52 protein-coding genes (1 of these 52 running past the window's edge) are annotated in these 57,671 nt (G+C 40.3%); 32 read left to right on the top strand and 20 right to left on the bottom strand.

Annotated elements, in window-relative coordinates; genetic code table 11:
* The 4 genes from RI561_RS07575 to RI561_RS07560 all read left to right on the top strand — a co-directional run.
* Positions 1 to 3, top strand: partial view of a hypothetical protein gene (locus RI561_RS07575; protein ID WP_395079630.1) — the 3' portion only. It extends 405 nt beyond the left edge of the window; only the last 3 of its 408 coding nucleotides appear in the window; its start codon lies off the left edge, out of view; its stop codon occupies positions 1 to 3.
* Between the two features lie 6 nt (positions 4 to 9).
* Entirely contained in the window at positions 10 to 279 is a 270-nt protein-coding gene (locus tag RI561_RS07570; protein ID WP_395079629.1) for a hypothetical protein, read from the top strand.
* Positions 280 to 412: 133 nt separating this feature from the next.
* Entirely contained in the window at positions 413 to 835 is a 423-nt protein-coding gene (locus RI561_RS07565; RefSeq protein WP_395079628.1) for a hypothetical protein, read from the top strand.
* A 143-nt stretch (positions 836 to 978) separates the two neighbouring features.
* Entirely contained in the window at positions 979 to 1,218 is a 240-nt protein-coding gene (locus RI561_RS07560; RefSeq protein WP_395079627.1) for a hypothetical protein, read from the top strand.
* 386 nt (positions 1,219 to 1,604) lie between these two features.
* On the opposite strand, the gene RI561_RS07555 is transcribed toward RI561_RS07560, so the two are convergent.
* Positions 1,605 to 2,288: a class I SAM-dependent methyltransferase gene (locus tag RI561_RS07555; RefSeq protein ID WP_395079633.1), complete on the bottom strand. Its 684-nt coding sequence runs from the start codon at positions 2,286 to 2,288 to the stop codon at positions 1,605 to 1,607.
* Positions 2,289 to 2,892: 604 nt separating this feature from the next.
* Entirely contained in the window at positions 2,893 to 4,392 is a 1,500-nt protein-coding gene (locus tag RI561_RS07550; RefSeq protein WP_395079626.1) for a sodium-dependent transporter, read from the bottom strand.
* 178 nt (positions 4,393 to 4,570) lie between these two features.
* On the opposite strand from RI561_RS07550, the gene RI561_RS07545 reads away from it, so the two are divergent.
* The 7 genes from RI561_RS07545 to RI561_RS07515 are packed head-to-tail and all read left to right on the top strand — an operon-like array spanning position 4,571 to position 14,571.
* Complete coding sequence (locus RI561_RS07545; protein WP_395079625.1) at positions 4,571 to 7,549, top strand: protein O-mannosyl-transferase family; 2,979 nt, start codon at positions 4,571 to 4,573, stop codon at positions 7,547 to 7,549.
* 59 nt (positions 7,550 to 7,608) lie between these two features.
* Complete coding sequence (locus tag RI561_RS07540) at positions 7,609 to 8,055, top strand: hypothetical protein (RefSeq protein WP_395079624.1); 447 nt, start codon at positions 7,609 to 7,611, stop codon at positions 8,053 to 8,055.
* Positions 8,056 to 8,066: 11 nt separating this feature from the next.
* The gene (gene ybeY / locus RI561_RS07535; RefSeq protein ID WP_395079623.1) at positions 8,067 to 8,519 is read left to right on the top strand and encodes an rRNA maturation RNase YbeY; all 453 of its coding nucleotides are present in this window, start codon (positions 8,067 to 8,069) and stop codon (positions 8,517 to 8,519) included.
* A gap of 38 nt (positions 8,520 to 8,557) precedes the next feature.
* Positions 8,558 to 9,727 carry a DUF445 domain-containing protein gene (locus RI561_RS07530; protein WP_395079622.1) on the top strand — a complete coding sequence of 390 codons (1,170 nt, stop codon included), beginning with the start codon at positions 8,558 to 8,560 and terminating at the stop codon, positions 9,725 to 9,727.
* A gap of 10 nt (positions 9,728 to 9,737) precedes the next feature.
* Positions 9,738 to 11,399, top strand: a complete 1,662-nt coding sequence (locus RI561_RS07525) for a S8 family peptidase (RefSeq protein ID WP_395079621.1) — start codon at positions 9,738 to 9,740, stop codon at positions 11,397 to 11,399.
* A 6-nt stretch (positions 11,400 to 11,405) separates the two neighbouring features.
* The gene (locus RI561_RS07520) at positions 11,406 to 12,845 is read left to right on the top strand and encodes a phytoene desaturase family protein (protein WP_395079620.1); all 1,440 of its coding nucleotides are present in this window, start codon (positions 11,406 to 11,408) and stop codon (positions 12,843 to 12,845) included.
* Between the two features lie 31 nt (positions 12,846 to 12,876).
* Positions 12,877 to 14,571 carry an ABC transporter permease gene (locus RI561_RS07515; RefSeq protein ID WP_395079619.1) on the top strand — a complete coding sequence of 565 codons (1,695 nt, stop codon included), beginning with the start codon at positions 12,877 to 12,879 and terminating at the stop codon, positions 14,569 to 14,571.
* Between the two features lie 497 nt (positions 14,572 to 15,068).
* On the opposite strand, the gene RI561_RS07510 is transcribed toward RI561_RS07515, so the two are convergent.
* A complete protein-coding gene (locus tag RI561_RS07510) occupies positions 15,069 to 16,088 on the bottom strand; it encodes a Fe(3+) ABC transporter substrate-binding protein (protein ID WP_395079618.1) in 1,020 nt (339 codons plus the stop codon).
* 75 nt (positions 16,089 to 16,163) lie between these two features.
* Between RI561_RS07510 and RI561_RS07505 the strand changes: the two genes are divergently transcribed.
* Positions 16,164 to 17,276 (top strand): aromatic ring-hydroxylating dioxygenase subunit alpha, encoded by a 1,113-nt coding sequence (locus RI561_RS07505; RefSeq protein WP_395079617.1) that lies wholly within the window; start codon positions 16,164 to 16,166, stop codon positions 17,274 to 17,276.
* A gap of 162 nt (positions 17,277 to 17,438) precedes the next feature.
* On the opposite strand, the gene RI561_RS07500 is transcribed toward RI561_RS07505, so the two are convergent.
* The 4 genes from RI561_RS07500 to RI561_RS07485 all read right to left on the bottom strand — a co-directional run bounded on the left by RI561_RS07500 (position 17,439) and on the right by RI561_RS07485 (position 20,132).
* A complete protein-coding gene (locus tag RI561_RS07500) occupies positions 17,439 to 18,059 on the bottom strand; it encodes a hypothetical protein (RefSeq protein ID WP_395079616.1) in 621 nt (206 codons plus the stop codon).
* Complete coding sequence (locus RI561_RS07495; protein WP_395079615.1) at positions 18,056 to 19,249, bottom strand: 6-bladed beta-propeller; 1,194 nt, start codon at positions 19,247 to 19,249, stop codon at positions 18,056 to 18,058. The genes RI561_RS07500 and RI561_RS07495 overlap by 4 nt, the downstream gene beginning before the upstream one ends.
* Before the next feature lie 77 nt (positions 19,250 to 19,326).
* Positions 19,327 to 19,593, bottom strand: a complete 267-nt coding sequence (locus RI561_RS07490) for a hypothetical protein (protein ID WP_395079614.1) — start codon at positions 19,591 to 19,593, stop codon at positions 19,327 to 19,329.
* A gap of 215 nt (positions 19,594 to 19,808) precedes the next feature.
* The gene (locus RI561_RS07485) at positions 19,809 to 20,132 is read right to left on the bottom strand and encodes a gamma-butyrobetaine hydroxylase-like domain-containing protein (protein ID WP_395079613.1); all 324 of its coding nucleotides are present in this window, start codon (positions 20,130 to 20,132) and stop codon (positions 19,809 to 19,811) included.
* Positions 20,133 to 20,176: 44 nt separating this feature from the next.
* Between RI561_RS07485 and RI561_RS07480 the strand changes: the two genes are divergently transcribed.
* Together RI561_RS07480 and RI561_RS07475 are read left to right on the top strand one after the other, a co-directional pair.
* Entirely contained in the window at positions 20,177 to 20,863 is a 687-nt protein-coding gene (locus RI561_RS07480; RefSeq protein ID WP_395079612.1) for a hypothetical protein, read from the top strand.
* Positions 20,864 to 20,996: 133 nt separating this feature from the next.
* Positions 20,997 to 21,485 carry a YajQ family cyclic di-GMP-binding protein gene (locus RI561_RS07475; RefSeq protein WP_395079611.1) on the top strand — a complete coding sequence of 163 codons (489 nt, stop codon included), beginning with the start codon at positions 20,997 to 20,999 and terminating at the stop codon, positions 21,483 to 21,485.
* Positions 21,486 to 21,552: 67 nt separating this feature from the next.
* On the opposite strand, the gene RI561_RS07470 is transcribed toward RI561_RS07475, so the two are convergent.
* On the bottom strand, positions 21,553 to 21,981 hold the full coding sequence (locus RI561_RS07470; RefSeq protein ID WP_395079610.1) for a CoA-binding protein: 429 nt from the start codon (positions 21,979 to 21,981) through the stop codon (positions 21,553 to 21,555).
* Between the two features lie 87 nt (positions 21,982 to 22,068).
* Between RI561_RS07470 and RI561_RS07465 the strand changes: the two genes are divergently transcribed.
* A complete protein-coding gene (locus tag RI561_RS07465; RefSeq protein ID WP_395079609.1) occupies positions 22,069 to 22,500 on the top strand; it encodes a peptidylprolyl isomerase in 432 nt (143 codons plus the stop codon).
* A gap of 447 nt (positions 22,501 to 22,947) precedes the next feature.
* Positions 22,948 to 24,093 (top strand): class I SAM-dependent RNA methyltransferase, encoded by a 1,146-nt coding sequence (locus RI561_RS07460; protein WP_395079608.1) that lies wholly within the window; start codon positions 22,948 to 22,950, stop codon positions 24,091 to 24,093.
* Positions 24,094 to 24,147: 54 nt separating this feature from the next.
* Here RI561_RS07460 and RI561_RS07455 read toward each other — a convergent pair whose 3' ends face one another.
* The gene (locus RI561_RS07455; RefSeq protein WP_395079607.1) at positions 24,148 to 25,392 is read right to left on the bottom strand and encodes a glycosyltransferase; all 1,245 of its coding nucleotides are present in this window, start codon (positions 25,390 to 25,392) and stop codon (positions 24,148 to 24,150) included.
* A gap of 147 nt (positions 25,393 to 25,539) precedes the next feature.
* On the opposite strand from RI561_RS07455, the gene RI561_RS07450 reads away from it, so the two are divergent.
* Complete coding sequence (locus tag RI561_RS07450; RefSeq protein ID WP_395079606.1) at positions 25,540 to 26,418, top strand: hypothetical protein; 879 nt, start codon at positions 25,540 to 25,542, stop codon at positions 26,416 to 26,418.
* Positions 26,419 to 26,421: 3 nt separating this feature from the next.
* On the opposite strand, the gene RI561_RS07445 is transcribed toward RI561_RS07450, so the two are convergent.
* On the bottom strand, positions 26,422 to 26,979 hold the full coding sequence (locus RI561_RS07445) for a protease complex subunit PrcB family protein (protein ID WP_395079605.1): 558 nt from the start codon (positions 26,977 to 26,979) through the stop codon (positions 26,422 to 26,424).
* A gap of 161 nt (positions 26,980 to 27,140) precedes the next feature.
* Complete coding sequence (locus RI561_RS07440) at positions 27,141 to 27,800, bottom strand: O-methyltransferase (protein WP_395079604.1); 660 nt, start codon at positions 27,798 to 27,800, stop codon at positions 27,141 to 27,143.
* Positions 27,801 to 27,851: 51 nt separating this feature from the next.
* On the opposite strand from RI561_RS07440, the gene RI561_RS07435 reads away from it, so the two are divergent.
* Complete coding sequence (locus RI561_RS07435) at positions 27,852 to 28,517, top strand: lysophospholipid acyltransferase family protein (RefSeq protein WP_395079603.1); 666 nt, start codon at positions 27,852 to 27,854, stop codon at positions 28,515 to 28,517.
* 13 nt (positions 28,518 to 28,530) lie between these two features.
* Here the strand turns inward: RI561_RS07435 and RI561_RS07430 are convergent, their stop codons facing one another.
* The gene (locus RI561_RS07430; protein WP_395079602.1) at positions 28,531 to 29,598 is read right to left on the bottom strand and encodes a hypothetical protein; all 1,068 of its coding nucleotides are present in this window, start codon (positions 29,596 to 29,598) and stop codon (positions 28,531 to 28,533) included.
* A 61-nt stretch (positions 29,599 to 29,659) separates the two neighbouring features.
* Between RI561_RS07430 and RI561_RS07425 the strand changes: the two genes are divergently transcribed.
* The 6 genes from RI561_RS07425 to RI561_RS07400 all read left to right on the top strand — a co-directional run bounded on the left by RI561_RS07425 (position 29,660) and on the right by RI561_RS07400 (position 35,675).
* Complete coding sequence (locus tag RI561_RS07425) at positions 29,660 to 30,805, top strand: glycosyltransferase (RefSeq protein ID WP_395079601.1); 1,146 nt, start codon at positions 29,660 to 29,662, stop codon at positions 30,803 to 30,805.
* 70 nt (positions 30,806 to 30,875) lie between these two features.
* Positions 30,876 to 31,793: a tyrosine recombinase XerC gene (gene xerC, locus RI561_RS07420; protein ID WP_395079600.1), complete on the top strand. Its 918-nt coding sequence runs from the start codon at positions 30,876 to 30,878 to the stop codon at positions 31,791 to 31,793.
* Between the two features lie 28 nt (positions 31,794 to 31,821).
* Positions 31,822 to 32,121 (top strand): ribosome hibernation-promoting factor, HPF/YfiA family, encoded by a 300-nt coding sequence (hpf, locus tag RI561_RS07415; protein ID WP_395079599.1) that lies wholly within the window; start codon positions 31,822 to 31,824, stop codon positions 32,119 to 32,121.
* A gap of 9 nt (positions 32,122 to 32,130) precedes the next feature.
* Complete coding sequence (hprK, locus tag RI561_RS07410; protein ID WP_395079598.1) at positions 32,131 to 33,162, top strand: HPr(Ser) kinase/phosphatase; 1,032 nt, start codon at positions 32,131 to 32,133, stop codon at positions 33,160 to 33,162.
* Between the two features lie 85 nt (positions 33,163 to 33,247).
* On the top strand, positions 33,248 to 34,222 hold the full coding sequence (locus tag RI561_RS07405) for a M23 family metallopeptidase (protein ID WP_395079597.1): 975 nt from the start codon (positions 33,248 to 33,250) through the stop codon (positions 34,220 to 34,222).
* A 79-nt stretch (positions 34,223 to 34,301) separates the two neighbouring features.
* Complete coding sequence (locus tag RI561_RS07400; protein WP_395079596.1) at positions 34,302 to 35,675, top strand: M28 family metallopeptidase; 1,374 nt, start codon at positions 34,302 to 34,304, stop codon at positions 35,673 to 35,675.
* Positions 35,676 to 35,718: 43 nt separating this feature from the next.
* Here RI561_RS07400 and RI561_RS07395 read toward each other — a convergent pair whose 3' ends face one another.
* From RI561_RS07395 to RI561_RS07375, 5 genes are all read right to left on the bottom strand, one after another.
* A complete protein-coding gene (locus RI561_RS07395; protein ID WP_395079595.1) occupies positions 35,719 to 36,402 on the bottom strand; it encodes a TrmH family RNA methyltransferase in 684 nt (227 codons plus the stop codon).
* Positions 36,403 to 36,470: 68 nt separating this feature from the next.
* Positions 36,471 to 37,142: a response regulator transcription factor gene (locus RI561_RS07390; protein ID WP_395079594.1), complete on the bottom strand. Its 672-nt coding sequence runs from the start codon at positions 37,140 to 37,142 to the stop codon at positions 36,471 to 36,473.
* 113 nt (positions 37,143 to 37,255) lie between these two features.
* Complete coding sequence (locus RI561_RS07385; protein ID WP_395079593.1) at positions 37,256 to 37,957, bottom strand: alpha/beta hydrolase; 702 nt, start codon at positions 37,955 to 37,957, stop codon at positions 37,256 to 37,258.
* 66 nt (positions 37,958 to 38,023) lie between these two features.
* Positions 38,024 to 38,374 carry a hypothetical protein gene (locus RI561_RS07380; RefSeq protein ID WP_395079592.1) on the bottom strand — a complete coding sequence of 117 codons (351 nt, stop codon included), beginning with the start codon at positions 38,372 to 38,374 and terminating at the stop codon, positions 38,024 to 38,026.
* Positions 38,358 to 38,744: a VOC family protein gene (locus RI561_RS07375; RefSeq protein ID WP_395079591.1), complete on the bottom strand. Its 387-nt coding sequence runs from the start codon at positions 38,742 to 38,744 to the stop codon at positions 38,358 to 38,360. Before RI561_RS07375 ends, RI561_RS07380 begins: the two co-directional genes overlap by 17 nt.
* Positions 38,745 to 38,875: 131 nt before the next feature.
* Between RI561_RS07375 and rsmI the strand changes: the two genes are divergently transcribed.
* Positions 38,876 to 39,559, top strand: a complete 684-nt coding sequence (gene rsmI / locus RI561_RS07370; RefSeq protein WP_395079590.1) for a 16S rRNA (cytidine(1402)-2'-O)-methyltransferase — start codon at positions 38,876 to 38,878, stop codon at positions 39,557 to 39,559.
* Positions 39,556 to 41,097 carry an apolipoprotein N-acyltransferase gene (gene lnt / locus RI561_RS07365; RefSeq protein ID WP_395079589.1) on the top strand — a complete coding sequence of 514 codons (1,542 nt, stop codon included), beginning with the start codon at positions 39,556 to 39,558 and terminating at the stop codon, positions 41,095 to 41,097. Before rsmI ends, lnt begins: the two co-directional genes overlap by 4 nt.
* A gap of 422 nt (positions 41,098 to 41,519) precedes the next feature.
* Here the strand turns inward: lnt and sprA are convergent, their stop codons facing one another.
* Positions 41,520 to 48,821 carry a cell surface protein SprA gene (gene sprA / locus RI561_RS07360; protein ID WP_395079588.1) on the bottom strand — a complete coding sequence of 2,434 codons (7,302 nt, stop codon included), beginning with the start codon at positions 48,819 to 48,821 and terminating at the stop codon, positions 41,520 to 41,522.
* Between the two features lie 222 nt (positions 48,822 to 49,043).
* Here sprA and RI561_RS07355 point away from each other — a divergent pair, with 222 nt between their 5' ends.
* Both RI561_RS07355 and RI561_RS07350 read left to right on the top strand, forming a co-directional pair.
* Entirely contained in the window at positions 49,044 to 50,471 is a 1,428-nt protein-coding gene (locus RI561_RS07355; protein ID WP_395079587.1) for an LptF/LptG family permease, read from the top strand.
* Positions 50,464 to 51,546 carry an LptF/LptG family permease gene (locus RI561_RS07350; RefSeq protein WP_395079586.1) on the top strand — a complete coding sequence of 361 codons (1,083 nt, stop codon included), beginning with the start codon at positions 50,464 to 50,466 and terminating at the stop codon, positions 51,544 to 51,546. Before RI561_RS07355 ends, RI561_RS07350 begins: the two co-directional genes overlap by 8 nt.
* 39 nt (positions 51,547 to 51,585) lie before the next feature.
* Here the strand turns inward: RI561_RS07350 and RI561_RS07345 are convergent, their stop codons facing one another.
* Together RI561_RS07345 and RI561_RS07340 are read right to left on the bottom strand one after the other, a co-directional pair.
* Positions 51,586 to 51,903 carry a DUF3467 domain-containing protein gene (locus tag RI561_RS07345; RefSeq protein WP_395079585.1) on the bottom strand — a complete coding sequence of 106 codons (318 nt, stop codon included), beginning with the start codon at positions 51,901 to 51,903 and terminating at the stop codon, positions 51,586 to 51,588.
* Between the two features lie 45 nt (positions 51,904 to 51,948).
* Positions 51,949 to 52,932, bottom strand: a complete 984-nt coding sequence (locus RI561_RS07340; protein ID WP_395079584.1) for a PLP-dependent cysteine synthase family protein — start codon at positions 52,930 to 52,932, stop codon at positions 51,949 to 51,951.
* Positions 52,933 to 53,080: 148 nt separating this feature from the next.
* On the opposite strand from RI561_RS07340, the gene RI561_RS07335 reads away from it, so the two are divergent.
* The 4 genes from RI561_RS07335 (at position 53,081) to menH (ending at position 57,435) form a co-directional block, all read left to right on the top strand.
* Positions 53,081 to 53,356 carry a DUF4290 domain-containing protein gene (locus RI561_RS07335; protein ID WP_395079583.1) on the top strand — a complete coding sequence of 92 codons (276 nt, stop codon included), beginning with the start codon at positions 53,081 to 53,083 and terminating at the stop codon, positions 53,354 to 53,356.
* A 107-nt stretch (positions 53,357 to 53,463) separates the two neighbouring features.
* Entirely contained in the window at positions 53,464 to 54,930 is a 1,467-nt protein-coding gene (locus tag RI561_RS07330) for an isochorismate synthase MenF (RefSeq protein WP_395079582.1), read from the top strand.
* A complete protein-coding gene (gene menD, locus RI561_RS07325) occupies positions 54,917 to 56,632 on the top strand; it encodes a 2-succinyl-5-enolpyruvyl-6-hydroxy-3-cyclohexene-1-carboxylic-acid synthase (RefSeq protein ID WP_395079581.1) in 1,716 nt (571 codons plus the stop codon). Before RI561_RS07330 ends, menD begins: the two co-directional genes overlap by 14 nt.
* Positions 56,629 to 57,435 (top strand): 2-succinyl-6-hydroxy-2,4-cyclohexadiene-1-carboxylate synthase, encoded by an 807-nt coding sequence (gene menH, locus RI561_RS07320; RefSeq protein WP_395079580.1) that lies wholly within the window; start codon positions 56,629 to 56,631, stop codon positions 57,433 to 57,435. The genes menD and menH overlap by 4 nt, the downstream gene beginning before the upstream one ends.
* Positions 57,436 to 57,671: the final 236 nt, after the last annotated feature.

Genomic DNA, 57,671 nt, shown 5'->3' with positions numbered 1-57,671 from the left:
TAAGCTGTCATGAGTTTTACATTAACTTTCAAGAAATCGATTTCAAAAAGAAAAGCTGTTGATAAAATTTTTATGATTGCCAAATTTAGTGATCATAACCAAAAGTTCAGACCTGAAACTAAAGAAGAGTTACAAAGGTATTTTTTAAGTCAGGGGTATAACACAGATCAACTAATAGAAAGCATTAGAAACAGCAAAATACCAGTACCGATTTTTGAAAATTTTATTGGCTCAACTTGGAAGATAACTGGAGGTAGTTTTAAACAAAAAATATTCTGATGGAACTGCAACTTTTGAACTAAATGGTCCAGGTGAAGTAATAATTTCAAGGTATTTAAGCCATTTTGAAACTGCTTGTGAAGCCAGAGATTCTGCAGTTACAAAAAACTCCTTCTCAGAATTGCAACGTTGCATGTCACAGGGCTTAACAAGTATTGATTCCTTTTTAAATTATTGTGCTTACCATTGGAATAAGAAGAACCCCTCAGATCTTTTGGTTGATAACTTTTCAAATAAAGTTAGTTTGGAAACCAAGATTAATGATTGGATACCAAAAATTTCTGGTGGTAATAAAATTGAAAAAAGAGTGAAACAATGGAGTGATTTTAAAAAATTAAAACAATTTCGGGATGAAGAAGCTGTTCATCCAAAGGGTATTAGTGGCGGTATTGAGTTTGAAAAAATTGCTGAATTATTAAATTCTTTCCGATATGGAATTGCTCTTCTTTTAGGCAATATTCATATGGTAGTAGGTAAAAAAATCCCTTCAATTATTATCAATGCTTATTACATGCCTGATGTAATAGTTGAGAAGGATAATACTTCGGTGGCATAACCAGCGTTTCAACTCGGACTTGGCCGATGTTTACCGGTTCAAAATTCGTGGGCTAAAAGAAATTACCAGTTTTAATTACATTACCTGCTAATAAGGCCAAGCCGGTTAAACGCAAGGTCGTTATGTAACTAAAGAAGAGATTCATGAACCATAAAATTGTTTTGTCGTTATTTATTCTGTCCTTTTCTATTTGGGGATGTTCTACAAACTCGGAACCCTTCCCTACATCAGGAACAATTGAAATCATTTATTCTGAGGGAGATGATATTGGAACAGGATTTTTATTCGAAGAGGGTACTTCTTTTACCCTTGCGGAACGTCCAAACACTGAACCTGATTTTTTAGTATTAGTTCATATCTCAGAAAGTAAAGTTGAAGGTTGATATCTGGCCGAACCTGAATTAGAACCTTCGTTTATATTATTATCGGAAGCAAACGATGCAGATAGTGCAAATACTTTCTTTGATACATTATCATTTATTCCAGATAATACTTTAACAGAACTTGCCTTACCACTGAGTGAAAACCAGGTTTGGGGAGTAAAAACTAAGAATGATCATTTTGCGAAAATTTTGATAAAAGAAGTCTGGGCAACTGCAGATACCTCCTCTTCAAATTTTATAACTCATTCCGGGAGTTTGACAATAAGGTGGGAGTACCAACCTGATGGAAGTAGAGAGTTTTGACCTCCTCCCCAACTACCCAGTTGGGAACGCTCTCTCAGACCACCCGGTCCAAAAGAATTATTAAAAATACAGAAGATCTTTACCTAAATATCAAAAACCTCATACATCGTAGTCACAATAATCCCCTTCCCATCTTTTGCAGGCAACGACAGCCATTCTTCATGTTCTTTCACCTCAAAATTAAATGGGGGAGCCAAAAGATCTACCCCACTCCCCTTTTTAAGCCGAATCCCCTGACCTGAAATGATATCCTTATTCGGTGTGAAATCCCCTTCAGGTATATGTTCCGTCAGTATCACATATTTATAACCATATAGCTTTTGAACGATGCTTTGTATTTCCCTATTCGATACATGCTGCAGCACATTTCTCAGGATCACACAATCACCGGAAGGCCATTCTTCGGTGGCAATATCGAGGCAAGAGAAGGTTACATGTTCATGATTGAACTTCTTTTTATTTCGTTCAATAAGATCAGCGACAATGTCCACCGCGTGGTACTTTTTGGTAAACTCCACCAATTCTTTACTCACATTAAAATCCCCGCAACCTAAATCACATACTACCAAAGGATCTTTGAAAGAGCTTAAAAACCCACTAACAACGTCTATATAAGGCTTCACCAACTCATGATGATGTGAACCGGAACCTGAATAAAATTCAGCCTCATCCCCGCCCCACAGATTCTTTTCATAAATTTGCTCCATAGCATCTTTAGTCGGCCAGGGCTTTTTTAATTTATTTGTTTTGTCCTCTTTCATGCGCATAATTTTAGCCATTATTAAACTCGGATGCATAGGTAACTTGTGATGGAAGCTAACTGTTATCTTCAGTCGCGAAAATACCATTAATACCAATTTTCGAGAAACAACTCATTGCCCAAAAACCATCCATCACCCCGCTCTTACAGAATAATTCTATTCTCTCCCAATTTAAACTGAGCGGAAAGATGGATTACAACCGTTCTATTTCTCCATCGGCCTCAGAAAAAAGAGCGCCTGTCCCGTACGCTTTGTGTCGGGGTTTAGAAATTGACGGAATGAAGCGTTAAGAAAGAAATCATACCGCTGAGAAATCAAGAAGCAATATACAGTCGTGATGGAGCATTGATTTCTTTTAGCGGAATTGCGGCAGCTTTAGCTCTTTTTTTGCCCGCCGTGACTTTTTGGTTCGTTTTTTGTCAAGAAAAAATGAACAAGAACTGTACCGATAGAATAAATCCAGATCAGGATATGTGAAGCTGGAGCTTCTGAAAAGGCATTCCAAAGGTGGACCTTCGGAACGAGGATCTCACTTGCCTAAGAAAATCTTGGCGATCCTAAAATCCCCAAAATCATGGTTCAAAAACCTGGTGCACTACAAGCCCCTCCATCACTCCGCTGTTTTCTTCTTGTTCTTACCCATCAACCGCTTACGGAAGAACCAAACAAGGCCTAAGGCAAGTCCCCATTGCACGACGACGGTCATCACCGAAAACGGGCTTAACGGATTGTACCAGGTATCGGGGGCATAGCTGGTGGCACTGAGGTACATCCACCATCCCAATAACGAAACCACTTCAATGGGCACCACATATTTGATGATGATCTCCCACCATTTACCTAAAGTAGCCGAGCGCTCTTCGGTATTGATAAGATCTTCTCGGAATTTCTGTGTTCCGTATTTAATAACTGCATACGAGATCAACGCTCCTGAAACCATCAAGCCAACGCCCCATACAAAATCCTGGTTAGCAAAGAAGTTTAAGTTTAGGGCTGAAGGGAGTCCAAATCCAAAACCGGCGAGGCAGATTACAATAGTTGCTCTTTTTCTCACGGCTCCCATATCTACAAAAACCTTGGTAGCCAATTCAATCATTGATATCAGTGAGCTGAAAGCAGCAAACGTTAATCCAAGGAAAAACAGGATCGCAAAAATGCCGCCCCCTCCCATTTTAGCAAAAAGCTGTGGCATCCAGATGAATGTAAGTCCCGTTGAGGCCGGACCTGAAGTTTGCATCACTTCTAAAATTTCTCCGCTATTCATAGCCGGACTCAAAGTTCCGAATACCGTAGAAAAGATGATTATAGCAGCCAGTAAAGAAACCATATTATTCCCAATACCGGTTTGGAAAGCCGTTACGGTTACATCATCGGTTTTACGCATATAGGCAGCGTAGGTGAGAATCAGTCCCCATGCAGCGCCGGTATCCCAGGCATTTTGAGTGAGGGCTTCCAGCCAAATTCTTGGTTCCTTTAGGGTGGACCAATCCGGGGTGAACAGGTATTCAATTCCGAGTCCACTGCCCTCCAGCGACAATGCCTTAAACAAAGAAATGATGAGCACCAGCAAAAGGGAGGGAATCAAAACTTTATTCACCTTCTCAATAGATGAAATTCCTTTAATCACAATAAATCCGCCTATTCCCATCACCAGGGCATGACCTGCAACCGGCCAGTTTGAACCTTGAAATCCTTCCCAAATAGCATTTGCGGTAGAAAGGTCGGCAGGAAGGGCCGTTGTTATACTTGTTATCAGGTAGTACAAACACCAGCTTGCAACCACACTGTAATAAAACATGATGGCCGTAGCTACAAAGCCTACAAAGCCGCCAAGCCAGCCCTTCTTCTCCCCGATCAATGCTACAAAAGAGCCAACAACCCCCTTTCGGCCATGCCGTCCCATTCCATACTCAGCAATAATGAGCGGTATTGACCAAAGCAGCAAGAAACAGATCCAGGCAAATAAAAAAGCACCGGCTCCTTCCTGCCCTCCATTTTGTGCGGCAATTCTTGGGAAACGCCAAATATTACCCGTCCCAATTGCGATACCAAGAACACTTAAAATTAAACCCAGTTTAGATGAAAACCTTTCGTTTGTATTGGCAGACATAAAATTTAAGTTAGTTTGTAATATGAATTTATAATTCTCGTTTTATCTGCGAGAAGTTTAAATTCTTATGTATCTTTGATTTTGAATAAAAACAGGTGCTGCTTATAATTGCGTGCCTATCTTAAAGTCTATTCGACGAATATCCAAAAACTTTTTTGAGCTGTTTAAACAATATTACATGTTTTCAAATCACAAAACGACCAATAAGTACCTCGCTCTTTTAGCTTTTATTGCTTCACTTGTTATTTATACCCTCACCATGGCCCCTACGGCCAGCTTCTGGGATTCCGGTGAGTTCATAGCCGTAGCGCACGGCTTGCAAGTTAATCACCCTCCCGGAGCACCATTCTATTCTCTTGTGGGAAGAATATTCTCCATGTTTATGCCTGCAGGATATGTGGCCATTAGTATAAATTTCATTAGTGCATTGTCGTCGGCTCTCACCGTAATGTTTCTGTACCTAATTACCGTTCGCTTAGTTCGAGAGTGGAAGGGACATCCGGATAAAATGGATGCAATGAATAAAATCGGGATGTACGGCGGTGCTTTAGTGGGGGCATTGACCTTTGCCGTTACCGATACTTTTTGGTTTAGTGCCGTTGAAGCTGAAGTTTACGCCATGTCCATGTTTTTTACCTCAATTGTGGTTTGGCTTGCGCTGAAGTGGGCTGAAAATCATGATAAACCTTACAATGAAAAGTGGTTGGTTTTGATTGCTTATTTGTTTGGGTTAGCTATAGGAGTTCACCTTTTAAATGTATTGGCTTTATTCTTTGTAGCTCTTATCATTTACTTTAAAGTTCGGGATTTTGAGTGGAAATCATTCTTAGTGATGGGCGGTATTGCAGTAGTTTCATTCTTTGTTATATATCCTTTCACCATTCAAAATATTCCGTCCATAGCCAATGGTGTTGGTGATGCTACCTATGGATTAATCGGTCCAATTACCTTCTTAATTTTGTTCATGATGGGTGTGGCATATGCCATTTACTATACCCACAAAAACAGAATGCGTATGGCTAACATTGTAGCCATTTGCTATGCGATGATCCTAATCGGCTTTTCTTCCTATTCTGTGATTATGATTCGCTCTATCGCTGATCCTCCCATTGATGAAAATGATCCCGAAACCGCTGAGGCTTTTATCAGTTATTTGAAGCGGGAACAGTATGGCGCTACCCCTATTTTAAAAGGAAATTTTTATGATGAAAGTACCGGTCAAATTACCCGGGAAGAGGAAAAACTATTTCCAAGACGCTATTCTCCTGCCCCTAATCACTTAGAGCAATATGGGCAGTATACCTCCGACTGGGATTTCTTCTGGAATTACCAGGTCAATCACATGTATGTCCGGTATTTCAACTGGAACTTTATAGGCCGGGAAGCGGACATTCAAGATGCCGGCTGGAGGTCCGGATTTGAGGAAGCTCAATATCCCGAAAACAAAGCCAATAACGCTTATTTCTTCATTCCTTTTATACTGGGATTATTTGGAATGATCTATCACTTTAACTCTGACTGGAAACGAGCTCTGGCCATTTTAGCCCTTTTTATCGTCACCGGTCTGGCTATTATCGTCTTCCTGAATCAAACCCCGGAACAACCGCGTGAACGGGATTATGCCTATGTGGGATCGTTCTTTGCCTTTTCTATATGGATCGGACTCGGGGTGACCGGCCTAGTGGAAATGATTAAAGGCTTTGCTGATAAAAAAGTACTTGGTTATGCCGCTATTGGAGTTTGCCTGCTCGCATCACCGGTATGGATGGGATACCAAAACTGGGACGACCATGACCGAAGCAACCGCTATGTGGCACCTGATTATGCCCGTAATTTATTAGAATCTACCGCTCCAAATTCCATTCTATTTACCAATGGCGATAATGATACTTTCCCGCTTTGGTATTTGCAGGAAGTGGAAGGAGTTCGTACGGATGTTCGTATTGTTTGTCTAAGTTTGCTTAATACGGATTGGTACATCAAGCAGCTGCGCGACCAATGGTCTCATGAATCGGCTCCATTGCCTATTTCTCTATCTGATGAAGAAGTAGAACGTGTTACTTCGGGTATCACTCAATGGCAACCGAAAACTGTAGAGATTCCCGTTGATAAAGAAATGCTGAGAAATGCCTTTTCAGATGATCGAAACTATAAAGAATCTATTGGAGTGAAACCTGATACCTCCCTCCCAATTCTTCAAAAAGGAATAGACTTTGAGATGCCGGTCGATTCCCTTGATGAGGTCGTGAGCTGGAGACTTAATGGGCGTCTGTATGGAGAAGACCCACAAGGCAACAGAGTCTATTACATGCAGGTTCAGGATCGATTGATATTAGATATACTGCGAACCAATAACTGGTTACGGCCTGTTTATTTCGCGAATACGGTATCTCAGCAAAGTCAGCTTAATCTTCAAGGTTATTTCAGGAATGAAGGAAAAGCCTATCGTGTGGTACCAAAAGATTTCGGTGCGGGAAGAGATGGATACATCGATACCGATATATTTACGGACCGCCTAGAAAACTTCCAGTTCAGAGAGTGGGATAATCCCGATGTCTATTTTGACGAGAACATCCGTAGGATGCTCACCAACTATCGCTTCAATTTCATGGCCTTAGCGATGAAGTATTATGAAGAAGGAAAAGCTGATAGTGCCGGATTCTGGCTGAAATGGGGGGAAGACAAAGTTCCATTCAGGCCCGACGAAAATAACGAAAACTTAAAGCTGCTGTATTCCGTACGATACGCGCAGGTAGGTTTAACTGAAGATGCGGTACGTTTAGCCGGCTCAACGGAGCAAGAATTAGTGGATCGGTTAAATAATAACCTGACAAGATTTACTGAAATTGAAAACGAATTCAATCAATTGAACAGTGAATTTGAAAGTGCAAGGTCTCGAGGTAACATAAGCCAACAAAGAGATCTGCGTTCTCAACTTAACCAACTTAGTTCTCAAGCCCAGCAATATATAACCCAGGTCAGAACGACTCGACAATCACTTACACTGATTCAATACACCTATTTCCAAGCTGACCTAACGGACCAAGCTGTAGCTTTAGGTGAAGAAGTTGATGGTATTATGGGTGAGCAATTCCCCCCAATGCCGGCCACTAAAGAAGAAAGTGAAAACGAAATTGACCGATATGGACTAAATTAACTCCATTATTTATACTTGTTCAGCGGTGTTGTATATTTAGATGCATTAATCCATTAGCTATGATTCACAAATTTACTGAAGAAAATTTAGAAACAATTGGTAAGGTACTTGGCACTAAGCCCAAACCTTTAGGCAATGATGTGTTTAGGTTTGAGGTTAAAAGTGAAGAAGAATCCCGTAAACTTGCACTTGAAATTCATCTCGGTCTCGACGTTAATAACGAAGAAATGAATATGGTTTCGGTGTATTCCTACAACACTTTTTTGCAGCTGCACAACTGTACCGCCTTTGTAGAAAGTGAGATTTTACAGCAGGTAACTTTTTTCGGAAAATCCGGAGAAAAAACATCCGGCCTCATTGTTGAGAAAACCGCCGGTTGCAGCCTCTATGCAAATGTAGATAATTCCATTTTGAGTGGAGATTTCACTCAACTTCCCGAAGATTTAATGATGTGCGGCATTGCCCTCTCTCTCACTGAATCGATGGACGATGACTTCTCATTTTAACTGACACACCCTTGGATACATCCTCCTCTATCCTTCAAATATTTAATGAAAGTGATGAGGAAATTCCGCTCACCCATTCCAGTGCAGAATCTATCTTGTCATCCATCTCAAAAAATGAAAACGCTTCTTTTGAGATGATTGAACTCGTTTATGTTGATGAAGAAGAAATTGTGCGAATTAATAAAGAACACCTCGGTAGAGACTATATAACGGATATCATTTCTTTTAGGTATGATGGTGGTCAACAAAAAAATGACAATACCACTATTGAAGGCACACTTTTTTGTTGTGCTCCCCGAATTATTGAACAAGCAATAGAATTTAATGAATCGAAAGAGCGGGAATTTAAGCGCATTTTTATTCATGGATTACTGCACTTAGTGGGATACGAAGACAACACTCCTGATAAAAAACAGCACATGACCGACCTGGAAAACAAATACCTGGCTATGGATAAAGGCTAACCTTTGATCTCGCTTTCCGTACATCCCTAAAAAATTGTATGAGCAAAAATCCCGATACAAATATCATCAAAGAGCAAACCAAGCAGTATGGGAAACGACTCTGGGAACTCATTCAAACACAGGTTCAAAAACACTCTAATACTGAACCGGCTGTTTTAGCTAAAAGTGTTCCACCACGAAAAAGAACAGAGCATCCCTGGCTGATGAAGTTACTGCTGGCTGTTCCTTATGTACTATTGATGATTTTTATTGGTTCATTTTTTTGGGACTTCCCGGGTTTTGAAGCTACCGTTTTTGGTATTTATTTTTCATTTGAAGGAATTCTTAGGATCGTAAGTGTTAGTGGCCTGATAGGTTTTCTTACCAACTGGCTTGCCATAACCATGCTTTTTCGCCCCACCCATAAACGCCCTTTGTTAGGCCAAGGACTTATCCCCGCACAGAAAGACCGAATTGCCTATCGCCTGGCCCGTGCCGTTTCTGAAGACCTGATCAACCCACAGATTATTAAACGAAAGATTCACGAATCTCAGGCTATTGCCAAGTATCGTGAAAAGGCCACCGTATATGTTAAAAACATCATCGATGACCCGGAATTTAGAGACAATCTGAAAATCCTGGTGGTCAGCTATGTGGATGAAATGATTGCGGATCCGGAAGTCCGGTCTTCCATCTCCAAGAAACTCATTGAACAAATTGATGAAGCTATTGAGGAAAATTCTTTTGAGAAAGTCGCCCTAAAGGCATACAGTTTTCTAAAAGGACAAGAAATGCAGGATTTGGTTGAGAGTGCCCTGGTAAAACTACCTACAGGTATTGAAAATGGCCTTAACAAAATGGATACTTTTTTAGATGAACTTCCCGGCAAGCTGGATGAGCACGGATCAGTCATTGAAGAATTAGTGACCGAACTGTTATATAAACTCATCAATCAGCTGGATGTTCAGGCATTGGTGGAAGACAATCTCCGCCAATATGATGAAAAGAAACTTGAGACTCTCATCAAGAACGCAAGTAACGACCAACTTCAGTACATTCAATACTTGGGTGCAGTACTTGGTACTTTTGGCGGGTTTATTATTTGGGAACCGGTTGCAAGTATTCTCGTGTTGGGTGTGATAATAGGAATTACCCTAACTGCTGACACCCTTATACATTCAATCAGAAAACGAAATCAAAAAGATAATCTACCGACTGTAGAATCATAATTTTTTATTCATGAATCATTATTCTTTCAAGCTCTTCACCTTTCTGTTAATCACAATTTTTACCGTTAGTTGTGCAGGAACGAAGTCTGCAACGGACTCAACCAATGACATAGAAACAAGTGAAACCACATCAACGGAAACAACAGCCGTATCTGCAACGGAAACCTGGCACCTTACCCCCTCAAATGCATCTCCATATTACGGAACCGGGGTTGAAAAAGCTTATTTAGAACTGCTTGCCGACCAATCCCCAGAAGAAAAAGTGATAGTTGCCATTATAGATTCAGGTACCGATATAGAGCATGAAGACTTGCAGGGTAAAATCTGGGTGAATGACGACGAAATTCCGGGAAACAGACAGGATGATGACAATAATGGATACACTGATGACATCAACGGCTGGAATTTTATTGGCGGACCGGATGGCAGTCACGTAAATAAAGACACGTACGAAGTGACCCGACTGTATCGAAAATTAAGTAACAAATTCGAAGATGTAAGTGAAGATTCGGTAGATCCGGAGAATCAGGATGAATACGAGTATTATCTCGAAATTAAGGATGCTTATGAGAGTCGTGTTCAGCAAAATCAGCAGGAATTAACACAGGTCAGCCAAACGATGCAGGCCGTTCAATTTGCCAAACAAACTTTGGGTATTGCCAGTATCGACTCTGTTTCAAGTGAAGATTTACAAATATCCGGTCAGGAAAGTCAACAACTTCAACAAGCCAAACAAATCCTTAGTTATTTAAAAGGAAATGGAGCAACCGAAGCTGATCTCGAAGATCTTCAGGAATATTATGAGCATGTACAAGGGCTTGCTGAGTATGGATTAAACCCTGATTTCAATCCCCGTGATATTGTGGGTGATAACTATAGAAATCTGGATAACAGAATTTACGGAAATAATGATGTAATTGGCCCGACCGCTGATCATGGTACTCATGTTGCAGGAATCGTTGGTGCTGTCAGAGACAACAATTTAGGTGCTGTGGGCGTAGCCGGTAATATCGAACTTATGATACTCAGAACCGTCCCAGATGGCGATGAAAGAGATAAAGATGTTGCCAACTCCATCCGTTATGCCGCTGAAAATGGAGCCCGGGTTATAAATATGAGCTTCGGCAAAGGCTATTCACCTCAAAAAGAATATGTTGATGCTGCTATGAAATTTGCTGATAGCCTGGGTGTATTAATGGTCTCAGGAGCAGGAAACGGAAGTGATAATATTGACAGTACGGCTTCTTTCCCTACTCGATTCTATGAAGATGGAGGTCAGGCTACCAATTATCTGAGTGTAGGTGCTACTTCATGGCAGTCTGATTCTTCTTTAGTAGCTACCTTCTCAAATTATGGAAAATCGAATGTTGATCTTTTTGCGCCGGGTGTTGATATCTATTCAACCTATCCCGAAAATGAGTATCAAATGAACAGCGGAACCAGTATGGCTTCACCCGTTGTTGCCGGTGTTGCCGCATTGATTATGTCCTACTATCCTGAATTACCGACTCCTGAAGTACGGAATATTATTTTAGAAACAGTCACCAAAATAGACCAAGTCGTTTATAAGCCTGGAAGCATGGAGCCCATTTATTTCTCAGAACTCTCTACTACCGGTGGCATCATTAATGCATATGAAGCACTGAAATTAGCCGAAGAACGATCAAACTAAATCACCTTGCCTGACCCCAAAACAGAGTACGATGCAGTAGTTGTAGGTTCCGGTCCCAATGGACTGAGTGCCGCGGTACGTTTGGCTCAAGAGGGATTGAAGGTCGTAGTGCTTGAAGCTAAATCAACTATTGGAGGAGGAACAAGAACACAGGAGTTGACAGAACCGGGTTTTCTCCATGACGTATGTTCGGCTGTTCACCCCACTGCTGCAAGTTCCCCGTTCTTTAAAACGCTGGGACTTGAAAATTTTGGGCTGGAATACATTTATCCGGAAATACCATATGCCCACCCCCTCGACGATGGTGAAGCTGCAATTGCTTATAAATCCCTGGAGCAAACAATAGCTCATCTTGGAGAAGACGGAAAAGCCTACCAAAAAGTATTCACTGAATTTGTAGAGCATTGGGAATATCTCGCCGAAGACATTTTTGGTACACTCAGGATTCCTAAACATCCTTTACTGATGGCTCGATTTGGCTGGTATGGATTATTTTCAGGACAGCAATTCACTGACATTCACTTTCAGTCAGAAAAAGCAAAAGCTCTTTTTGCGGGATGTGCGGCACACAGTATTATTCCATTGAATAAAGCTTTTACGGCCTCTTTTGGCTTGGTATTGGGGAGCTCTGCTCACGCATTAGGATGGCCGGTCGCTAAAGAAGGTTCCTCTGCTATAACGGATGCACTGGCGAAGCTTTTTACTTCACTCGGCGGAAGTATCGTTACCGACCATGAAGTGAATGATTTAAATGATATTCCTTCATCAAAAACGGTCTTATTTGATTTAACGCCTCAGCAAATCAACAACATTGCCGGGGATAAACTCCCAAATAAATACAGAAACAGATTTAAAAATTATCAGTATGGACCCGGAACATTTAAAATAGACTGGGCATTATCAGAACCCGTTCCCTGGCAAAACGAAGCCTGCCGAAAAGCAGGGACTCTTCACTTAGGCGGTACATTCAAAGAAATTGCGGCGAGCGAAGAAGACGCGTGGAACGGAGATCATTCTGAAAATCCCTATGTATTGGTTTCACAACCCAGCCTTTTTGATGAAACCCGTGCTCCAAAAAGCAAACACACTTTATGGGCCTATTGTCATGTGCCTAACGGCTCCACAAAAGATATGACTTCTGTCATCGAAGCTCAGATCGAGCGTTTTGCCCCTGGATTCAAAGATACCATCATTAGTAAACACACATTTAACTCGTCTGAGATGCAGGCTTACAACAGCAACTACATTGGCGGAGATATCAATGGTGGAGCACAAATCGCCAAACAATTATTTGGAAGACCGGTGTTGAAATGGGATCCATACAAAATTCCCGTAAAAGGAATGTATATCTGCTCTTCATCCACCCCACCCGGCGGAGGCGTTCATGGTATGTGTGGATTTCATGCAGCCCAATCTTTATTGCGAAATGAATTTGGGATCTCCTGAAAATTAAAGTCACAGAAGCTTATCTTTAAGCATGCTAAAATCGCTGCATACCACCATTCAAAATTTGAGATCCGATTCATCTAAGATCAGACAGAAATCTCCTAAATGGACATTCTTCAGCATGGGTATTGCACTGCTGATTTCCATCCCTATTCTGACGGTCGTGTTCTCCATTTTTACTCCAGCCGGCGATGTTTGGAGTCACCTCGCTGATACGGTATTAGATGATTACGTCCTCAATTCAATCATCCTAATTTTTGGCGTTTCTTTTGGGGTAATACTTTTCGGAGTCTCATCAGCCTGGCTTATCACGATGACCAATTTTCCCGGTCGAAAAATATTTGAGTGGGCTTCCATCCTTCCTTTTGCTATTCCGGCCTATCTGATGGCCTATATCTATACTGATTTCCTGGATATCGCAGGACCTTTCCAAACTACCATTCGCAACTTATTTGGGCTTGGCTTAGGCGATTATTGGTTTCCAAATATCCGATCTATCGAAGGCGCCATTTTGATTATGTCACTGGCTTTCTATCCGTATGTGTATATGCTGGCCCGCTCTTCTTTTTTGGAGCAGTCAACCAGTTTGTTGGAAGCAAGCCGGATACTCGGATATTCTTCCTGGCAAAGTTTCTTTAAAGTCGCCCTGCCTGTTGCCCGTCCGGGTATAGCCGCAGGTCTCGCCTTAGCCCTCATGGAAACTTTAAACGATTTTGGAACGGTTGAATACTTTGGTGTCCAAACGTTTACTACCGGCATTTACCGTACCTGGTTTGGTTTGGGGGAACGTCCTGCTGCAGCACAGTTAGCGGCCTTCCTTTTGGCTTTCATCGTCGTGCTCTTGATTCTTGAGCGCTGGTCCCGAAATAAAATCAGCAATGAAAAAGCCAATTCATCCCGTTTTAAAAGATTGAATAGATTCCAACTGCATGGCTTCAAATCCGGTGCTGCTTTTACAGTTTGTTTCCTGCCGGTTTTGATTGGATTTATTTTGCCTGTTATCCTTCTCTTGGAGATGTTTTTCTCTAATCTAAATTACCTGGATTTTAAATTTATTGAACTTTCCTTTAACTCCTTCACCGTTTCGGCTCTGACCGGCTTTTTGGCTGTCGTACTGGCTCTTGTTATGGCTTATTCAGCACGATTAAATCAAACCCGGCTAGTGAAATTTTTCAATCGCATAAGTTCTCTGGGGTATGCTATTCCGGGGTCTGTGATTGCCGTTGGGGTACTTATCCCATTCGGATATTTCGATAATACGATTGATTCCTTTTTCAGGGAAAACCTGAGCTTTTCATCGGGATTGTTACTTAGTGGGACCATCTTTGCCATGGTCTTTGCCTACTTAGTACGCTTTCTGTCGGTTTCATTTGGTGGAGTTGAATCCAGCATGGAAAAGATTACCCCAAATATGGATGAAGCAGCCAGAGGTTTGGGATACAGCTTTTCAAAAGTACTCAGACGTATTCATATTCCCATGATGTCAGGCGGACTGCTTACTGCCGGACTTCTTGTTTTCGTAGATGTGATGAAGGAACTTCCTGCCACTCTTATTGTACGCCCTTTTAATTTTGATACTTTAGCCGTTCAGGTATATCGATATGCTTCCGATGAACGACTGGCTGAATCAGCCGGTGCGGCTCTTATGATCGTACTTGTCGGCATCATTCCCGTAATCATCATCAGCCGAACCATCGCCAAATCTCGTAAGTCAGAGACGCAGTAAACATTATAGGATAGGGAGAAAACCCTTCAAGGGTTAAAGCAACCAATTCGACTTCAAGCTGCCTACTCAAAACCCTGGAAACCTGAGTTTGATTAAAAGTTTCAAGAAGTTGTCATTCTTGTAGATGTCAAGGAAAATGTAGTCTGATACAACTCAAAATCAAAGCTAATAGGAATAATAGGATAGTAAATGAGATATTGCCCTTAGCACCAACACCCACCGCCTGACTTCGCATCCGCTCAGTCCGCCACCTCCCTGAAGGGAGGAATTTGCCCCATTATTTGAAAAACTAATTATCAATTGTCCTCAAATTATCTGACATCTACAAGAGTGACAACTAAAGCTATTTGTAAATCAATATAAATCGAACTCAGGTTGGAAGGTTTTGCTAACGAGCCAAGGATACAACAAAAAAAAGCCCCGTCAACAAATTGACGGGGCGTTAAATTAAAAAATGTATTAAAACCCTTGGAAGAGTTCATTCTCTATAAACCTGCTTACTTCCAGCCGGCTCTATCCATAATTTGAATGGCTTCCGGATTATTCCTGCCTAAAGCTGAAACATTTACAGCATCACTCTTGAAATCTCCAAAGCTTTGAAGCACTTCAGCAATTTCGGCTTCATCATTCACAGGATATTCATTATTCCCGCTTATGAAATGCTTCTGAGCCTCTGGAGTAGTTAAATACTCAAGGAACCGTGTAGCATTTTCTTTATTTGGAGAGTTTTTCAAGATACCCGCTCCGCTAATATTGATGTGGGCACCTCTTCCATCTTCGCCTTGGTTAGGAAATACAAACTCAACTTGTGAAGCTGCTTCCTGATCTGCTTCATCATCACCGGTAATCATAACAGCCAAATAATAGTGGTTTGCAATGGCTACATCACAGGCACCCACAGCAACAGCCCTAATCTGATCGCGATCTCCGCCCTGTGGTTCACGAGCAAAGTTGTTTACTAATTTTGTTGCCCATTCCTCAGTTGCTTCAGGCCCCATAGTCTCAACCATAGAAGCTACCAATGACTGATTGTAGATATTGTTAGAAGATCTCACACAAACACGGCCTTCAAAACGTGGGTCAGCTAAATCTTCGTAAGTAAGTTCTTCATGATTTTCAACGGCATCAGGATTCACAACAATGCCACGGACTCGCTTTGAAAGCCCTACCCAAAGTCCATCGGGATGACGAAATTCTGCCGGTACTCGTTCTTCCAGCACTTCCGAGTCAAAAGGTTGAAGGATGTCAGCTTCTTCTGCTCTCCACAAGCGACCGGCATCAACGGTGATAAGAATATCCGCCGGGGAATTAACACCTTCGCTTCTAACACGCTCAATAAGTTCATCGGAACCACCTTCAATCAGGTTTACAGTTATTCCCGTTTCTTCTTCAAAATCTGCATAAAGCTCCTGATCAGTATCATAATGACGAGCTGAATACACGTTTACCTCTTCCTGTGAAGTACAAGCTGCAAAAATCATTGCAAGTGAAATAAATAGTAACAAATTAGATTTCATCGAATTAAATTGATTTTAGAAATTTTCAGTTAGAGATCGCCAAAATATCACTTTATTTAGATTAATTCTAAACTAATGAATGAAAAAAAATATAATTCTTTATTTAAGTCCCCTGACTTTGACATAGCCCCTATCGAACAAGCCAAAACCATTCCCTCTGATTGGTACTTTAACGGGGATATCTATTCATTTGAGCAAGAGAAGATTTTCAAAAACCAATGGCAGTATATTTGTCATGAAGCTCAAATTCCTCAAGCCGGAGATATGTACAGCACGGTAACAGCAGGTAATCCTATTATTGTGTTTCGTGATAGCCAAGATCAAGTCAAGGCATTCTATAATGTGTGTAAGCACCGGGGCGGGCCACTGGCTATCAAAAAGGGAACCAAGACTGTGCTTCAATGTCAATACCATGGCTGGACTTACCTGGATGATGGATCCCTTCGCGGAGTACCCGATTGGAATCTTGTAGAGCTTTTTGATAAGAAAGACTTTGGTCTTGAACCCTTTGAGATTTCCATTTGGCAGGGTTTGATTTTTGCCAGAGTTAATTCCTCAGATCTTAAGCTGACGGATCTTTTAAGCGGCATTGCGGAAAGAATTGCTCCTCTGAATCTTAGCCAACTCCAATTTCACACCGAAGTGGAATATAATGTAGAGTGCAACTGGAAGGTGTATGTCGATAATTACTTAGAAGGATATCACATTCCCATCGTTCATCCTGAATTGGCAAATTTACTGGATTACCGGTCTTATTCAACCGAAACAGATGACTGGTACTCCCTTCAGCATAGTCCATTTAAAGAAGCTGAAAATTTATACTCGAACGAAGGCGGACAAGCGTTCTACTATTTTATTTTCCCCAATATGATGTTGAATATTCTCCCCGGAAGGCTTCAGGTAAATGTAGTAGTTCCTGTATCTCCCACTCAGTGCAAAGTGGTATTCAGTTACTTTTATGATGATGTGGAGGCCAAAATGAAATCAGGAGTTATTGAAGAGGATATTAAATATAGCAACATCATACAGGAAGAGGATATAGAAATTTGCGAAGCCGTGCAGCGTGGACTTCAGTCAAAGGCTTATCATCAGGGAAGATTTTCAGTAAAACGCGAACCGGGGGTCTACCATTTTCAAAACCTCCTGAAGAAAGAATTCAAAAAGGAAAGTAATGAAGTGATAAAGTAGGTTTATTCGATTTACTTTATCACTTTATCACTTCATCACTTATGATTTTCAGAATACCCCTATGACAGTATTCCAATTTGCGACAAGGGGTTGCAACCCCTTATCTAAAAGGCATTACTAACAATTAATTTGATAACTAATTTTTAACAAATGAGCAAAAATTCAGTCCATTTTTGATATCATTGACTGATAGTATTTTCTCGACAAATCAGCCCTTTCTTTTTCAGGTACGAAAACATGTTTAGCAATTCCACTCTCATTAGCAATAAAATAAAATGGAAGGTTATAATTCTCTATTGGCAATCCAAGAGTACTTGAATCAAGATTATAAATTTTGTTTTTGAGGCCATTCATTCTTTTAAAAATAGTTAAAGCTCTTTCATTTCTATAATTAGCCAATAAAACAATTCGGTCAACTCCGACTGAATCAGAGAATAATTTGATATTCTTCACTTCCTGATTAATACAAGTTGTGCAATTAATGTCTGAAAAATTAAAAAAAAGTTTGTATTCAGTTTCCAGTAAATCAGAGAAAGTAAGGAAGGAAGACTGGTGTTTTAGTACAGATTTTCTATCTATTTCTAAATTTGAATTGGAAAATTGAAGGAACTCTCGGAAGTTATCATTCTTTAGTTTTTTCTCAAATATTGACTGCGCTTCTTCAAGTCTTTCAACAGAAATCATATTGGAAATCTCACTTTGATATTTTCTTTTTTGAAAATATAATACTGATAAAAGAATTAGAAGAAATATTATAGATAACGCAGTTTTATAAAGCTTCATTTTGCAATAGCTTGTATAAATATTGGATTACTGTTTTCACTAATCGTATTAACCAAACTTATCAATTCTCTCGTTTTGGGGTCATTAAACTTCTGAGGTTCCTCATCACGAAGATTGTGTAAATGTCGTATTAGATCATAGGGCTCAATAAGCCCTAAATAGGAAGTAGAATCAGAACTCACCAAAAAGGGTAAAGATCCATTATCAATGTCATTTATAAACTTTGAAGCAACAAATGATTCCTGATTCTCTTTATTATAGACGAAATACCCTCCACTACGCCCCTGCACATATTGGATATAGATTTGATTTTCAGTTTCCAAAAAACTTCCAATAGAATAGACTACGTTTCTACTCCTAATTTCATCGTTCAAAAATTTGCTTTGCCTTTCAAAATTGTATCTTAAATTTAGAATGTCCTCGGTAAGACCCTGATTAGGAAAAGAGAGTTGGTATTTTACATCAATATCAAAATTATCAATTCTGTAAATATTAAAATCAATATGGCTAAAAAATATGTGCTCATTTTTGTAAGAAGGAAAATTTTCAAAAGTTAAAAATGCCATCGTTTCTTTTCTTTTATCTATCGGAAGTCTCATATCATAAACAGTCCCGTCTTCATCCAAATAAACCAAATTATAGGCCACCTTGTTTTCATCCAAATTCCCGGAGGTGTAATTATTCATATACCCCACTAACATGTCAATCTCTTGATCATAAACAAACTTTGATATTTGTGGTCTAATGACAGTTTCCTTTAACAATTCTCCATCTATGTCAAATTTTATAAACTTAAATAAACCTAAAGCATACAGTGTATTTTCTTTTCCAAAAGTAATATCACTAAAGTATTCCAACTCCCCGGCTCCTCGGCCCTCAGGAAAAGAAATTTCATTGATAAAATTTAGTTCCTTGTCATAAATCCAAGCCGACTTTTTCGACTTATCTAAAAACCCATAATAATTCTCATTGTGTATAATCTTGGCTATGGTTCCCATAAACTCATTTCCTGGAGTTTTTAGTGGGGTATATTGCATTTCTTGTATAAACTCAGATAAGCCTACTGTTCTTGCCTGTTCGATATCAATTATTAGTTCCTTACTGTTATTCGAATTTATTTCTCTCGGTTGGTTAGTACAAGAACATGCTAAAACAATAATGAATAATGTACCAAATAAATTTTTTCTCATGATATTTACACTTAAAAAGTTATCATAAATTAAGACTGAGCAGCTTTTAAACTGCTCAGTCTTTGTATTTTTTTAGTTTATTCCGGATCTGGACAAACAGTTTGGTCTTCAACCTCACACCAGTCTTCTGCATACCAACATCTATCATATTGTTCCGGTCCTGGTCCAGGGCAGTTTTCTGGTGTTAACCTGAATCCAGGGACTAAATCCCTCGCGTGGGCTTCTTTCATATCAACGTTTATACTTTCAATTCCCGAAAAAGGAGTTGAAATATCTATTCCGTATCCCATAATACCTAACGCAATGAAAGTTAGTACTGCTATTGTGTATTTCGCTTTTTTCATTAGATTATTCATTGTTGTACCTTATTAGTTATGGTTGGTATAAATAATTCTATATCTCTATCAAATTATTTATACAGACCTACATATATATATAATGAAAGTCAAATATTTTTTTGATAAATACATTTCAGTTCATTTATCATTCATAACTAATGATTTTCAGAATGCCCCCATGACAGTATTCCTATTTGCGACAAGGGGTTGCAACCCCTTGTCTACGTATTTTTTGGATCTAACCACCGAAGCGTCTCCCATTGATACATTCCGGAATTGTGCCCGTCGCCCCACGTTATTTTGATGGCATGATTTCCTACTTGCTCAATATTCCGGATTTCAATTCTCGGAGGATTTTCCTCAAAAAAAGCTTCTGGTTCAAAATCGCCCATGCTTCCGTGTCCGCCGCGGCAGGAAACACAGGGACAGTTTGCCCGCAGTCCGTAAAGGGGAAATACGGAAGTATGTCCATCTTCCCATGAAATTTCCAGAACCTGATCTTTATTGCTAACTTCGATGCCCGTGGGCGTAGTGGATTCGTCCATTTTTATTTGTGAAATTCATTCTAATTTTCAGCTAAAATTAACCAATGATTTGGATAGTTGTTTCGGCATTTATTGTAGCTCTTTTGAGTATCGGCTTAGGGTATAAGCGGCTTTTATATATCGATCAAATTACCCCAAGAAACTTGTCGATAACACTGCTTGCGGTAGTCTTTTTATTCTTGATACTCCAGTGGATGCACCGTATTGGATATTTCCCGGAATTTATTGCCGGAGCCGTTATGGCCAATGTGTACAGTTCCCTTTTTGGCTTTTTTACCGGGGCCGCCATTCAGCAATTCAATCAAAAGAGCGATTATGGAGATATCATCTATGTGAACCGTTCTTTCTGGACAGATATATTTCCCAATATCATTGCCATCGGTATCATCCTATTTGGAATTCAACGCACCTCTCTTTTATCCGACTTGCCCTTCACTCCCATCAGAGTTACTTCCGGATTATCTATTATTGCTGTCGGAGCCTATAGCTTTACCATTCGATTAGTACCTGAATTAAGAGCCCAAGGTATAATTCTACTTGACCGTGCTATTAGCTGGGATGATTTCTTTACTTATTCCTGGTATTCGGAAGGCGTTATTGAAATTGAATACAAACAAGACGGTGCTATCCGAACGTTCAAAACCATGATTCCTGATGAAGATGAACTTTTTGTTGAAAAAATCCTGACCGAAAAAATAGCCGAAAAACTCGAAGATGATGAATTGGAGTGAATTTTAAATGATAAGTTTTAAATGCTAAATGTTAAATAGCAGTCATTTAACATTTAGCATTACTCATTTAAAATTTTGACTCATGCTCTAATCAGCTAACTTACTTTTTAATCATTAAATATGAATACCCAATATGGCCTCTTTTGATATTGTAAACAAAGTAGATGCACAGGAAGTTGACAACGCTATCAACAATACCCTGAAGGAAATTAATACCCGCTATGATTTTCGCGGACTTCATACCGAAGTCGAATTCCATAATAAAGAAAACCGTATTCATCTCGTGGCAGCCGAAAGCATGAAGCTACAAGCTGTGAAAGATATGCTGATCAGAAATTTCATTAAACGGGGAATCAGCTCCAAAGTATTGGATTTCAAAGAACCACAAGGAACATCACAGGGGCATTTAAAAATGGATGTCATGCTGAAGGAAGGTATTGACCGAGAAACAGCGAAGAAGATCGTTAAGGAGATCAAGAATCTTAAGGTTAAAGTTCAGCCTCAAATACAGGATGATCAGGTTCGGGTGGTAGGTAAGAAGATTGACGATTTGCAATCTGTTATACAGCACTTAAAAGGTAAAGATATGGGCGTGCCGCTGCAGTTTGTTAATATGAAGTGAGGTAATTTTTAATGTTAAGTTTTAAATGCTAAATGTTAAATGGCAGTCATTTAACATTTAGCATTACTCATTTAAAATTTCTGTCCCATTCTACCATGATGCATTTGTTCTTGATGTAATGAAGTTCGTGCTCCACTGCAATTTTCTCAGCTTCGGTAGAAGAGACATCAAGCTGAGTCCAGATCACGGGATTTTGACCGGTCTGCTTTTTCCATTTTGAAGTATCCCTAACAGCATCTGCTGTGTATTTTGAGTTTCTGAACACGTTGACGATATCAATTTGTATATCGGAGGGAATGTCAGTCAACTGATCGTAGCTTTTTTCTCCGTAAATCTCATTGACTTCCGGATTTACAGGAATAACCCGATATCCCCTCTCCTGTAAAAATCTTGCTGCATAGTTACTCGTCCGATGTATGTTTGGTGAACAGCCAATCATTGCAACCGTCTCAGCCTTTTCTAAAGTTTGTTGAATGTCTTTGTTATCCTTAATCATGGTCATAGGCTTTTACAATCCTCATAAGTGTAAAATATTCTGTATCTTTGCAGGCACAATATATTCACAATTAAAACAATATTTATTTTGTCTAAAGTAAAAGACGGTGACACCGTAAAAGTCCACTACACAGGAAAATTAGAAGACGGATCAGTTTTTGATTCTTCTGTAGAAAGAGATCCTCTTGAAATTACACTGGGAGAAGGAAAATTGATTCCAGGTTTTGAAAAAGCTGTTGTTGGGTTAGAAGTTGGAGATAAAACCACAGCCAGTATTGAATCTGCCGATGCATATGGCGAGAGAAGAGATGATCTGGAATTATCTATTGAACGCAGTCAGCTTCCTCAAGACATTGAGCCTCAGGTTGGAATGCAGCTGCAATTGAATCAACCAAACGGACAACCTGTTCCGGTTCAGATCACAGAAGTTGAAGAGGAGAACATCAAGATTGATGCAAACCACCCTTTAGCTGGTAAAGATCTGACATTTGATATCGAATTGGTTGATATTGTAAACTAATTCACGATCGATCAAATTTATAATGGAGTCTTTCGAAAGAGGGACTCCATTTTTTATATAATTAAGTTCATTCCCTGTCTGTCATCCCTGTAGATGTTAGATAATTTGTTAACAAATGTTGGTAAAAAATGAAGTCTCCTCTTGAGGGGAGATAAATCAGTCAGTTGTTCCTGACTGATTTTGAGGGGTGTTGGCGCCAAAGATAGTTCAGCCTAATACAACTCATAATTAGAGCTATTAAGGAACATGAGACCGTAAAGGTAATGTTGCCCTTGGCACCAACACCCTCCGCCAGACTTCGCATCCGCTCAGTCAGGCACCTCCCTCCCCGACACGCTTGTACGGGACAGGCAAGGGAGGACTTGATCTTGATAAGAGCTACTTTTGTCGACAAATTATCTACCATCTAAAAGGATGACAATCTTTAGTAAACTTTTAAAAAATTCCATGGCCAATTTTTCCCAACAAAGCACTATCTCCATAACCAGCCCCAAGCGGATCACTCCCTACCTGAAGGAGGAACTGACCGATCTTGGTTTTCCTATCATTAAACAGCGACTGGCCAGTATTGAAACCGAGGGGACGCTCAACGACTGCATGATGCTGAATTTGAGCTTAAGAACCGCCCACCGGGTTCACTACATGCTAAAAGATTGCAGACCAAAAAACGGCGAGCAGCTCTATAACGAGCTCATGAAAATTCCCTGGGAGGATTATATTGACAAACACGGGTACGTTAGTGTTACCTCTTTCATCAAAAATAAAACGGTCAGCAACTCCCAGTTTGCAAATATGAAAGCCAAAGACGCCATCGTTGATCGCATTCGGAAGAAAACGGGGAGTCGGCCAGATTCCGGTCCAAACCTGAATAAAACGGTGGTATTTATTTTCTGGAAAAACGATCGGGCTCAAATATATCTTGATACTTCCGGTGAATCCATTTCTCGTCGTGGTTACAGAACAGAAACCAGTTCAGCCCCAATGCAAGAAACCTTAGCAGCTGCTTTGATCTTAGCCAGCAAATGGAAACCGGGGCAACATTTTGTCAACCCCATGTGTGGCAGCGGGACTATTGCGATTGAAGCGGCATTACAGGCCCTTAATAAAGCTCCAGGCTTGCTAAGACCAAATTATGGCATCAAGCATATACTTGGGTTTGATGAGGAGCGCTGGAACGATTTACGATCTGATTTAAAGAATAAATCCTCAAAAGATTTTGAAGGCAGAATTATTGCTACCGATCATGATATTCGCGCCGTTGGTGCCACACGGAAAAACGCTCGCACAGCCGGACTCGATCATCTCATTGAAACGAAAAAGTGTGATTTCAGCGAAACAGAAATTCCTTCTGATAATACCGGAGTTATTATGCTGAATCCTCCTTATGGTGATCGTATTGGAAATGAAAAGGATTTAGAACCTACCTATGAGGGAATTGGGGATTATTTCAAGCAGGAAGCAACCGGATGGTGGGGCTATGTATTTACCGGTAATTTTGATTTGGCTAAAAAAATTGGCCTGAGAACCAATCAGCGCATTGAATTCTATAATTCTACTATTGATGCAAGGTTATTGGAATATGAGCTCTACTGATCGCAGATTCGAATGATGTATGGATTTCACTGATCATCAACGGAATCAGTGCAATCAGCGATCATTCTTCGCCTCGATCCACTTGCTCATATATTTGGTGCTTGCCACCGTATGGTGCTGTAAGATCTGTCCTATAAAGTTTTGTCTCCTATGCTTTTCCATATTTTCAATTAATTTGTGTATCCGATCTGTCAACACGCTCCCAAAATCATCTTTTCGATACAATTCATTAATAATCCGTACTCCCGCCTTCTGACATTCCTCCCAATTCCGATCATTCCTATAAAGCTCAATAGCTGCTTTTGTAAAATCGGTGGCTTCATTTTCTATTGCACCGGGCCAGGGTAAGTCGTTATGCATCCCCTCTGCCCCAATATCCGTAGTTACACTCGGCGTACCACATTGCATTGCTTCAACTAACTTTCCTTTCAAGCCAGCCCCAAATCGCAATGGTGCTAACAGTACCCGGGCATTACCGACAACTTCTTTAGCATTCTCAGCCCTTCCCTTCACCAAAAAGCCCTCTTGCTCATTATGTAATTGCTCTACTTTTTGGGATGGATAAGCCCCGTAAATATGTAGCTCAGCTTCCGGTAATTGCTTTCGGATCAAAGGCCATATTTCCTCCTTCAAATATAAAACCGCGTTCCAGTTTGGCTCGTGAAGGAAGTTACCAATAGAAATGAAGTGTTTTCTATTATCTATTGACTTCCAATTGCTTATGGTGTTATAAGAAATTTTATCTAACAGGAAAGGAACATACAATAGAAGTTGTTTGTCAACATTAAATACCTCCTGCAAAAGCTTCATTTCGTACTTGGAAATGATTAAGGATAAATCGCACCGGAGAATACTTGCGATCTCTCTTTTTGCCAAATCATTGTACAGGTCGGCTTCTTCAAAACCTTTATTATTCTTCCATGCTTCTTGACGAGCTTTGCGCAAAAAATGAAGATCCTCAGTATCTAAAATTCTAAGAGCTTTAGGGCAATGTTCAGCTACTCTCCAGCCAAACTGCTCTTCAGTCATAAAACGATCAAAAAGAACTACATCCGGGTTTAAGTTGGCAATAAATTGATCAAATGAAGAATCATTAAGTTTTATAGATACCGGTTTCACCCCAAACTTCTCTAAATCCACTCCATAGTTGTTTTCTGTGGCTGCGCTTGCAAACGTAATTGAATCAGTAATTAACTTAAGCACTTCTATGAGCTGCATCATCCTCGATCCTGCCGCAGATGAATTTGGCTCTGGCCATACTTTTCCAACAATTAAAAGCTTCAGAGGTGTTTTGGGCATTGGTAATTATTTTTAACGGCTATTTCTAATCATGAAATTATTTCTCACATTCAAATGCGAGCGCTACTTTTAATCAAGAGACATATATTCGCTTCAAGTTCCAAACTTTTGAACATAGTTCGTAATTAATTTAACCAAACTAAAAAGATGAAAATAATTCAAAAGGTTTTACTTCTAATCGCCTTATTTGCAGGCTCAAGCTCCATGAATACGTTGTTTGCACAAGATTCGGTTCCAACCGATACCACCAAAACCTATATCGTTATTAAAAATGACAACTCCAGGTATATTGGTAAAATCACCTATCAGGATGCGAGAGAAGTTCATATTTTGACGGAAGAATTAGGTGAACTCATCATCCCAAAACACGAGATCAGGGAAATAAGAGAAGCATCTGAATCAGAATCAAATAATGATACAAAAAACCAAGAGATATTTTCTACCCGATACTTCTTATCCACCAATGGATTATCCCTTAAAGAAAATGAAACTTACATCATATGGAGCATTTATGGTCCGGATATTCAATTTGGATTGAAAAACAACTTCAGTGTTGGAGTTGTAACAAGTTGGTTTGGAAGCCCCATCATCGGTTCATTAAAATACAGCAAGTCGTTGGGGGATAAAACCAGTTTAGGAGTTGGAACTTTACTGGGAACCGGCTCCTGGGCTTCTCCGGAATATGGAATCGCCCTGCCCTACACCACTTTTTCCTATGGAGATGCAGCCAATAATTTGACATTCTCAGCCGGATACGGAACGACCTGGGGCGGAGGATATTCAGGCGGCAGAGCTCTGTTTTCCGTTGCCGGCATGACAGAGATTACCGAGAAATTCAGCTTTGTATTTGATTCCTTTATAGTTTCCGGAACGGGAAATGATGATAGCGGCGCTTTACTGATTCCGGGCTTACGCTTACAAAGCAGTCCTGATAAAGCATTCCAAATTGGATTTGCCGGTATCGCAGCTGAAGGAGAACTCATCCCCTTTCCACTGCCCATGCTACAATGGTTCAGGCGATTTTAAATACTACTCAGAGCAGTTTTTTACGATATCGTCTTTTTTGTGAAACTCCACATCCTGACCATTATCAGGATAAGACACAAATATATAGGGTCTGGTTATTGCCATAGTTACAACACATTTTTCACTAGGTACGATTTCAGAGTAGGCGATCACCATTTTATCGCCAGATTCATAAACCTCAATGTCTGTAATATCAAATCCACCTGAAGGTTTAGATTCCAGCATTATCAAAGCCAACTTCGTATTGCTAAAATTTACATTAGGCAGATCAGGAATTGGGGATGTTCCGGCATGAACCTTATTCCATTCCTCTGCAAAATCTGCTTTAGCACTAATTACACGCTTAATCTCCCCTTCTTCAGAGAAATTCGAATATTGGCCTGAACCAATAACTTCAATACTATCCGTGATATTATTGCCATCACCCGGTAGCTGAGTACATCCAAACGCAACCATCATTCCAATAAGAGTAATTACTGTAACGCGTTTACCGGTTGAAAACATCGTACAGAGAACCTGCGAGCGTCCGTAGGTCCTCGCAGCGTTAGGCACTTCAGCCATGTCCCAGTAACGCTCGCAGGACCTTCGGACGCTGCGAGGTTACTATACTCAAAAGATTGCTCCAGGCTTATTTTTAATTGGTAAACGCGTTACTGTAAGCTTTTTCATATCTTCGTTTTTTTTGTTTGATTTGTTAATTGTTTAACAAATTAATGAAAAAATTATTTTTTTCTGATTAAAGTAACTCCATCCCGTACAGTAAGTAACACCTGTTCTACCCTGTCATCATAAGCTACTTTTTCATTGAATTTATGCAGAGCGCCAGCCTTATCATCTCTTGGGTGTAAAACAGCTCCATCCCAAAGTACATTATCAACCACAATTATCCCACCTTGCCTAACCATTGATAGAGACTTTTCATAATAAAAGTCATAACCGGCCTTGTCAGCATCAATAAACACCAAGTCAAAGTCCCCCTCCAAATCCTCTAATACCTCCTTGGCATCCCCCTTAATCAGTTGAATCTTATTTTCTTTATCGTATTTGGCAAAATGCTTTTCGGCTAAGTCTTGGTAGCGGATATTCATCTCAATTGTCACAAGTTCACCATCATTGGGCAAGGCTTCTGCCATCGTCAGGGCAGAATATCCTGTAAAAGTTCCTAACTCAAGAATCCGCTTAGCCCCGCTAATCTTAACCAGCATTTTGAGCAAATGACTAACCATATTACCACTTAGCATATCTATAAATTCCAGTGCTTCATCTGAAGATTGCACCAATTTGGTTACAGCCTCAGACTCTTTGGTTGTCATGTCTAAGGCATATTTTTCTATTTGGGGATCTGTGATTTGAACGATAGATTTGTCTATTTGCTTCTTCATGTTTGAAAGATAAGCATCAACCCCCTATTATCTCCAAAAAAAAGGTGCGCTTTGAATATCATCCCTGCTGACGAATCCAAATTCTTTATCTGGTTTTTTGATCATTACACGAAATGGGCATTAAAGCGCCGGTTCAAACACCTGTGGGTCAAGCAATCCTATCAGCCCGGTAACAACGCTAAAACAGTGTATTTCCTAAATCACAATTTATGGTGGGATGGATTAATCCCTTTATACCTGAATCAAAAAATTTTCCATCAAAACGCCCGTGCACTTATGGAAGATAAACAGATGCAGCAGTACACCTTCTTTAGCAAGATTGGGGCATTCTCAATTAATCTTGAAGACCCCAAAGCCTCTGTTGCTTCTTTGCGATATGCATTAAAATCGATGCAGCGTAAAAGGGCAAGTCTCTTTATATATCCTGAAGGAGAGATAACTCCGGCCTCAGAAAAAGAGCCTGAATTCAAACAAGGATTAGCCTGGCTTTATCAAAAAACAGAAGAAGTTGACTTCGTACCTATTGCTATTTACTCCCATAATCTAAGAAGCAGTAAACCGGAGCTTTATTTATCAATAGGTCAGTTAGTTGATCATGATAAACAATTGAGCAAAAGTAATTTAACTGATTTATTTAAACAGGATTTGCATAAAATTCTAACTGAAACACGATCGGTAGCAGGCTTCTCTGATGAAGGATTTTCTAAGCAATTCTAAAGTTCAACCTGCTTTACCACGTCCAGGGATACAGTAAACGGGATTTTTGTACCCAGTGTGGCTCTTCTTTCAAGTATCTTAATCTCATATGGACCAGTGGCCAAAATAGCCTTTTATAAATATTTTTAGGAAATATATACTCCGAAATACCATGGGCTGCATTAACTTGGCCATTATACTTAATTACTGAATTACCAATAAAACGTTGATAAAATGGGCCGTCGTCAATTTTATCCTTACAGTTAATGTTTACAATAACTTCACCCTTTGTAAGGTCAATTTTTCGGGCTGAATTTAGTCCAAACCAGTTTCGGGAGTAATAGCTGAGATCTGCTGTATTAAATTTCTCTAAAATCGATTCATTATTTGAATCAATGAGCCAGGCCTTGAATTCTCGTTCTGTATTTTTTTGCATCAGGTAATACACCAACGTAAAGTCTCTAAAATGATATCTGCCCCAATACCAATCCCTAAAACTTTCTTTCATGGGTTCATTTCCAATATTATGGTCATGGTACCCCTTACCTGTAAATTTCAGTCTCTTCTCTCCCCTCTTGCCATCCATACTTAAATCTGCTTCAATGTCCATCACTGGCAGAATTAAGTTCCAGAGGTGATTATCTTCACTATCTGATTCAATCAACTGTGCAGAGGGCAAGCTCCCTGTCCCTGCTATGTTTCCCTTTATTCGATGCCCCGAAGGTAATTCTTGATCCAGATTCAATTCCAGCTCAAATTTACCTTCTGACAACGAATACTGTACAGACAGGTTTTCAATGGTCAACCTTAAGTCATTTTTATCCCAATGAAATGCGTTACTTTCAAATTCCAGGAAACTATAATAGACCGGCTTATTGTTCTCATAGACAGAAACACTGACGGCAGGATGGTTTTTATATGTTCTGTCATCTTTTAGTAACTCTTTTATCTTTTTGGTAGAGAATGGATTATCATGATAAAATATGATCACGAAGCTATACACTCCATCGTTACTCATGCCATCAAAATACCACCACTCATACCCGGCCTTTGCCTTGTCATAAACCGGTGAAATTTGATCCAAATCTGTAGAAATATTCATAACTCCTCTATTAACGCATACACTTACTGAACGGCAACGTTCAGTTTCCTAACTTTCGTTCATGGACATCATACTATATATAGCCTCAATTTACATTTTGTTTACCATTTTCGTTTTCACACGTAATTGGTTTGAATTTCGTTCATTAGCCGATGTTGAACAATATGAATCATCATCTAAGACTCCGCAAGTAAGTATTTGTATTCCGGCCAGGAATGAAGAGGCTGTTATAGAAAGATGCGTTACCTCCTCCCTTCAGCAGAATTATCCAAATTTTGAGGTTTTAGTATTAGACGACAATTCCACAGATAATACAACCGCTATCTTGCGTAAGCTATCAGGTATTATTAACAATCTACACCATGTACAAGGCAAACCTAAACCGGACGATTGGTTGGGAAAACCCTGGGCATGCCATCAGTTAAGTGAAAAAGCAACTGGAGAATTTTTAGTTTTTATTGATGCTGATGTATGGTTAGAAGAAGACGCAGTGTCAAAAACCGTAACAGCTTTACAAAAATCTGATGCCATAACCGTTTGGCCCAAACAAAAAGTAGTCACCTTCTGGGAAAAATTAGTGATTCCAATGATCTACTATGGATTGTATAGTTTACTGCCTTCCAAATACGTAGAACAAAACCCCAAATGGCTCCCAAAATCATTACAAAAAAAACTGGGACACCATTTTGCAGCCGCTTGTGGACAGTGTATTGCTTTCAACAGATCTTGCTATAACCGTATTGGAGGGCACCAATCCGTAAAACAACAAATAGTTGAGGATGTGGAATTAGCAAAAACCATTAAAAAGAATGGCCAGAAAATTATTATGTATGACGGTGTGGATACCGTAAACTGCCGGATGTATCAATCTCACCGCGAACTCTTTGAAGGATTAAGAAAAAACTTTTTCGTTGGATTTGGCAGAAATGTACCTCTCTTTTCCTCTATGGCTGTCCTACAGGTTATAGCCTACATCATGCCGTTTTGGATTTTAATAACCGGAAATGAAGATCAACAAATTTTTGCAGCGACTCTCATAGCCATCATTTTTCTTCAACGATGGTTGCTTGATTTTAAATTTGGGTGGAATCCTCTTGTAAGCCTCTTACAACCGTTAACTATCATATGGTATGAAGTGTTGGGTATACGCTGTTTATGGGATCATTTTACTGGGTCAAAAGCACAATGGAAAGGCCGAGAAGTATGACACAAAATTCATCTGACCTTCACCATAATTTGTTTTCTTTTTTCCGTATTGATAGTCATATTCAAACTGTATGAAAGACCTGATAGAGAAATACCTGAAATATCTCAGTGTTGAACGAAATTCATCCAAGCATACTATTATTTCCTATCGAAACGATTTGGAGGGCTTCCTAACATTTACGGCAAAACTGGAGGATGTAAACCCCGATCTGATAGATATAAACAAGATTACTCGGCTAACGATCAGGCTTTGGCTGGGGGAACTTTCGGATCAAGGAATGGCAAAAACCACAATAGCCCGTAAAGTAGCTGCACTGCGATCTTTCTTTAAGTACTGCTTTAAACGCGGACACATTCAAAAGAATCCCGCTCATCTGCTTGTGGTTCCCAAAAAGGAAAAGACGTTACCCAAAACAGCCACAGTCGAGGATATAGAACGAATGATGGATGCTGTTGATACCGATACTGTAAGGGGGCTTCAGGACCGAGCCATACTCGAATTATTTTACGGGACGGGAATGAGACTCAGTGAACTGACAGGGTTGAACATTAAGGATATCGATCTGAAACAAAATCAAGTGATTGTAAAAGGAAAAGGCAATAAACAGCGGATTATTCCATTAGGTAAAACCGTCGTTCGCATTCTTTCTGATTTTTTGGATAAAAGGCCCGAATTATTTGGAGACAGAACAGACGAAGATGCCCAAAATGCCTTATTTTTAGCCGCACACGGACAACGTATTTATGACCGTGCGGTACGGAAAATGGTTGAAAAGTATTTAAAACGAACGAGTGAAGTCACTCAAAAAAGTCCCCACGTATTGCGGCATAGTTTTGCTACGCATATGTTAGACAATGGGGCCGATATTAGAATCATAAAAGAGTTTCTTGGACACGCCAATTTAGCGGCAACGCAAGTTTACACACATACCAGCATCGATCGGTTAAAAAATGTGTATGAGCAGGCACATCCAAGAGCAAAATCATAATAACTTACTATAATTAAGGAGTAGTATAATGAAAGTAACATTCACAGCACGACATTTTGAAGCAAGCGCAGATTTACAACAACACTGCAGAGACAGCGTCGATAAACTGGAACAATTTTACGATCGAATAGTAATGTGCGATATCATAATGGAACCTACTCCCTCCGATGAAAATCCACATCAGGCAGAATTAGTTATTAAAGTTCCCCGAAAAGTTATTACCGTAAAGGAAGAGGCTAAATCTTACGAACAGGCCATTCATAATGCTGTTGAAACCGCCAGCAGACAACTGAAGAAATACAAAGACAAAATGCACGCAACCCAATAATTAGCAATTATGCCGTTTACACCCCAAGAGCCAATTCCGCGAAAAGAAAAGATTTCGGTCGAATATTTGGTCGATAAATTGCGTGAACGTGTCAATATTAATATTGAGGCGTGCATAGCTGAAAACCAATGTTCAGAGAAATTTATTTCAGAAGCAGATTTACACCGGCCGGGATTGGCTCTTGCCGGGTATATCGATTTATTTACTTATCAACGCATTCAGGTTATAGGAAATACAGAAACCCAGTTTCTCACCCACATGGGAAAGGATAAACAACTGGAAGCTTTTCGTAACATCACGCAATTTGATATTCCTGTTATTTTCCTTACAGATAACAATGAATTACCCAAATACCTTTTACAAGAAGCCAATGAGGCCGGTATTCCTGTTTTTTCTACCCCCCTTGAAACCACTCGTTTCATGTATTTACTCCGTGATTTTATGGAGGACCAATTTGCCATTCAAACCATGGTTCATGGTTCTATGATGGATGTCTACGGCATTGGAATATTAGTGGCCGGTAAATCCGGTATTGGTAAAAGCGAAGTTGCCCTTGATTTGGTGGAAAGAGGCCACCGCCTTGTTGCCGATGATGTAGTGATGCTTACCAAGAAAAATAATGTATTGATGTCATCGGCCACGGAAATGAGCAAACATTTCATGGAAATACGTGGGCTTGGTATCATAGACGTAATGTCTATGTTTGGTATTCGTGCCATTCGATATCAAAAACGATTGGAAGTAGTCTTGGAGCTTACCCTTTGGGAAGACACCAAGGAAGTTGAAAGGACCGGTTTAAATCACGACTCTGTAAGCGTATTAGGGCTTGATATTCCTCTAATACATCTACCCATCACCCCCGGAAAAAACATTACTGTAATTGCAGAAGTTATTGCCATGAATTATTTACTGAAACACTACGGTTATGATCCGGCTAAAGCATTTCAACAGCGGATAAAGTCAAGCATCGGTGAAAAAGCCGAAGGAGGCGATATGTCTCCAAAAAGGGCTATAGAATATTTTGAAGGTGATATGGAGTAATTGGCAATCATTAGAGTTTTTAACAACTTTTTGAATGCATTACTGAGCTCCCTATCTTTAGAAGGTTTTGAAACAAACATTTTTTATGCCTTTAAAAAATCACTATTACTACGACGAGGAGAATTGTGAGTTCGTCCCCATTGAATATAATCGGGTTGAACAAGTCGTCTATAACCTATCCATCTGGATATTATCCGGCGTGGTACTTAGTTCAATAGGTATTATACTACTATCAAGCTACATTGGAACTCCATCCGAACTTGCCCTTAAAGCTGAAAATGAAGCACTCTACAGCCAATTAGAGACCACAAGGTCAACGCTTAGCGAACTTGATGAAGAACTTTCCGAAATTGCTGAGCGAGATAATGAAATGTATCGATCTGTTTTAGGGATGGAAAAATTATCGTACGAAGAAAGACAAGCCGGTGTTGGTGGTACGGATCCTTACTCCGAATTTGATGTGTATTCTGAATCCACCTCCGAACTTTTGAAATGGACTGCTTCAAAAATCGATAACCTGGAACGAAGAATAGGTATTCAGCAACTAAGCTTTGAAGAAGTAAAACAGTATTATAACGAGAACAAAGAAAAATTAAGCCACATCCCTGCCATCAAACCTACCGGTGGTGTGTTGTTAAGTGGTTTCGGTATGAGAGATCACCCCATTCTCGGTTATCCCCGTCAGCATAATGGATTGGATTTCAGGGCAGATATTGGAGATCCGGTGTTAACGACCGGTACAGGAACGGTCAAATTCGCGGGGACTAAAAGTACCCTTGGTAAAGTCGTAATTGTCGATCACGGATTCGGATATGAAACGTTATATGCTCACCTCTCCGGTTTTGCTAAAGGTATCAGGAAGGGAGTAAGTGTAGAACGAGGTCAACAAATAGCCATGACCGGTGACTCAGGTCTATCTGAAGGCCCCCACCTTCACTATGAAGTCCACTACAATGGCAATCCTATTAATCCTTTACAATATCTGTTTGCTGATACCTCCCCTGAAGAGTATGCCATGTTTAAAGAAATTTCTGAGACCAACACGCGTTCTATGGATTAAATCCTGATTCATTTTTTAATGGATTTAAAGGTTGCTTTTCTTTTACTTTGATTCGTCTTTTAACTGAATCAAAGTCTATATGAAATTCCTTACTCTATCTCTTCTTTTGAACCTGTCTTTAGTTTATACTCAGGCATTTGGCCAAGATGTACTATCTCATGATCATAAAGAAAATATCTACCAGTTGATCAGTGAAGCAGTTGGTAGTGATGTAGCCTGGGAGCGGCTCACCTATATGGCTGATACTTTTGGTCCCCGCTTTAGTGGAAGTGAATCCCTGGAAAATTCCATCGACTGGATTGTAGAAACCATGGAAGCAGATGGTTTTGATGAGGTTTGGACTCAGCCGGTAATGGTGCCCCATTGGGTGCGTGGTGAAGAATCTGCTACCTTAATTTCACCCCGAAAGAAAAACCTACCTATGCTTGGACTGGGCGGAAGTGTTGCAACTCCTGAAGGCGGTATCTCTGCCGAAGTGATAGTAGTCAAAAATTTTGAAGAACTTGAAAATGTAAAAGATCAGGTAGCCGGTAAAATTGTCCTCTTTAATGCTGAATTCACTTCTTATGGACGAACCGTACAATATCGCACCAATGGAGCAGTGCAAGCGGCTAAACACGGCGCCGTAGCAAGTTTGATTCGCTCGGTGGGTCCTTTTTCCATGCAAACCCCTCATACCGGTGTTATGTATTATGAGGATGGCGTCAAGAAAATTCCACACGCGGCTATTACTGTTGAAGATGCTATGTTGATTCAAAGGCTGTATGATCGTGGCGAAAAAATTGAAGTTCAACTAAATATGAATGCCCAAACCCTTCCTGATACCGAATCCAGAAATGTGATTGCCGAACTTAAAGGTTCTGAACAACCTGAAGAAATTATCGTTCTGGGAGGCCATATTGACTCTTGGGACATTGGTCAGGGAGTGATGGATGACGGCGGTGGATGTATTGCGGCCTGGGAAGCAGTCCGTTTAATGATTGAAGCGGGGATACAACCCAAAAGAACTATTCGGGTAGTGCTATGGACTAATGAAGAAAATGGCCTGCGTGGAGCTAATGAATATCACCGCTGGGTAAAAGATGAGGAACAATCACTGGATAACCACGTGCTTGCTATGGAATCAGATGCGGGGGTATTCGATCCCATCGGTTTTGGATTTTCAGGGACTGATGAAGCTTACCAGGTTTTGAGTGAAATTGGGCAAACCTTGGTTTCCATAGAATCCGGTAAAGTAACTAAAGGCGGAGGCGGCGCAGATATTGGCCCGCTGATGCAAGACGGCGTTCCGGGCATGGGGTTGGTCGTGGACGGCTCTAAATACTTTTGGTATCACCACACAGCCTCTGACACTATGGATAAACTGGACAAAGAAGATTTCAACGAATGTATAGCTACGATGGCTGTTTTTGCTTATGCAGTTGCAGATATTGATCAGCGGTTGCCACGATAATTTTTCTTTGAGTGAAACATGAAAATAGATCCGTCTGTCTACTTCAATTTTTTTGTTTAAGGAAGTTTCTCTCCAATTGATCCCCGGCTTTGATGGATTTCTTTAGCCAGTTATAGGTAAGGTGATCAATTTCTTCAGTTGTTAACATCCAGTCAATGGAGGAAGCTCTTAATCTGCGGGTGATATTGTACAGGCATATGGCTGCACTCACCGAGATATTAAAACTTTCACTGAATCCGGCCATAGGAATTTTTAGAAAGCCATCTGCAAGTTCCTTGGCTCGTTCACTGATTCCATCAATTTCAGAGCCAAATACTAAGGCCGTTTTTTGGTTAAGATCCAAGTCATTCAGGTTGGTATCATTTTCGTGAGGAGTGGTGGCAATAATTCGATATCCCTCCTTTTTCAACTTTGAAAAGCACGCCTCGGTGTTATCCATACCGGGCTCATTGTACCGATGTAATGTCAGCCATTGATCGGCACCTATGGTAACCTGGCTGGAAGCATCAAAATTATTTTGGTTTTCAATAATATGGACATCCTGAATTCCGAACCCGTCACAGCTTCGAAGTACGGCACTGGCGTTATGGGATTGGTAAATATCTTCAACAACTACTGAAATGTAACGGGTCCGTTGCTTGGCTACTTCCACAAACTTATCCCATCGAGCTTCAGTAGCAAATTCTTTCAAATAATTGACTAAGTCTTTCCTTTCAGAATGATTCATTTTACTGATATAAAAAAGTCTCGCAAATAGAATACTTGCGAGACTGATGTACTTTATGAATTAGTTTCTTATTCGCAGCGGAAAGCAAATCCTTTTTTACGAATGGTTTCTATGTAATCAACATCCGTATGTTCACGGATTTTTTTTCGCAAGTAACTGATGTACACATTGATATAATTGGTCTGGGTATCAAAATGAATGTCCCAAACTTTTTCAGCTAATTCTTCCTGGGTGATCACACGATTGCGGTTTTTCATGAAGTATGCCAGCAAGTTAAATTCATTATTTGTTAGCGACACTTTCTCATTGTTGATATAAAATTCTCTTTTAAGAAGATCTACTCTCAACTCTCCACAAGACAACTGCTTATCTCCTGCCGCCTCTGACCTTCTTTTAATAGCATCCATTCTTGCTATCAATTCTTCTGTATTGAAAGGCTTTGTGAGATAATCATCGGCACCCACTTTCAGCATTTTTACTTTTACATCTGTTTCCTGCTCACCTGAAAGGATAAGCATCGGTGTATCAATATTTTTATCCCTCAGATTTTTGCATACCTCGTACCCATTTCTATCAGGTAATCCGAGATCAAGGATTACCATATCAAATTCATTCTCAACGGCTTCAGACTCACCATCTTCGGCATTGTCTGCGGTGGTTACGGAATTGCCATTGTGTTCGAGTACCGCCTTAACTAAAGTACGAACAGATGGATCGTCTTCAATTACAAGTATATTCATTTCCTTCCTAAGTGTTATTTAATCACTATGACTTTAAAGAGACTTAACAGCTCAGATGATAATTAAGTTAAAATAACTTAACAAACATTAGAATTAAAAGTTTAATAAAAATATCAGCTTTTCCTGTAACTTTTTTGAAGTAACCAGTCTTTAGATTCTTCAACGAAGACGGGCACCAACTTATGCCCTTCATCAACCATTATAAACGTTGTGTTGAATCCTTCTTTATGAAGTAATTCTATGCACTTCTTTTGCGGTTCGGGATATACGCTGGCGTCTTCACTTCCATGAACTGCCAACACATTTAAATGGCTTGCCTGCTCCCTTCTGCCCTCAAAAGCCTCTGTTTTGATTCGTCCGCTTATTACAATTAAATCATCAACATTTTGTGGCCTCGAAAGTGCATAATAACCACTCAGGTACCCACCCATGGAATATCCCAAAACACAGGTTCTGGATGATTTAAAGCCTTGGGTAGCGTCCTCGATAACATTGTCAATAAACCCAGATGCCTTCTCCAATGACTTCAGAAACTGCTGCTGTTCCCCATCATACAGATACCATGCACGCCCCCATCTTGAAACTTTCAATTTCCTTGAGGAATCGTATATCGGGTATGGCGCTTGTATAAATAAATGATATGCTTCCAATGTTAACATCGAACGCATCTTCTTTTCAAAATATTCAATGTTTTGATTGTAACCGTGCAAATACACAATCAATGGCTTCTCTTCTCCTTTGCGTCCTTTCTCAATAATTTTATATGGTACTTCAATCGTAAAAGAAGCTTTTCCCGTCACCACCTCATTATTCATTGGATACGTTTTTCCATTTGTATTGATTTATAAAACTCACTTTCTGCAAAATAATATTAGATAATTTTAAAACGGCCAACGCTCAATTATCACATCTACAGCTGATCTTTTATTGATAATTGCCATTACTGATATCACAAAGAAAGTTACGTGTAAAAAAGGGTCCATCACTTCAAAAAATTCCATGGTGTATCCCAATGTGATGTAGTTAATGTTCAATTTGATTACAAAATAAAACGCCTCAAAGAAAACAAGAGACGCAAAGAAATTCATTGCCGCAATTACATAAGGATTTTTATCCTCATGTAACTTTTCCCATGCATCTAATTTCCTGTATTGGGTACTTAAATCCCGGTCAAGTTCACTTTCAAATTCTTTTTGATCTAATTCTTGCTCTATATCATTCTTCCTCTTCATAGAAAAACTCTATCATGTTTCCGTCAGGATCTGATATAAATAAAAAACGGCCCTTTTTTCGATTCGCCGGTCCGCTCATAATGGTGACCTCTTTTTCCCTAAAATACTTCGCCAGTTCATCAACCCGGTCAGGTTTATCCACATAAAACCCAAAATGATCGACCCGAAAATCTCTGGAAGTAGGATCATAACTTGTCTCTGCTTCAACAATGACGAGGGTATCTTTCTCACCAATTCTATATACAGCCATGCTTTGCCCCATCGTTTTCACTAATTCAAGATCCAGGATGTCTCCATAAAATTCTTTTGAAGCATCAATGCGATTTACCCTGATTGTAATGTGATTTAGTCCGGTTGGTGTAAAATCCATATTTGTTATGTGTAGATTTATAATTTAGGATTCAAACATACAACCCGATCAGGAAATTCCAAAGTTAATCCGTTTGTTTTTTGCAGGTTGTAGTTTGATATTTGTTCAACTCTAAAATACAACCCTATTACGTGTCCACACTTTATATAGTAGCAACCCCGATCGGAAATCTTCAGGACCTTTCACCCAGAGCTGTGGAGGTTTTAAAATCAGTGGATTATATAGCGTGCGAAGACACCCGAACTTCCGGCAATATGCTGCAACAGTTTGGTATTGATAAACCTTCCTTTTCGTTTCATCAACACAATGAGCATCGTAAAGTTGGGCATATGACAAATATTCTGGATGCAGCTCAAAACGTAGCTTTAGTCAGCGATGCCGGAATGCCCGGTATTTCAGATCCCGGTTTTTTAGCCGTACGCGCCGCAAAACAATCGGGACATACAGTAACCGTAATCCCGGGGCCCGACGCAGCCACAACAGCGCTCATAGCCAGTGGGCTGCCAAGTGATCGTTATGTGTTTGAAGGATTTCTGCCACACAAGAAGGGGCGGCAAAAAAGACTTAAGCAACTGGCCGAAGAAGAAAGAACCCTCATTATTTATGAAAGCCCCAACCGGCTGCTTAAGCTTTTAGGCGAACTGGAAAAATATTTTGAGAATGATCGCTTGGCTGCCGTAGCCCGAGAATTAACAAAGAAATTTGAGGAAACCGTGCGCGGAAGTATCGTTGAGTTGAAGAAAGAATTTGAAGAACGGGACTCCATTAAAGGAGAAATTGTGGTAGTAATTTCAGGAAAAGGGTATTCAGAATGAAAGGTTTTTTGCAAAACAATTGGGCTGTTTCTGTTACTGCCGGTATCCTTTTAGGGCTGAGCTTCCCTCCTGTTAATTTATCCTTTCTGAGTTTTCCGGCTTTTGTTTTACTTTTTCATCTTTCCGGAAATACAGACTCCTACAAGCAACTTGCCTATCACAGCTACGCTTGCTTTGTAGTCTGGAATTTGATTGGAACATATTGGCTTATGATGGCAAGCCTCCCTGCTGGTATAGCCGCTATTCTTGCCAATAGTGTACTTATGACCATCCCATTATGTCTCGGGAAATATTTCTCAAACAGAAGTGATTCTCCCCTGTTGATAGCATTCCTTCAAACGGCTTCCTGGGTTGGGTATGAATTTTTGCACCACAACTGGGATTTGTCGTGGACTTGGCTGGCCCTTGGTAATGCCTGGGCAAACTGGATTGGTATCATTCAATATATTTCTATTACCGGTTTTTTGGGGATTTCATTCTGGGTCGTTTTGAGCTCTGCTCTTGCCTATCAGCTTATCATTCACAAAAAGAAACATATCGCATATAGTGCACTGACAGTATTTCTTATTTTCCCAATTTCATCGCTCTTTTTATATGAGGATTATGAGCCATTAAATGAAACGTCAGATGACACAGTTCAAGCCGCTATCATTCAGCCCAATCATGATTCCTACATGAGTTACGGAGGCATGAGCGGACTTCATGAAGTGATGGATAGTTTGATAGCTTTGAGTTACAGAACAAAAACACCATCCACCGACCTTATCATTTGGCCGGAAAATGCCATTGACGACTACATTTTCACAAACTCAGCCGCAGCACAAAGAGTGGCAGATTCAGCCCGAGCCTGGAATACAAGCTTTATTGCCGGAACGGGTTTATTCAAAACATATCCGGAGTCTTTTGAAGGCCTTTCTCGCGGCACCTACCAAGGGCAACCATATAATGCTTTTAATGCCACCTTATTTGTTGACAGCAATGGCATCATTTCAGATTATGAGAAAGCAAATCTCGTCCCTATTGTAGAACGCATACCTTTTGTGAACAACATAGCTGCCTTGGATGTTTTTAACTGGGTTGATTGGGGCAGTATTGCCGGTTTTGGCAGAGGGAATACAGCTGATATGATTAGCACCGACCATTTTTCTTCACCGGGACTTATTTGTTACGATTCAGTCTATCCCTCATGGATTCGAACATTCGTCCGGCAAGACGCTACTTTTTTGACCATTATCACCAACGATGGCTGGTGGGGAAATACCTCAGGACATCTTCAGCATTTTGCCTATGCCAAACTCCGGGCCATAGAATTTGACCGGTGGATAGCACGAAGTGCCAATAACGGAATTTCTGGTATTATTGCTCCTAACGGTGAGGTTATTCAGCAAACAGATTATTGGGTAAGAACGGGCTTTGTGGGTACCATTCAAAACAAAACTACCCAAACGCTTTACACCCGTTTTGGGAATTGGCTCCCTCTCTTATGTGTAGGGATTTCCTTTTTATTTTGGGGAATGTTTATGCTCAGAAAGAAATAAAACTCTTCCAACCTGAATTCGATTAAAAGTTTCAAGAAGTTGTCATCCCTGTAGACGTCAGATAATTTGGACACAAAATAGCTTTTTGAATCATACTGAAAAAGTCCTCCCTTGCCTGTCCCGTACACGTGTGTCGGGGAGGGAGGTGCCGGACTGAGCGGATGCGAAGTCGGGCGGTGGGTGTTGGAGCCAAGGCCAACATTGCTTTTACAACCTCATTTTCCCAATTTTATGTCAGCCTGAAGCATCCTTGGTACCAACACCTCTCACAACAAATCAGGAACAACTGATTTGTTGATCTCTCCTCAAGGAGAGACTTTTTCTGGTCAGTTTAACGAAAACTGTCAACGAATTACTTAACATCTAAAAGAGTGACAAGTAAAGCCATTTGTAAATCAATATAAATCGAACTCAGGTTTCCACTATCGGGACTGAATGGCAATTCTGAAACTAAACCTGATATCATGATTGGTACGGGGAGGAAAGGCAGATGACTTCGGTTCAACCTTTGTGAAGGTATATTCAAAATTAGAGCTTACAGTTTGTGAGAAGCGATATCCCAAAACTAATGATGCATTAATTCTGGTCTGACCGGTAACAAATGGGTCGGTAATCTCATATTGATTTACATCCCCTGGAAATTCCCCTGTACCATCCACCGAAAGGGCTTCTCCAATATCCTGGCTCAGATAAAACTTTTGTTCGGTATCATCAGCAAGGCTTCCATTTATGGTTACATCAATATTATTCTGTATTCTCGGGAAAAATGGGAGCGTAATTCCTCTGAATGTATAGTTAATTGAAGTCGTAAGCCCTTTTGATTGACGTTCTGTTACCGTTTTACTCGATAAAGCCAGGCTGCTGGTGTTACTTTTCTCATAACTGATTTGGGTTCTTAGGTTCGATTCCCAGGTCACATTTAGCTGCAATAAAGGTGAAAAACGCTTCTCAACATTTATTGAGGCCGGCTCAAATTTATCCTTCACATCGATAACATTAAAGCTTCCAATACCCTGTGGTGACTGCTCTCCGGTTATAGAATTCAAATTCCATCCAAGTCTGTAGCTGCCTGAATAACTGTGGCTTAAAGTAGCCCTCGTCATAAAACCTCCCAAAAGTGGAATATAGTTCTCAATACCTGACCATGTTATACGCCAGTTTGGCAAAGGAATAGGCGTATAATTTTTCTCACCTACCGTACTTCTTCCACCACTCAGGTACGCAGTTCTAAAGTCTTCAGCTAAGGTATTTCTGTTTAATACAATGCGGCTATCATTATTCCCGGTTTCATCACTTATAGTATTTGTGCCATCAAAATCATCAAAGGCCGTTTTCAACTGTGATTCGAACAGGTCGCGATATCCCCCGCCAAAAGCCCAAACTGATGAGCTTATGTTACCACTCGAGGATACTGTAGAGCCAAAATCACCTGCAGGTGTTAAAGCCACGTTATCTGTTGTTCGCTCATCCCACTTTGTATTCCAGCTCAGGTCTATTGATAAATTTGAAAATGGCTCGAGCTTTGTACCCATCGTGATATCATCGGAATAATTGTTATTCTTGGGCAGGGTAATAGTTCTGCCGGATGGCCCTTCCTGAATAAGTTGTGACTGAGGAAGTTCATCCATAAAACCCAAACGGTATCCAAACGGTGGAGAGAAATTCGATTCTCCGCTTTCTGAAAAAGCATAAAATAACTGAGAATCGCCGCGATACCCGGCTTGGCTTGATGTCTTATTTTGATTGTAAGAGATATCAATGCTTTTCATACTCAATAATGAGAGTACCAACTTCCTCCCAATACTCTTGGCTCCATCCACTACAAAATTACTACTGTCCGCCTCGGAAGCTTCTCCGTTGGCAGCAGGTCGATTGTTATTTGAGCGGGATGATTCAGATTCGGCTTCTTGCAGTTTATTGTAAAAAGGTATTTTCTCAATCAAACTACCAACGCCTAAGCCCACAGAATGATCTAACCTGAAATTATTGCCAACGTTAGACCCGAGATTCGAACCTCTTGGACTGTTGGTCCAGCTATATCCTCCACTGTATGAGGCTTGATAACTGAACCAGCTTAAAAACCCAATTTGATCAAAATTTGGATTCCAGCTTGCAGTGTATGTTTCCTCATAGTTGGATCTCCTGGCAGAAAGTGAATCGGTAAAAATACCGTTCAGCACCTCAAATGAAGGGTTAATTTGATAGGAGGCTGAATCGGCCTCAACATTACTAACAGGAACGTCTCTTCGGCCTGCATTCGATAAATCATAGTTTGTATTCGTCCTAAAAGAAATTGGTATAGACGGGGTGAGATTATAATTCAACCCAAAGGTAGAACGCTGATTGAATGTGTGGCTTTGCTGTATAGGCTGAATTTCTTCCATCCCCTGTTCATCGATTTTTGAACGCCTTCTTTTCTCGGTGTATGATCGATTTAAATTAGCTGAGGCCGTTATGGAAGACGGCATGTATCCAACCCGTAAACCTGATAATGTATTAAGCACCGGAACATTTTCAGTAAAACTAAATGGTCGTAAAAGCCTTACGTTATTGAAAGATAAATTATACTGAATAGAGGTGGTGTAATTCCAGTCGTTTTGAAGCTGAATTTCAGGATTTTTTGAACTTCCTTCGTTATACACATAACTCAATGTGGTATTGTCTATGGTGTATTGGGCAAGTTTATTTTGCGAATTATTCTTTGAGATATTTGAGACATTCAAAGAAAAATTATCCTGAACAGTTTCAATTTCATTAATGCGTTGGTCTATCCTTGCCTCTTTTTCTGATTCTGAAAGTTCTTCATTGTCGTTTGTGGCATTAATGAAATCTTCCAGGCGTATATCCCCCTGATTGGGTAAAAATTTGGGAGTTGAGACATTCTTACGTGTTGATACCGTTACCGGGAAATTCCAGCCGTATCGATCGGGTAGCAGTTTATGTAGATTTACGGTTGAACTCAGGTCGTATCCAAAATCATCAGAAACGCTGCGAGCTCCCAATCTTGAGTCAAGTCCGCCGAAGCCGGTTGTTGTACGAGTAAAGTTGGTATTCACAGTGGCAAAATCTGCAAGTTTAAAACTGGCTTTGGCATTGGCCTTCCAGCCTTTTTCGTTATCAAATCCGGAAACTCTAAGCTCATTCAGCCAAAACTCTCCATTTAAATTTGGTTTACCGGGAGAGCTAACATCTGAAGGGTCGTATGGATTTCTAATCCCCATTCCCAATTCTGAAATCCGTCCTAATGATGGATTTCCTTTAATGGCAATTCTGGCTCCTTCCACGGCATCATCTTCTTCAGGAGACAAGGCTATTTCAAACCGTTCAGACATATTGGAAGCACCCTGCTGATCCCGAATTTGCTTTAGTTCATTAAAGGCAGCTAAAATAATATTCATGCTGTTTTCATCATAAAGCCAAACTTCCTCAGCATCAGCTAATAAATTTCCTCCGCCATCGGGATCGTAGTTTGAAAAGGAGAAATTAGGATCAGAAGGGGTAATAGGCTGCCTGTACTCATAGTAATTGCTATTGAGATCTGTACCCATTCTAATAACTAATTCAACATCATTCCTGCCATCATTTGGCTTGTTCTGATCAAAGTACCCTTCCCCGTGAACAAACATTCTCATGTTTGAGTAGTTTAAAAGATTCAACCCACCCGGATATACCTTTTTAACCATTTGAATTTCACCGGGACCTAAATTCTCTACCCCTAATGCTATAGACTGCTCATTTGCTAAGGCTTGCACCTGTGCAGCTCGGTTTACGGCCCGAATAGCACCCTCAGGCTGACGATATGGTACCGGAGCCCGATTGGCATTTTCTTCAATATTAATGGTGGAAACCCGAAATTCGCCGGTGGCGTTACGGGTTTCGTCAATCTCTTCCACTTTTCTCCATTGACTCCCAATTAGCTCAAATGTGGCAAAACGCATAGTAAATGGTTTTTCATATCCTGACATCCACATTCTGGCGTGCGTTATGTTGTTGAAACCATCGATATCGCCCACTTTCCTCTTGAATTCTTCCAGGGGGATACGCACCAAGTGCCATCGGTCCTGTTGGCGGTCTCCGGGTACTTTATCAACTATATAGGTCCCCTCACTCCCAATCTGCAAATTATTAAAATCTGCGGGATTGAAATCAATTTCATACTGGTAATAATTATTATTGGTCTCCACATTAGATCGGCTTACTAACCCTTCAGAATCCGGTCTTGGAGTGATGGCCCGCTTATCGCCTCCTGCATTGGGGGTATTTCCTTCATGGTAGCCTAATACTCGATGAAAACGCTCATGCAATGGTAAATCTGATACTTTTGATTCACCATAAAACACATAATCGTCATTAGAAGGGTCGGCGGAAATAGCCTGAAATTCAGGACTGTTGGCTCCGTAAGCTACCCGCATGGAATCGATGAAAGCACTGAAAAGAGCAGCCTCTACTTTTTCCGAATCAAAGCCATTGCTGCTGGGAACTCCATCAAAACCAACGTCCTCCAATTCCCGGTCTTCATTTGAAAACTGTCCCTGTGGTGCTGTTGGGTTTGCAGGAACAAAAGATCGAATATTTTCTCCAAAATTATCAGGTTCAAGATTCGAAATATTTGTAGCCAAACCATCCTCGGTATTAAGATCAAAGTTAGGAACCACATCTTCTGAGATGGTACCGAGATCGATATAAATTTTGCCGTCATAATCTTCAATATCACCTGCATTCGGATCTTGTCCATTGGGTAATACCGGCTGCACCCAAAATTCTATAAACTCCACATTGTTTTGGGTCAAATCTTCCTGCCCCGAAGGAATGGCAATAGTCATTCCACCCCATTGATTTTCGGGCTCATTTTCGAGATGATGTCTCAGGTTTTTATTGTAATTGTACGGCCCCCTCTCGGTGGGATTGTAGTACACATCAAGAGTCGTTATTACATCTTCCTGAACGTTATTGGTTTCCCTTCCCGGGAATACATCTTGTGTTAATACCGTGTTAGCTTCCGGAGTTTCTGCTACTCCGCCCAAAATATTGGTAATGTTTCTGGGGATGGTGTACCATGAAAACTGACCTCTTAAATCTGACCGGGCAATTTTGGACTCCAAAGAATTGGGTGGGTCAAAATCAGGATTTTCGAAATAGGCTTCATCAGGACCAAATCCCGGTACCGCAGCCGGAGCCGCAGCTAAATTCCATCGTGTCGGACTCATCAATGGAATACTGAATTTTGAGCCTTCAAAATCATCTATAAAGGAGAGCCCGTTTTCCTCATCGTTAAATAACTTGTTGTTATCTATGGCATCACGGACTGCATTTGTTTGTACCACGCCGGGACGTAGTTGAGCAAATTCTCCACTTACGCTAATGTTAGACTCTTCTTTAGTCTGCAAAAGCGGGATAAAATCAATGGCACGAGTCAACCAAGGTGTATCAAATTCTGCCTGGGCATCCACACCTAAAATGGTATTGTTTATAGCCTCATCTCCAATCCTGATTTTATCAGACAGAGGTTGTTCTTTAAGCCGGAAATAAGTTCCTCCAAAACTTATATCCTCATTAACTTCATATTCTGCCCTAAAGCCGGTGAAGTTTTTCTGTCCAATGGCATTTAACTGATTGCTCTCAAACTCCACGGAGATATCTTGCCCGGGTGCCAGGTACCTTTCACTTAATATGGTGATGATTCCAAATGAATAATCAACTTCGTAATCAACTCCTTCAGTCAATTCACTCCCATTTGCGAATACTTTAACCGATCCTTCAACAATACTGATACCCAATGAGAAACTTCCGGTTGAGCCTCCTTTTGACAACCCTTCTATTATATATATGTTATTCTTGTTGGAAAGGTCGGCTGTGTTTTGCCTCTCGTTGTAAAGTTCGCTGTAGACTAAGGATTCAATTTCTTCTTCCGATGCCGAAGTCTGTTCAAGCAGCGTCCGAATTCGGCTTCCAAATGGTTCCAGGTAAGGGAACATTATATTTCCATTTCGCGGATCCAAGACAATACCGGTAAAATCGATCAGGTTATCAGGGTTTGTTGCCCCTTGGGTGTCAGCACGGTCAAGACCAAGATCCTGCAAAAGCGGGCGACTGCGACCGGGAAGGTTCGTATCATCCACGTTATCGGCTGTGTATTTAATATCCATTTCCAACCCATCCTGTGTAAGATTTGAAACCCCAAGAGAATATACGTTTCTCATGGTGAGTGGCCAGGATTTTAAATCCGGTGTGGGATTGTTGGAGCGTATCAGTTTTAAATAGGTGAGTCCTGACGACCGTGGAGAAATATCCCCCACTTCCACAAAATTTATTCCTTCACCAGGTACACCCTGTCGTACAAATGAAACTGCCAGTAATGCTCCCGAACTAAGCGTCCGGTTCAAACTGATATACCCAAGGGTTTTATTTACGGTGTAATCACTTCCTTCCGTTAAAGGACGAAAATATCCATTGTAAAAGTCATTTCCGGCTACGTTAAAAGATTCAGCGGATGCACTCGTATTACTTCTGTTTTCTTGCAATAAGGCGTCGTCAATTTCATCAAGTTCGGGATTTGGAAGAGTGTAGGTGCCATCCGGATTCTCAACCACTCCCAAATCCACAAAAGCAGCAGCACGTATAGCCTCAGGATCAGTAGTATTAACTTGAGGTTCAGATATCCACACCCTCAAATCCGAAATTTGGTAAGCCTGCCCCAACTGCTGTGGATCTGCTACATTGTTTTCAAACTCCTGGCGATTATAGAAATCAATGAAAAAGTGGCGGTTGTTTTGATATTGGGCCGGACGTACTGAAAACTCGGTTTCTTCTGTACCCCCTGAAATTGACTGCGTTTTACTCTCTCCTTTTTGTTGTGAAACCACGGATGTCATTCTCAAAGAACCAAGGTCTGCCACCGATTTAATACCAAATAGGGAAGCACCACCACGAATCAAAGAATTCCCGGTTTCCATGGAGACATTACCAAGTTCAATCTGCTTAATAATTTCATCCTCATATCCCTCATACTTAATACTTAACCTATTTTGGAAATCAAAGGCCCGCTCGGTATCCCAATCGGTGGCGATGGTAAGTTTATCGCCGATAGTTCCCTGAATATTCAACTGCAAATTCTGATTGAATGTGGGGTCAATACGCTGCTGCAGGTCAGGTTCAATAGTGGGATCATCCACATTTTGAATTGACACACCCACGTTCATATTGGCCGATCCATTTACTCTAAGGTTGACCTCGGGTTTACCAAATATGGTTGAAAACACCGAAGATTCTCCCCCGGGTATATCGAGACTAAAATCCAGCAATCCGCTTTGCTGTTGCTCAGCCTCAGCTCCCTCTTGAATAAGATTATACCTGATTTGACGTTCTTGCTGCTTTCGTTTTGCAAGGGTATAACTCTTGAAGTTATAAATAGTAGGTAAAGAGACATCCAAGCCATCAATTCTTCGGCTCACTTTATAGGTATCTGAAGAATCCCACTCAGTAGTAAAACGCTCCTTCCCTAAATTTATGTAATACAATTTGCCGGGATTTACAGCAAATGGAAAACCACCAATAATTGCAGGAGGTTTGAACATATATCTAAACCCTTCAAGCGTACTGTCAGGTTCAGACACAGTTTGGGTAGTGTCAGTTGCATCTTGAGCTTTAGCTACATCAATTAAGAGCAACCCATTCACTAAAAGTGCAAATGAAAAATAAAATACTGGCTTTAAAAAAGAATTCACCGGGTATATAACTGATTCGGTTATTTACGAATTAATTGTAGCTGTTGGCGATAGGCTGATCTGGTTTTTCTTTTTTAAATTACTATGTGAATGGTTGCGTCCGATAATACCATATATTTGAATATCTTGAAAATATAATCTGAAAAAAGAAATCTTTTTCTCATCAACATAAATGGCTATCATTTATTATAGATAAGAAAAAAATTTAGTTCTCTGCAACCATTGGGAAAGTTCATTAACAAATTACAATTAGACCTGCTGAAAAGGCACGTATTTCCTTTTCTGTTTTGCTTTTTCACACTTATGTTTCTCTTGTTGATGCAATTTTTAATTTTGCATATCGACAAGCTTATTGGCAAAGATATACCCTTAACAGTTATTGCGGAGCTTATAATTACCAATTTAGCCTATATGGTGGTATTAGCCGCTCCCATGGCTGTGCTTGTTGCTACCTTGATGGCCTACGGAAAATTTTCTGAACTTAATGAGTTAACCGCTCTTCGTTCTTCCGGGGTGAACCCACTCAATATTATTAAACCTGTTCTTATTACCTCCGGGTTACTTTTTGTGGGGCTCGCCTGGTTTTCGAATAATGTATTGCCGGAAGCCAATCAAAAAGCACGATCATTATTTATTGACATCAGAGTTAAAAAGCCCGGCTTCGATCTTAAACCCAACATTTTTTATGATGGGATTGAAGGATATACCTTTTTAGTTGAAGAGATCGATAATGAAACAGATAGCCTGTACAACATCACCTTATTTCAGGAACCCAAAAACAACAAAGACCAAGCTTATATTATTGCTGAAAAAGGTGCTTTAGTGAGCAAGGGGAGTCAAGCCCTGGAAATGCACCTGATTAATGGCTACAGTCTTTCATTTATCCCCCCCCGTAGAAATGTTGATGAATCTATAGAGAGAAATGCTTTTCAAAAACATATCATGACATTAGATCTATCTGATCTTGCTTTTATGAGATCCGATCCCTCTGACCGAAACCAAAGTGACCGAACCATGGGCGCTAAAGCCATGTTTGCAGTGGTTGATTCACTAAATAAAGAAATCGACCAACAGGTAAATACTTTGGTAGAAAATCCTGCCCTCTATCCAATTAATGCTGATTCTCGCAAAGAATCATTCTTTGCACCAAACTTAGTGTTACCGGATAGTACAAGAAAGGCCACGTATGTTGCAAGTAATTACTTAATACCAAACCAATTTCAGAAAGTTGGAATACAGCAAGAATTGGTAAAGGAATCTATCCGGCAAGCAAAACAATACAAAAGTAAAGTTGAATCTATTAACGCAAACGTAGAATGGCGTAAAAAACGAATTAATCGGTTTTTGGTAGAAATTCATAAAAAACTATCTATCCCCTTTGCCTGTGTAGTGTTTATTTTATTTGGAGCTCCGGTAGGTATCATGACAAAACAAGGTAATTTTGGTATGGCTGCCCTAATAAGCACGGTGGTACTAACCTTCTACTGGATTTCACTTATACAAGGTGAGAAACTTGCCGATCGGATGTACATCTCTCCCTTTGTGGGAATGTGGACTTTTAATATTGTACTCTCTCTGGCCGGAATCTACCTTATCATACATCTAACCACCGGATTCTCCATCAAAGATTTATTTACCAACCGTGATTAAACATTTCGACAAATACATATTTCTTCGATTGACGGTCATTACTCTGATGGTCTTAGCTATGCTTATCTTCATTTTTATCATGATTGATTTTTCGGAGAACAGCGATGATTTTGCCGATCAGGGAGCAGTAATGGCTGAAATTTTCGGGAATTACTACCTGAACTTCATCCCGGAAATGACTCGTTTAGTGCTTCCGGTAGCCGTTTTTGTAGCATGTCTGTTTTTGACGGGGCAGCTATCCGACCGCCTGGAGATTACCGCCTTGAAGGCAGCAGGAGTGAGTTTATATCGCCTGAGTGTGCCATACATCCTTTTTGCACTAATTGCAGCCATCACCATCAGCTACCTTGATGCTTTTGTTATACCCAAATCGAATGCCAAAAAAATTGCCTTTGAGGAACAATACCTCCATAGCAAATCAGATCGGGTAGATCAAAGTAATATTTACCGTCAACCGTCAGTAAACACCAAACTTCAAGTCAATTATTTTGATAAAAAACAACAGATAGCCTATCGTGTACGCCTTATTGAATTTGATGATAATAATTTCACCAAAACTACCGAAGCCAACCGGATGGCTTGGGTAGATTCAACCCAAAAATGGCGACTTGAAAACGTTACAGAGCTCGTTTTTCATGAATCGGGTTATACTGAATTCGAATACACCGAAATAGACACGTCCATAAATATTTTTCCCAGAGATTTAGCTCGAACAACCTCAGATATCTATCAACTTACCTACCCGGAGGCTTTTGACTACATCAATTCTATTGAAAGAAGTGGCGCCGGAGGAATAGAACTGCCCCAGGTACAATTATATGGACGAATAGCTTATCCGTTCTCTATTATCGGAGTTATCATCATCGGTTTTGCTTTTGCGAGTGTAAGGCGAAGAGGTGGTAAAGGGGCTTATCTTGCTGCAGGATTAACCATCAGTTTCTTATACCTGGCTTTTATGAAGATTATTGAGCCCTTTGGTTATTATGGAGCGATCCCTCCTTTGGTGGCTGCTACCCTGCCCCATATATTCTTTTTTATAATTGGGATAGGACTGATGATCCAGGCTAAAAAATAACCTGACCATTCAACATTGAATGTTCAACATTCGAAATTCTTACGCCTCAGGTTGTGGGCCCCGGTACATATGCATGTCCACTTTGTCATTTGAGTTGATAGCTCCATGCTCTTTCTCATATCGGGCAACGTTATCATTCAACGCATTAGCCAGACGCTTGGCATGATCAGGAGTTAAAATCATACGCTTAACCACTTTTGCCTTCGGCAGGCCCGGCATCACTGCTATAAAATCAAGGATAAACTCTGAGGGAGAATGTGTAATCATGACCAAGTTTGAATATGTCCCGGCCGCTTCATCTTCTTTAAGTTCAATTTCCATTTTACCGGGATTCATTGTCTGATCTTTTTTTGCCATAATATTATATGAGTCTGTTTAATTATTGTGAGATTAAAATACTGTTTAATCAAGAAACCCTTGTTCTTTCATCCATTCATCATTATAAACTTTGTGGATGTAACGGGTTCCGCTATCCGGCATTATGATAACCATTATATCGTCTTTTCCTAAAGGGTTTTCTGAGATATAATCCAAAGCTCCTTTAACAGCTGCTCCGCATGACCAACCAATCAACAAACCTTCCTCCCTTGCCAAGCGACGGGTAACCAAAGCAGAATCTTTATCATTTACCTGTACTACCTCATCCACATAGTCAAAATCAATGGTGCCGGGGATAATGTCTTCCCCAATACCTTCGGTCATGTATGGTTTGATTTCATTTTTATCAAACTCTCCGGTTTCAAAATATTTCTTATATACAGAGCCATAACTATCTACCCCTATAACTTTTATATCCGGGTTCTGCTCCTTAAGGTATTTTCCTGCCCCGGAGATAGTTCCGCCGGTTCCCATTCCAGCAACGTAGTGCGTTACCTTTCCTTCCGTTTGCTCCCAAATTTCAGGACCTGTGGTCTCATAATGAGCAACTACATTACTTTTGTTCTGATATTGATTTGGGTAGTATGAATTTTCAATTTCTTCACTCAAACGTTGGGCCACCGAATAATAGCTGTCGGGGTGATCCGCTTCTACATTTGTGGGACATACGATTACTTCTGCTCCCAAAGCTTTCAGCAAGTCAACTTTGGTTTTACTTTGCTTATCAGTAGTTGTGAAAATGCACTCATATCCACGAGTAACGGCAACCAATGCCAATCCCATACCTGTGTTTCCTGAAGTCCCTTCGATAATAGTGCCACCGGGTTTTAGTAATCCCTTTTCTTCGGCATCATCAATCATTTTTATTGCAATACGATCTTTAATACTATGGCCGGGATTAAAATATTCGACCTTTGCCAATAAAGTTCCTTCCGAATTCCCATTTACATGATTAAGCTTTATTAATGGGGTATCCCCAACAGCTTCCAGGATTGAATTGTGATACATATGCGTACTTATGTTGTCTGTTAATAATTTTGAGCCAAAACTAAGAAATAATTTAACGAGTCACTTGAATAAAAGTGCATTGCTCATTTTAAACTGAGTATATAATCACTTACTTTTAGGCTCGAAATAATAAACCTATCTCAAGTTCATGTTTATACATCAAGAAAAACCCAAAGATTTTGACTGTGGCTACAATTTAGATCTTATGATTGCCGCGCTCCCAAGAATTGAAGACACCGACGAAAGAGTGACCTATGCAAAGCGGGCTGTAGGACTTATCAAACAAAGCCACCCAACCTGGGTAGATGATAATGGAAAGAGTGAAGCTGCCTGGGAACATTTCTATAAATTGGCCGAGTATGACCCCACAGAATATGGAATCTACAATCCATTTGCTTCCGGCAGTGATGATGACGCTCAATAGTTAAAACGCCCTTCCCCACCGTTCTGTAATTTTTTAATAATTAGTTTAACATTGGTGCATAAATCCGTATTTTCAATTTAAATTGAAAGTTCAAAAATCATCCATGTATGGATTCAACGAATCCGGCTTTAAATGACATTAGAGAATGCTTCCGGCAGCAAATAAGCGGATTAGCTTTGCGTGAAGCCATCGAAGTTGCTACAAGCAATTCTGATAAAAGCCCAAATTACCTTTCTCTTTCCATCCAAATTCCATCGGTAGATCCTTTGGCTGTATTGGAGCAGTCAACAAATACAGACAGCTTCAGTTACTACTGGGAAAAACCTTCTGACAACTTTTCTATTGCTGCCTCCGGAACGATAGAACGGATTCAGACCACCGGCAAAGGCCGATTTAGAAATGCTTCTGATCAAGGCAAGAAATTACTATCGCAGATTCATCATGTCTCAAAAGTGAATCATCATCTTGCCACCGTACATTTATTAGGTGGTTTTTCATTTTTTGATCATAATGTTGGACAAGAATGGAGAAAGTTTGGAGCCGGTTCCTTTACTTTGCCTGAGTGGCTTTTAGTGCGGAATGGAAATTTTACTGTGCTCACAATTACAAAAAAGCTGTCTGATTTCTCCTCTCAGAATAAATTATACAACTCATTTCTGCTCACCCTCGAAGAATTGGATACTATTTGTGATGCAGGCACTTACACCATCGAAACCAATAAAATATTTACTTCAAAAGTTGAAATTCCGGGTTATGACTCTAAAGCATATTCCCGGTGGGTCGACTCCGTAGATAATGCAACTGATTTAATTAAAGCGGAAGAATTTAAGAAAATTGTATTAGCCCGAAATTTAAATGTAAAGCTTCAGACGCCGGTATCGAGTACCCGAATTTTAAATTATCTCCGAAATCAATACCCCGATTGTTATTCATTTTTAATTAGTCAGGATGGAGAAACAGCTTTTATAGGAAGTACGCCGGAACGATTGGCTTCTTTCCATGACCGTGAAGTGTTAACAGAAGGTTTAGCCGGGAGTATTTCACGGGGTAAAACAGCTTCTGAAGATGCTGTACTTGAAAATGAGTTACTGCATAGCAGAAAAGACCTCAATGAACATGCTATTGTCCTGGACGCTATTGAAGAAAACCTTGAACGTTTTTCAGATATATTTGAACATCCTGCTCTACCCGGCATCAAAAAACTATCAAACGTTCAGCATCTCTATACTCCGGTACATGCCCGAATTAAACAAGGTGTATCACGAACTGAAGTCCTCTCCAAGCTCCATCCCACCCCTGCTGTGGGTGGATATCCCCGAGAGGCTGCCATGCCGTATATAAATAAACTCGAACAGTTTGACCGGGGTTGGTACGCTGCTCCCATTGGGTGGATCAATGCTCACGGACAGGGTGAGTTTGTGGTAGCCATCCGCAGCGGTTTAATCAAAGATGAGGAGGTTCGATTCTTTGCAGGATGCGGTATCGTAGAAAACTCCAATCCCCGTAAAGAATGGGATGAAACCAACCTAAAATTCATACCAATGCTAACGGCCCTTGAACATGCCCGAAAATGATCCTCAGAATGTTGCCTTCCACTGGAGTACTCATTTCATTCGATCCCTGTTTGAAGAAGATATCAGGCATGTAGTGATCTCACCGGGATCACGCTCTACCGCCCTCACACTTGCTTTTTCTGCCCATCCTGGATTTGAAACATTCGTAAACATAGATGAACGCTCAGCAGGCTTCCAGGCTCTTGGATTAGCAAAAGCATCCGGGAAACCGGCTGTACTCGTTTGTACTTCGGGTACTGCCGCTGCCAACTATTATCCTGCCGTTATTGAAGCTGCACAATCCGGTGTCCCCCTTATCGTTCTCACTGCCGACCGTCCTCCGCATTTGAGAGGTACCGGAGCTTCCCAAACAATTGACCAGGTAAAACTTTATGGGGATTACCCGGTATTCTTTCATGAAGTTGGGGAGCCTAAATTAAATGAAAAAAATCTTAAACGACTTCAACTTTCTGCAAAACAAGCCGTTCAACGTTCAATTTCAAACTCGGGTGTAGCCCACTTAAATTTCAGCTTCTCCAAGCCCTTTGAACCTACTTCTGATTTTTTGAAACAGATTGAAGATGAAAATAAGAAATTAGCCGATCGCCCTTCGGCTAAATATGACTTAAACATTGCCCCAACGGAACTTGATGAAACGTTTTGGTCAGACATAATTTCCGCAGAAAAACCCCTGATTATTGTGGGACCTTCTTTTCCCAATACCGATAGCAGTTTTATAGCGGATTTAGCTAAGCGTATTAATGCTCCAATTTTAGCTGAGCCCGGTTCAAATATTCCTACTTCTAAAAACAACATTCAGGGATTTGATGGGTTTTTGAAAAATGTCGCGAATATTGAAAAACTGGAAGCAGACCTGATTCTTAGGTTTAATCAGCAGCCGGTGAGTAAAGCATTAAATAATTATCTCGAAACTTGTACAGAAGCCTTGCAAATATCATTCATGCACCCTCATCACTGGGCGGATGGGAGCCTTTCTTCTGATAAACAAATACACCTTTCATCCCCTCTGCATATACCCGAAGTAACCGGTTCTGCGGATAAGAAATGGCTGAAATCATGGAAGTCAGCTGAGAAAAAATTTACCGGTCACCGTAAAGATCTTTTGACATCCTCTTCCCCAATCACAGATGGATTTGTTTTCTCTGAAATCACTAAACATTTACCCAAGAAATCTTTTACAATGCTCTCCAACTCATTTCCGGTTCGGGATATGTCTTTATTTGGTGAATTTGATGGAAAAGAAATCTTTGTAAATCGAGGAGCGGCCGGCATTGACGGTATTACTTCAACTGCCATTGGCTTAAGTCAATCTCTGGACAAACCAGGATGCCTGATGATCGGCGATATTGCTTTCCTACATGATACTAATGGAGTCTTATTGGCTGATCAGGTTTCAAAATCCTTGGTTATTGTAGTTTTGAATAATGGCGGGGGTACTATATTTAGAATACTTCCCGTACATAATATCAAATCTAAATATTCTGCATTTTTTGAAACGCCGCAGAAAACTAAAATTGCTGCACTATGCAGGGCCCATAATGTACATCATGAACTGATTTCAAAACCGAAACAAATTATTCCTACTTTTAAAGAGCTGATAAAACAGAATGGTGTCTATGTCATAGAGTGCATGACCGATGCTGATAAATCAATGAAACAACGACATGCCCTTTGGAATTTTAATTTGAATGACAGCTCATGAACATTCGTGTTCGAGGAATTTCTTATCAATTTGAAGTCCACCAAAATAATGACCACCTCCCCGCACTCGTCCTTTTGCATGGATTTATGGGAAGCGGAGAGAATTTTGCCCATCTCATATCGACTCTGAAATCATTTTCAAATCCAATTACAATAGATTTACTGGGACATGGACAAACTGAGGGGGCAGAGTTGCATTATCGTTTTTCGACCAAAGAACAAGTGGCTGATGTTACCAAATTAATTAGCGAGCAGTTTCCCCTCCCTCTTTATCTGTATGGGTACAGCATGGGCGGCCGGTTAGCGCTTCAATTAGCACTGCATCGCCCTGATTTATATCGCGGAATTATTCTTGAAAGTGCTACTTTTGGAATAGAAAATGAAACTGAACGTCAAGCCCGCCAATCGCTTGATGCCCGTCGGTCTGATTCCATTACGGGTAATTTTAAAGGTTTCCTGGAGGATTGGAAAAAATTACCCTTATTTGCTTCCTCTAATGCCGACACTAAACTTTTGGAAGACGTTGAGCGAATTCAAAGAGAACAAAATCCCTTCTGGCTCGCAAATAGTTTACAGGGTTTTGGAACGGGAACCATGCCATGCGTTCGGGAAGAATTAAGTCAGCTTACTATTCCTGTTCAGCTCATTACCGGAGAAAACGACACTAAATTCGTGCACATCAATCGGCAAATGGAAAAGGAAATTAATGAGGCCACTTTAAATGTAGTACATGAAGCTGGACACCGGGTCCACTTGGATCAACCAAATCAGCTTGTCTCAATTTTAAAGAGGTTTATAACCTGAGTTCAATTAAAAGTTTCAAGAAGTTGTCATCCTTGTAGATGTTAGATAATTCGATGACAAAAGTTTAGGAAAGTGAAGTCTCCCCTGTAGGGGAGATAAATCAGTCAGCGTCTATTCCTGACTGATTTTGAGGGGTGTTGGTGCCAAGGAAAATGTAGTCTGATACAGCTCAGAATCAAAACTAATGAAGATAATGAGATAGGCATGTTGCCCTTAGCCCCAACACCCACCGACAG

It is taken from the genome of Gracilimonas sp., from assembly GCF_031581265.1.
Taxonomy (GTDB): Bacteria; Bacteroidota; Rhodothermia; order Balneolales; family Balneolaceae; genus Gracilimonas.
The sequence above is the reverse complement of the archived record's forward strand: the minus strand, read 5'-3'. Positions and strand labels throughout refer to the sequence as shown.

Excerpts from the sequence above, each read along its gene's own strand:
- RI561_RS07515 (WP_395079619.1), top strand. The coding sequence starts at position 12,877 with ATGCTAAAATCGCTGCATACCACCATTCAAAATTTGAGATCCGATTCA.
- menD (WP_395079581.1), top strand. The coding sequence starts at position 54,917 with ATGCCCGAAAATGATCCTCAGAATGTTGCCTTCCACTGGAGTACTCAT.
- RI561_RS07330 (WP_395079582.1), top strand. The coding sequence starts at position 53,464 with ATGGATTCAACGAATCCGGCTTTAAATGACATTAGAGAATGCTTCCGG.
- RI561_RS07460 (WP_395079608.1), top strand. The coding sequence starts at position 22,948 with ATGGCCAATTTTTCCCAACAAAGCACTATCTCCATAACCAGCCCCAAG.
- RI561_RS07475 (WP_395079611.1), top strand. The coding sequence starts at position 20,997 with ATGGCCTCTTTTGATATTGTAAACAAAGTAGATGCACAGGAAGTTGAC.
- RI561_RS07485 (WP_395079613.1), bottom strand. The coding sequence starts at position 20,132 with ATGGACGAATCCACTACGCCCACGGGCATCGAAGTTAGCAATAAAGAT.
- lnt (WP_395079589.1), top strand. The coding sequence starts at position 39,556 with ATGAAAGGTTTTTTGCAAAACAATTGGGCTGTTTCTGTTACTGCCGGT.
- RI561_RS07400 (WP_395079596.1), top strand. The coding sequence starts at position 34,302 with ATGAAATTCCTTACTCTATCTCTTCTTTTGAACCTGTCTTTAGTTTAT.
- hprK (WP_395079598.1), top strand. The coding sequence starts at position 32,131 with ATGCCGTTTACACCCCAAGAGCCAATTCCGCGAAAAGAAAAGATTTCG.
- RI561_RS07550 (WP_395079626.1), bottom strand. The coding sequence starts at position 4,392 with ATGTCTGCCAATACAAACGAAAGGTTTTCATCTAAACTGGGTTTAATT.
- RI561_RS07345 (WP_395079585.1), bottom strand. The coding sequence starts at position 51,903 with ATGGCAAAAAAAGATCAGACAATGAATCCCGGTAAAATGGAAATTGAA.
- RI561_RS07445 (WP_395079605.1), bottom strand. The coding sequence starts at position 26,979 with ATGGCTGAAGTGCCTAACGCTGCGAGGACCTACGGACGCTCGCAGGTT.
- RI561_RS07540 (WP_395079624.1), top strand. The coding sequence starts at position 7,609 with ATGATTCACAAATTTACTGAAGAAAATTTAGAAACAATTGGTAAGGTA.
- RI561_RS07565 (WP_395079628.1), top strand. The coding sequence starts at position 413 with ATGTCACAGGGCTTAACAAGTATTGATTCCTTTTTAAATTATTGTGCT.
- RI561_RS07555 (WP_395079633.1), bottom strand. The coding sequence starts at position 2,288 with ATGCGCATGAAAGAGGACAAAACAAATAAATTAAAAAAGCCCTGGCCG.
- RI561_RS07335 (WP_395079583.1), top strand. The coding sequence starts at position 53,081 with ATGTTTATACATCAAGAAAAACCCAAAGATTTTGACTGTGGCTACAAT.
- RI561_RS07395 (WP_395079595.1), bottom strand. The coding sequence starts at position 36,402 with ATGAATCATTCTGAAAGGAAAGACTTAGTCAATTATTTGAAAGAATTT.
- RI561_RS07495 (WP_395079615.1), bottom strand. The coding sequence starts at position 19,249 with ATGAGAAAAAATTTATTTGGTACATTATTCATTATTGTTTTAGCATGT.
- RI561_RS07530 (WP_395079622.1), top strand. The coding sequence starts at position 8,558 with ATGAGCAAAAATCCCGATACAAATATCATCAAAGAGCAAACCAAGCAG.
- hpf (WP_395079599.1), top strand. The coding sequence starts at position 31,822 with ATGAAAGTAACATTCACAGCACGACATTTTGAAGCAAGCGCAGATTTA.
- RI561_RS07525 (WP_395079621.1), top strand. The coding sequence starts at position 9,738 with ATGAATCATTATTCTTTCAAGCTCTTCACCTTTCTGTTAATCACAATT.
- RI561_RS07570 (WP_395079629.1), top strand. The coding sequence starts at position 10 with ATGAGTTTTACATTAACTTTCAAGAAATCGATTTCAAAAAGAAAAGCT.
- RI561_RS07545 (WP_395079625.1), top strand. The coding sequence starts at position 4,571 with ATGTTTTCAAATCACAAAACGACCAATAAGTACCTCGCTCTTTTAGCT.
- xerC (WP_395079600.1), top strand. The coding sequence starts at position 30,876 with ATGAAAGACCTGATAGAGAAATACCTGAAATATCTCAGTGTTGAACGA.
- RI561_RS07470 (WP_395079610.1), bottom strand. The coding sequence starts at position 21,981 with ATGATTAAGGATAACAAAGACATTCAACAAACTTTAGAAAAGGCTGAG.
- RI561_RS07455 (WP_395079607.1), bottom strand. The coding sequence starts at position 25,392 with ATGCCCAAAACACCTCTGAAGCTTTTAATTGTTGGAAAAGTATGGCCA.
- RI561_RS07390 (WP_395079594.1), bottom strand. The coding sequence starts at position 37,142 with ATGAATATACTTGTAATTGAAGACGATCCATCTGTTCGTACTTTAGTT.
- RI561_RS07375 (WP_395079591.1), bottom strand. The coding sequence starts at position 38,744 with ATGGATTTTACACCAACCGGACTAAATCACATTACAATCAGGGTAAAT.
- RI561_RS07430 (WP_395079602.1), bottom strand. The coding sequence starts at position 29,598 with ATGAATATTTCTACAGATTTGGATCAAATTTCACCGGTTTATGACAAG.
- RI561_RS07510 (WP_395079618.1), bottom strand. The coding sequence starts at position 16,088 with ATGAAATCTAATTTGTTACTATTTATTTCACTTGCAATGATTTTTGCA.
- RI561_RS07560 (WP_395079627.1), top strand. The coding sequence starts at position 979 with ATGAACCATAAAATTGTTTTGTCGTTATTTATTCTGTCCTTTTCTATT.
- RI561_RS07490 (WP_395079614.1), bottom strand. The coding sequence starts at position 19,593 with ATGAAAAAAGCGAAATACACAATAGCAGTACTAACTTTCATTGCGTTA.
- RI561_RS07405 (WP_395079597.1), top strand. The coding sequence starts at position 33,248 with ATGCCTTTAAAAAATCACTATTACTACGACGAGGAGAATTGTGAGTTC.
- RI561_RS07480 (WP_395079612.1), top strand. The coding sequence starts at position 20,177 with ATGATTTGGATAGTTGTTTCGGCATTTATTGTAGCTCTTTTGAGTATC.
- RI561_RS07450 (WP_395079606.1), top strand. The coding sequence starts at position 25,540 with ATGAAAATAATTCAAAAGGTTTTACTTCTAATCGCCTTATTTGCAGGC.
- RI561_RS07385 (WP_395079593.1), bottom strand. The coding sequence starts at position 37,957 with ATGAATAATGAGGTGGTGACGGGAAAAGCTTCTTTTACGATTGAAGTA.
- RI561_RS07380 (WP_395079592.1), bottom strand. The coding sequence starts at position 38,374 with ATGAAGAGGAAGAATGATATAGAGCAAGAATTAGATCAAAAAGAATTT.
- menH (WP_395079580.1), top strand. The coding sequence starts at position 56,629 with ATGAACATTCGTGTTCGAGGAATTTCTTATCAATTTGAAGTCCACCAA.
- RI561_RS07505 (WP_395079617.1), top strand. The coding sequence starts at position 16,164 with ATGAATGAAAAAAAATATAATTCTTTATTTAAGTCCCCTGACTTTGAC.
- RI561_RS07425 (WP_395079601.1), top strand. The coding sequence starts at position 29,660 with ATGGACATCATACTATATATAGCCTCAATTTACATTTTGTTTACCATT.
- RI561_RS07500 (WP_395079616.1), bottom strand. The coding sequence starts at position 18,059 with ATGAAGCTTTATAAAACTGCGTTATCTATAATATTTCTTCTAATTCTT.
- RI561_RS07440 (WP_395079604.1), bottom strand. The coding sequence starts at position 27,800 with ATGAAGAAGCAAATAGACAAATCTATCGTTCAAATCACAGATCCCCAA.
- RI561_RS07340 (WP_395079584.1), bottom strand. The coding sequence starts at position 52,932 with ATGTATCACAATTCAATCCTGGAAGCTGTTGGGGATACCCCATTAATA.